General features: G+C 66.0%; 55 protein-coding genes and 6 pseudogenes (1 of these 61 running past the window's edge). 25 read left to right on the top strand and 36 right to left on the bottom strand.

The annotated features are described in order from the left end of the window. From ACV7NQ_RS34965 to ACV7NQ_RS34955, 3 genes are all read right to left on the bottom strand, one after another. Positions 1-926, bottom strand: partial view of a 2-dehydropantoate 2-reductase gene (locus ACV7NQ_RS34965; protein ID WP_463363454.1) — the 5' portion only. It extends 103 nt beyond the left edge of the window; only the first 926 of its 1,029 coding nucleotides appear in the window; it begins with the start codon at positions 924-926; the stop codon falls past the left edge of the window. Continuing rightward, on the bottom strand, positions 923-1,909 hold the full coding sequence (locus tag ACV7NQ_RS34960) for a helix-turn-helix transcriptional regulator (RefSeq protein WP_463363453.1): 987 nt from the start codon (positions 1,907-1,909) through the stop codon (positions 923-925). The genes ACV7NQ_RS34965 and ACV7NQ_RS34960 overlap by 4 nt, the downstream gene beginning before the upstream one ends. A gap of 73 nt (positions 1,910-1,982) precedes the next feature. Continuing rightward, entirely contained in the window at positions 1,983-2,978 is a 996-nt protein-coding gene (locus ACV7NQ_RS34955; protein WP_463363452.1) for a helix-turn-helix transcriptional regulator, read from the bottom strand. Between the two features lie 112 nt (positions 2,979-3,090). On the opposite strand from ACV7NQ_RS34955, the gene ACV7NQ_RS34950 reads away from it, so the two are divergent. Continuing rightward, positions 3,091-3,384, top strand: coding sequence for an MTH1187 family thiamine-binding protein (locus ACV7NQ_RS34950; RefSeq protein ID WP_463363451.1), 294 nt, complete (start codon positions 3,091-3,093; stop codon positions 3,382-3,384). A gap of 116 nt (positions 3,385-3,500) precedes the next feature. Here ACV7NQ_RS34950 and pafA read toward each other — a convergent pair whose 3' ends face one another. The 5 genes from pafA to dop all read right to left on the bottom strand — a co-directional run bounded on the left by pafA (position 3,501) and on the right by dop (position 8,585). Continuing rightward, the gene (gene pafA / locus ACV7NQ_RS34945) at positions 3,501-4,859 is read right to left on the bottom strand and encodes a Pup--protein ligase (RefSeq protein WP_463363450.1); all 1,359 of its coding nucleotides are present in this window, start codon (positions 4,857-4,859) and stop codon (positions 3,501-3,503) included. A gap of 184 nt (positions 4,860-5,043) precedes the next feature. Then, positions 5,044-5,835 carry a proteasome subunit alpha gene (gene prcA / locus ACV7NQ_RS34940; protein WP_463363449.1) on the bottom strand — a complete coding sequence of 264 codons (792 nt, stop codon included), beginning with the start codon at positions 5,833-5,835 and terminating at the stop codon, positions 5,044-5,046. After that, on the bottom strand, positions 5,832-6,698 hold the full coding sequence (gene prcB / locus ACV7NQ_RS34935) for a proteasome subunit beta (protein WP_463363448.1): 867 nt from the start codon (positions 6,696-6,698) through the stop codon (positions 5,832-5,834). The genes prcA and prcB overlap by 4 nt, the downstream gene beginning before the upstream one ends. Beyond that, positions 6,695-6,889, bottom strand: coding sequence for a ubiquitin-like protein Pup (locus tag ACV7NQ_RS34930; RefSeq protein ID WP_019047503.1), 195 nt, complete (start codon positions 6,887-6,889; stop codon positions 6,695-6,697). Before ACV7NQ_RS34930 ends, prcB begins: the two co-directional genes overlap by 4 nt. Positions 6,890-7,085: 196 nt before the next feature. Continuing rightward, a complete protein-coding gene (dop, locus tag ACV7NQ_RS34925; protein ID WP_463365939.1) occupies positions 7,086-8,585 on the bottom strand; it encodes a depupylase/deamidase Dop in 1,500 nt (499 codons plus the stop codon). Positions 8,586-8,721: 136 nt separating this feature from the next. Between dop and ACV7NQ_RS34920 the strand changes: the two genes are divergently transcribed. The 7 genes from ACV7NQ_RS34920 (at position 8,722) to ACV7NQ_RS34890 (ending at position 13,618) form a co-directional block, all read left to right on the top strand. Beyond that, positions 8,722-9,951, top strand: a complete 1,230-nt coding sequence (locus ACV7NQ_RS34920; RefSeq protein WP_463363447.1) for a DUF418 domain-containing protein — start codon at positions 8,722-8,724, stop codon at positions 9,949-9,951. A gap of 34 nt (positions 9,952-9,985) precedes the next feature. Beyond that, a complete protein-coding gene (locus tag ACV7NQ_RS34915) occupies positions 9,986-10,540 on the top strand; it encodes an NUDIX hydrolase (protein ID WP_463363446.1) in 555 nt (184 codons plus the stop codon). Positions 10,541-10,617: 77 nt separating this feature from the next. Beyond that, the gene (locus tag ACV7NQ_RS34910) at positions 10,618-10,758 is read left to right on the top strand and encodes a hypothetical protein (RefSeq protein ID WP_463363445.1); all 141 of its coding nucleotides are present in this window, start codon (positions 10,618-10,620) and stop codon (positions 10,756-10,758) included. A 52-nt stretch (positions 10,759-10,810) separates the two neighbouring features. Beyond that, positions 10,811-11,659: a helix-turn-helix transcriptional regulator gene (locus ACV7NQ_RS34905; protein ID WP_463363444.1), complete on the top strand. Its 849-nt coding sequence runs from the start codon at positions 10,811-10,813 to the stop codon at positions 11,657-11,659. Between the two features lie 28 nt (positions 11,660-11,687). Further along, positions 11,688-11,987, top strand: coding sequence for a DUF6412 domain-containing protein (locus tag ACV7NQ_RS34900; RefSeq protein ID WP_463363443.1), 300 nt, complete (start codon positions 11,688-11,690; stop codon positions 11,985-11,987). Positions 11,988-12,083: 96 nt separating this feature from the next. Continuing rightward, positions 12,084-12,974, top strand: a complete 891-nt coding sequence (gene yidC, locus ACV7NQ_RS34895) for a membrane protein insertase YidC (protein WP_463363442.1) — start codon at positions 12,084-12,086, stop codon at positions 12,972-12,974. Positions 12,975-13,219: 245 nt separating this feature from the next. Next, on the top strand, positions 13,220-13,618 hold the full coding sequence (locus ACV7NQ_RS34890) for a hypothetical protein (RefSeq protein WP_463363441.1): 399 nt from the start codon (positions 13,220-13,222) through the stop codon (positions 13,616-13,618). Here the strand turns inward: ACV7NQ_RS34890 and ACV7NQ_RS34885 are convergent. Beyond that, positions 13,605-14,954 (bottom strand): family 1 glycosylhydrolase, encoded by a 1,350-nt coding sequence (locus tag ACV7NQ_RS34885; RefSeq protein ID WP_463363440.1) that lies wholly within the window; start codon positions 14,952-14,954, stop codon positions 13,605-13,607. The genes ACV7NQ_RS34890 and ACV7NQ_RS34885 overlap by 14 nt on opposite strands. After that, entirely contained in the window at positions 14,924-15,382 is a 459-nt protein-coding gene (locus ACV7NQ_RS34880) for a hypothetical protein (protein ID WP_463366130.1), read from the bottom strand. The genes ACV7NQ_RS34885 and ACV7NQ_RS34880 overlap by 31 nt, the downstream gene beginning before the upstream one ends. On the opposite strand from ACV7NQ_RS34880, the gene ACV7NQ_RS34875 reads away from it, so the two are divergent. From ACV7NQ_RS34875 to ACV7NQ_RS34855, 5 genes and pseudogenes are all read left to right on the top strand, one after another. After that, a complete protein-coding gene (locus tag ACV7NQ_RS34875) occupies positions 15,317-15,895 on the top strand; it encodes a hypothetical protein (protein WP_463363439.1) in 579 nt (192 codons plus the stop codon). The genes ACV7NQ_RS34880 and ACV7NQ_RS34875 overlap by 66 nt on opposite strands. Positions 15,896-16,285: 390 nt before the next feature. Next, positions 16,286-16,720, top strand: a pseudogene (locus tag ACV7NQ_RS34870) (class I SAM-dependent methyltransferase); the annotation flags it as partial. Between the two features lie 350 nt (positions 16,721-17,070). Next, a pseudogene (locus ACV7NQ_RS34865) lies at positions 17,071-17,669 on the top strand (SDR family NAD(P)-dependent oxidoreductase). 186 nt (positions 17,670-17,855) lie between these two features. Next, positions 17,856-18,113 (top strand): annotated as a pseudogene (locus ACV7NQ_RS34860) (MarR family winged helix-turn-helix transcriptional regulator); the annotation flags it as partial. Between the two features lie 246 nt (positions 18,114-18,359). Continuing rightward, the gene (locus ACV7NQ_RS34855; protein WP_463365938.1) at positions 18,360-18,818 is read left to right on the top strand and encodes a nitroreductase family deazaflavin-dependent oxidoreductase; all 459 of its coding nucleotides are present in this window, start codon (positions 18,360-18,362) and stop codon (positions 18,816-18,818) included. Between the two features lie 523 nt (positions 18,819-19,341). On the opposite strand, the pseudogene ACV7NQ_RS34850 reads toward ACV7NQ_RS34855, so the two are convergent. The 7 genes and pseudogenes from ACV7NQ_RS34850 to ACV7NQ_RS34820 all read right to left on the bottom strand — a co-directional run. Next, a pseudogene (locus ACV7NQ_RS34850) lies at positions 19,342-19,431 on the bottom strand (RNA polymerase subunit sigma-24); the annotation flags it as partial. Between the two features lie 180 nt (positions 19,432-19,611). After that, complete coding sequence (locus ACV7NQ_RS34845) at positions 19,612-20,964, bottom strand: dihydroorotase (RefSeq protein ID WP_463363438.1); 1,353 nt, start codon at positions 20,962-20,964, stop codon at positions 19,612-19,614. Positions 20,965-20,974: 10 nt separating this feature from the next. Then, on the bottom strand, positions 20,975-22,471 hold the full coding sequence (locus ACV7NQ_RS34840) for an aldehyde dehydrogenase (RefSeq protein WP_463363437.1): 1,497 nt from the start codon (positions 22,469-22,471) through the stop codon (positions 20,975-20,977). Further along, a complete protein-coding gene (locus ACV7NQ_RS34835) occupies positions 22,464-23,492 on the bottom strand; it encodes an amidohydrolase family protein (protein WP_463363436.1) in 1,029 nt (342 codons plus the stop codon). The genes ACV7NQ_RS34840 and ACV7NQ_RS34835 overlap by 8 nt, the downstream gene beginning before the upstream one ends. Further along, a complete protein-coding gene (locus tag ACV7NQ_RS34830) occupies positions 23,489-24,109 on the bottom strand; it encodes a cysteine hydrolase family protein (RefSeq protein ID WP_463363435.1) in 621 nt (206 codons plus the stop codon). Before ACV7NQ_RS34830 ends, ACV7NQ_RS34835 begins: the two co-directional genes overlap by 4 nt. Beyond that, positions 24,106-25,353: an alpha/beta hydrolase family protein gene (locus tag ACV7NQ_RS34825; protein ID WP_463363434.1), complete on the bottom strand. Its 1,248-nt coding sequence runs from the start codon at positions 25,351-25,353 to the stop codon at positions 24,106-24,108. Before ACV7NQ_RS34825 ends, ACV7NQ_RS34830 begins: the two co-directional genes overlap by 4 nt. Before the next feature lie 21 nt (positions 25,354-25,374). Continuing rightward, on the bottom strand, positions 25,375-26,646 hold the full coding sequence (locus ACV7NQ_RS34820) for an MFS transporter (protein ID WP_463363433.1): 1,272 nt from the start codon (positions 26,644-26,646) through the stop codon (positions 25,375-25,377). Between the two features lie 265 nt (positions 26,647-26,911). On the opposite strand from ACV7NQ_RS34820, the gene ACV7NQ_RS34815 reads away from it, so the two are divergent. The 4 genes from ACV7NQ_RS34815 (at position 26,912) to ACV7NQ_RS34800 (ending at position 31,637) form a co-directional block, all read left to right on the top strand. Beyond that, complete coding sequence (locus tag ACV7NQ_RS34815) at positions 26,912-28,174, top strand: MFS transporter (protein ID WP_463363432.1); 1,263 nt, start codon at positions 26,912-26,914, stop codon at positions 28,172-28,174. A gap of 28 nt (positions 28,175-28,202) precedes the next feature. Next, a complete protein-coding gene (locus ACV7NQ_RS34810) occupies positions 28,203-29,855 on the top strand; it encodes a thiamine pyrophosphate-binding protein (RefSeq protein WP_463363431.1) in 1,653 nt (550 codons plus the stop codon). Positions 29,856-29,898: 43 nt separating this feature from the next. Continuing rightward, positions 29,899-30,900, top strand: coding sequence for an asparaginase (locus ACV7NQ_RS34805; protein ID WP_463363430.1), 1,002 nt, complete (start codon positions 29,899-29,901; stop codon positions 30,898-30,900). Between the two features lie 65 nt (positions 30,901-30,965). Beyond that, a complete protein-coding gene (locus ACV7NQ_RS34800) occupies positions 30,966-31,637 on the top strand; it encodes a GntR family transcriptional regulator (protein ID WP_463363429.1) in 672 nt (223 codons plus the stop codon). A 726-nt stretch (positions 31,638-32,363) separates the two neighbouring features. Here the strand turns inward: ACV7NQ_RS34800 and ACV7NQ_RS34795 are convergent. Then, positions 32,364-32,591, bottom strand: a pseudogene (locus tag ACV7NQ_RS34795) (transposase family protein); the annotation flags it as partial. Positions 32,592-32,911: 320 nt separating this feature from the next. On the opposite strand from ACV7NQ_RS34795, the gene ACV7NQ_RS34790 reads away from it, so the two are divergent. Next, positions 32,912-33,418, top strand: a complete 507-nt coding sequence (locus tag ACV7NQ_RS34790; RefSeq protein ID WP_463365937.1) for an NUDIX hydrolase — start codon at positions 32,912-32,914, stop codon at positions 33,416-33,418. 256 nt (positions 33,419-33,674) lie between these two features. On the opposite strand, the gene ACV7NQ_RS34785 is transcribed toward ACV7NQ_RS34790, so the two are convergent. Beyond that, complete coding sequence (locus tag ACV7NQ_RS34785) at positions 33,675-34,199, bottom strand: TIGR00266 family protein (RefSeq protein WP_463365936.1); 525 nt, start codon at positions 34,197-34,199, stop codon at positions 33,675-33,677. Positions 34,200-34,338: 139 nt separating this feature from the next. On the opposite strand from ACV7NQ_RS34785, the gene ACV7NQ_RS34780 reads away from it, so the two are divergent. Next, positions 34,339-35,175, top strand: coding sequence for a transposase family protein (locus ACV7NQ_RS34780; protein WP_463358528.1), 837 nt, complete (start codon positions 34,339-34,341; stop codon positions 35,173-35,175). Here ACV7NQ_RS34780 and ACV7NQ_RS34775 read toward each other — a convergent pair. The 3 genes from ACV7NQ_RS34775 to ACV7NQ_RS34765 form a co-directional block, all read right to left on the bottom strand. Then, entirely contained in the window at positions 35,166-35,327 is a 162-nt protein-coding gene (locus ACV7NQ_RS34775; RefSeq protein ID WP_463363428.1) for an AIM24 family protein, read from the bottom strand. The two genes, ACV7NQ_RS34780 and ACV7NQ_RS34775, sit on opposite strands and share 10 nt — an antisense overlap. An 80-nt stretch (positions 35,328-35,407) precedes the next feature. Further along, a complete protein-coding gene (locus tag ACV7NQ_RS34770) occupies positions 35,408-35,776 on the bottom strand; it encodes an arsenate reductase family protein (RefSeq protein ID WP_463363427.1) in 369 nt (122 codons plus the stop codon). Between the two features lie 18 nt (positions 35,777-35,794). Next, a complete protein-coding gene (locus ACV7NQ_RS34765) occupies positions 35,795-35,974 on the bottom strand; it encodes a hypothetical protein (RefSeq protein ID WP_463363426.1) in 180 nt (59 codons plus the stop codon). 128 nt (positions 35,975-36,102) lie between these two features. Here ACV7NQ_RS34765 and ACV7NQ_RS34760 point away from each other — a divergent pair, with 128 nt between their 5' ends. Then, positions 36,103-36,606, top strand: coding sequence for a PNPOx family protein (locus tag ACV7NQ_RS34760; protein ID WP_463363425.1), 504 nt, complete (start codon positions 36,103-36,105; stop codon positions 36,604-36,606). A gap of 29 nt (positions 36,607-36,635) precedes the next feature. On the opposite strand, the gene ACV7NQ_RS34755 is transcribed toward ACV7NQ_RS34760, so the two are convergent. The 8 genes from ACV7NQ_RS34755 to ACV7NQ_RS34720 all read right to left on the bottom strand — a co-directional run bounded on the left by ACV7NQ_RS34755 (position 36,636) and on the right by ACV7NQ_RS34720 (position 45,299). Continuing rightward, positions 36,636-37,952, bottom strand: coding sequence for an aminotransferase class III-fold pyridoxal phosphate-dependent enzyme (locus tag ACV7NQ_RS34755; protein ID WP_463363424.1), 1,317 nt, complete (start codon positions 37,950-37,952; stop codon positions 36,636-36,638). 67 nt (positions 37,953-38,019) lie between these two features. Beyond that, on the bottom strand, positions 38,020-39,162 hold the full coding sequence (locus ACV7NQ_RS34750) for an ABC transporter substrate-binding protein (protein WP_463363423.1): 1,143 nt from the start codon (positions 39,160-39,162) through the stop codon (positions 38,020-38,022). Further along, entirely contained in the window at positions 39,159-39,956 is a 798-nt protein-coding gene (locus ACV7NQ_RS34745; protein WP_463363422.1) for an ABC transporter permease, read from the bottom strand. The genes ACV7NQ_RS34750 and ACV7NQ_RS34745 overlap by 4 nt, the downstream gene beginning before the upstream one ends. Next, complete coding sequence (locus ACV7NQ_RS34740) at positions 39,953-40,921, bottom strand: ABC transporter ATP-binding protein (protein WP_463363421.1); 969 nt, start codon at positions 40,919-40,921, stop codon at positions 39,953-39,955. Before ACV7NQ_RS34740 ends, ACV7NQ_RS34745 begins: the two co-directional genes overlap by 4 nt. 17 nt (positions 40,922-40,938) lie before the next feature. Then, positions 40,939-41,829, bottom strand: coding sequence for an ABC transporter permease (locus ACV7NQ_RS34735; protein ID WP_463363420.1), 891 nt, complete (start codon positions 41,827-41,829; stop codon positions 40,939-40,941). Between the two features lie 109 nt (positions 41,830-41,938). After that, a complete protein-coding gene (locus tag ACV7NQ_RS34730; protein ID WP_463363419.1) occupies positions 41,939-42,976 on the bottom strand; it encodes a TIGR03842 family LLM class F420-dependent oxidoreductase in 1,038 nt (345 codons plus the stop codon). A 45-nt stretch (positions 42,977-43,021) separates the two neighbouring features. Further along, positions 43,022-44,443 carry a dihydropyrimidinase gene (gene hydA, locus ACV7NQ_RS34725; protein ID WP_463363418.1) on the bottom strand — a complete coding sequence of 474 codons (1,422 nt, stop codon included), beginning with the start codon at positions 44,441-44,443 and terminating at the stop codon, positions 43,022-43,024. Positions 44,444-44,459: 16 nt separating this feature from the next. Continuing rightward, a complete protein-coding gene (locus ACV7NQ_RS34720) occupies positions 44,460-45,299 on the bottom strand; it encodes a nitrilase-related carbon-nitrogen hydrolase (RefSeq protein ID WP_463363417.1) in 840 nt (279 codons plus the stop codon). Between the two features lie 199 nt (positions 45,300-45,498). On the opposite strand from ACV7NQ_RS34720, the gene ACV7NQ_RS34715 reads away from it, so the two are divergent. Next, positions 45,499-46,947: an aminotransferase-like domain-containing protein gene (locus ACV7NQ_RS34715; RefSeq protein WP_463363416.1), complete on the top strand. Its 1,449-nt coding sequence runs from the start codon at positions 45,499-45,501 to the stop codon at positions 46,945-46,947. A gap of 205 nt (positions 46,948-47,152) precedes the next feature. Here ACV7NQ_RS34715 and ACV7NQ_RS34710 read toward each other — a convergent pair whose 3' ends face one another. Beyond that, positions 47,153-47,635, bottom strand: coding sequence for a MarR family winged helix-turn-helix transcriptional regulator (locus ACV7NQ_RS34710; protein ID WP_463363415.1), 483 nt, complete (start codon positions 47,633-47,635; stop codon positions 47,153-47,155). A gap of 84 nt (positions 47,636-47,719) precedes the next feature. On the opposite strand from ACV7NQ_RS34710, the gene ACV7NQ_RS34705 reads away from it, so the two are divergent. The 3 genes from ACV7NQ_RS34705 to ACV7NQ_RS34695 all read left to right on the top strand — a co-directional run bounded on the left by ACV7NQ_RS34705 (position 47,720) and on the right by ACV7NQ_RS34695 (position 50,016). Then, a complete protein-coding gene (locus ACV7NQ_RS34705; protein WP_463363414.1) occupies positions 47,720-48,382 on the top strand; it encodes a DUF4386 domain-containing protein in 663 nt (220 codons plus the stop codon). Between the two features lie 33 nt (positions 48,383-48,415). Next, the gene (locus ACV7NQ_RS34700) at positions 48,416-49,180 is read left to right on the top strand and encodes an SDR family NAD(P)-dependent oxidoreductase (RefSeq protein WP_463363413.1); all 765 of its coding nucleotides are present in this window, start codon (positions 48,416-48,418) and stop codon (positions 49,178-49,180) included. Positions 49,181-49,269: 89 nt separating this feature from the next. After that, positions 49,270-50,016: a peptidylprolyl isomerase gene (locus ACV7NQ_RS34695; protein ID WP_463363412.1), complete on the top strand. Its 747-nt coding sequence runs from the start codon at positions 49,270-49,272 to the stop codon at positions 50,014-50,016. A gap of 63 nt (positions 50,017-50,079) precedes the next feature. Here the strand turns inward: ACV7NQ_RS34695 and ACV7NQ_RS34690 are convergent, their stop codons facing one another. The 4 genes from ACV7NQ_RS34690 to arc all read right to left on the bottom strand — a co-directional run bounded on the left by ACV7NQ_RS34690 (position 50,080) and on the right by arc (position 54,053). Beyond that, positions 50,080-51,603 carry an ArnT family glycosyltransferase gene (locus ACV7NQ_RS34690; protein WP_463363411.1) on the bottom strand — a complete coding sequence of 508 codons (1,524 nt, stop codon included), beginning with the start codon at positions 51,601-51,603 and terminating at the stop codon, positions 50,080-50,082. Beyond that, positions 51,596-52,036: a TetR/AcrR family transcriptional regulator gene (locus tag ACV7NQ_RS34685; protein ID WP_463363410.1), complete on the bottom strand. Its 441-nt coding sequence runs from the start codon at positions 52,034-52,036 to the stop codon at positions 51,596-51,598. The genes ACV7NQ_RS34690 and ACV7NQ_RS34685 overlap by 8 nt, the downstream gene beginning before the upstream one ends. After that, positions 52,036-52,230 (bottom strand): TetR/AcrR family transcriptional regulator, encoded by a 195-nt coding sequence (locus ACV7NQ_RS34680; protein WP_463363409.1) that lies wholly within the window; start codon positions 52,228-52,230, stop codon positions 52,036-52,038. The genes ACV7NQ_RS34685 and ACV7NQ_RS34680 overlap by 1 nt, the downstream gene beginning before the upstream one ends. 62 nt (positions 52,231-52,292) lie before the next feature. Beyond that, positions 52,293-54,053, bottom strand: coding sequence for a proteasome ATPase (arc, locus tag ACV7NQ_RS34675; RefSeq protein ID WP_463363408.1), 1,761 nt, complete (start codon positions 54,051-54,053; stop codon positions 52,293-52,295). 180 nt (positions 54,054-54,233) lie between these two features. Here arc and ACV7NQ_RS34670 point away from each other — a divergent pair. Beyond that, a pseudogene (locus ACV7NQ_RS34670) lies at positions 54,234-54,671 on the top strand (hypothetical protein); the annotation flags it as partial. 156 nt (positions 54,672-54,827) lie between these two features. On the opposite strand, the gene ACV7NQ_RS34665 reads toward ACV7NQ_RS34670, so the two are convergent. Beyond that, positions 54,828-55,661, bottom strand: a complete 834-nt coding sequence (locus tag ACV7NQ_RS34665) for a tRNA (adenine-N1)-methyltransferase (protein ID WP_463363407.1) — start codon at positions 55,659-55,661, stop codon at positions 54,828-54,830. Positions 55,662-55,740 lie beyond the last annotated feature (79 nt).

Raw genomic sequence — 55,740 nt, 5'->3', positions numbered from 1 at the left:
AGTCGCTGATTCACCGGTGTCGGTATGCCGGCCATTGTGCCGAGGCTCACGATTTCGCCGCACAACCAGGATATTTCGGTCTTGCGCCCGAGCGCGAGGTCGTCGGCCATGGACGAGCGGGCGACCGGATCGATGGCCAGCACCTGGCCGGCCACCCGGCGGAAGATCCCGTCCGGAGCGGTCAGCAGCCGGGTCATCAGCTTGGGCGGCAGCGGGGTGAGCCGGGCCGGGCGAATTCGTGCTCTGTTCATCGCCGCGAGCGCCTCATGCTGGGTCAGCGCGAGGCAGCGGCGGTAATTCCGGTCGGCCAGTTCCTCGCGCAACGGTCTGCCCGACAGCGCGTTGATCGGATTGTTGAGGTTAAGAAGCAGCTTCGCCCACTGCACCGGCAGCACGTCCGGATAGCGGCGCAGCGGCAGCCCGGCCTGTTCGAAGACCTCGGCGAACGGTTCAAGGGCCGGGTTGTCCTGCACCGCGATTCGGCCCTCGGTGCCGCGGTGGAAACGGCCATCGGTGTGGTGGACGACGTTGAACATCACCATGCCCGCCAGCACCACGCAGGTGGGTAGCACATCTCGGATCACCGCGTCGTTGCCGATGCCGTTCTGCAAACTCACCACCACCGTGCCCGGGCGAATCTTGCCCGTCAGTTCCCGGACCGCGCTGGAGGTGGCGGCCGATTTCACCGCGACCAGCACCAGATCGGCCGAGCCGACATCGTCCGGTTCGGTGGCCACCGCGAACCGGTCCCCCGCCACCTCGTCCTCGCCGCCGTCGAGATCTGTCAGCCGCAGTCCCGACGCGACGATCTCGTCGAGCACACGTCGTCTGCCGACGAACGTGATGTTCGCGCCCGCCGCCGCCAACTTTCCGCCGACGAAAGTGCCGATACTGCCCGCACCGAGCACCATCACGTGACACGTCATGCTGGGCCGGCCTCTTCTAGTCCGGCGGCTTCATAAGCGGCAAGCGCGGCATTCGAACGCTCTCGCACCGCGGCGACCAACTCGGGCGGACCGAGGACAGTCACACCGGAACCGAATCCCAGCAGCAACCGCGCCATCCAATCCAGGGTGGCGAACCGCATGGTCACCTCGAGGCTGCCGTCGGGGTGCACGGCCAATCGGTGCATCGGATACTGGTCGAGCACCCAGCCGTAGTCGCCGCGAATCTGCAAGCGCGCCAAGGGAACCGCAGGATCGTCCTGGAACAAGTCGAGCGCGGCGGACTCTTCGGTCGCGTGGCTCGGCGGGCGAGCAGGCTCGTCCAACTCGGTGGCCGCCTCGATCCGGTCGAACCGGAACAGTCGCACGCCTTCGGCCTGCCTGCACCAGGCCTGCAGATAGCTGTTGTTGTCGACCAGCACGATTCGGATCGGGTCGACGACGCGTTCGGAGACCACGTCACGGCTGGCCGAGTAGTAGACCAACCGCAGCGCGTGCTGCCCGGCCAGCGCCGAACGCACCGTCGCCACTGCCGGAGCCTCGACCCGCCGGGTAAGCGACTCGCCCAGCGCACCGTCGGCGGAACCACCGTCCGAGATGGCCGATTCGATCTTGGCGATCGCCGCGTGCGCCGCGGTCGGATCGACCATGCCTGGCATGTCCACGATCGACCGCAGCGCCACCAGCAGCGCCGTCGCCTCGGTGGAGGTCAGCCGCAGCGGACGGTCGATGCCCGCGGAGAAGGTGACCTCGATGCTCTCCTCGGAGAACGACAGATCGATCAGATCACCCGGTCCGTAACCCGGCAGGCCGCACATCCACAGCTGATTCAGGTCGCCCATCAGCTGTTTGGTCGTCACGCCCAGATCCACGGCCGCCTCGGCGGCACTGATACCAGGGTGTGCGATGAAGTACGGAATCATGTTCAGCAAACGCGAAAGACGAACAGACAAGCGCGAACTCACGACTGCACCTCGCTGGCGCTCGATTCCGTCGTTCGTTCCGACGCTGCGTCGATGGTTCGCTCGCTACGCTCGCTCACGCCGTGACCTCCGTGCGATCGAACACCGAGCGCAGCCGCGCGACAACATCCGCGCGCAGGTCCTCCGGTGCGAGTACCACCGCGTCGGGTCCGAGGCCGGTGATCAGTCGCGCCAGCCAGTCGCGGGACCGAATCGGCAGTTCCACCACGCCGCCGTGGCGGCCACCGATCGCCCGCTCGCCGATCACCCGGCCCAGCCTGCGGATCTCCCGTCCGTGCCCCTCGGCCACCCAGACCGTCGCCGAACCGGTTACCGGGGCGCTGCCGGTGACCTGGTCGACGATCTCGCGCAGATCGACACCGTCCGGCTTGCTGACGACGTTCGGCGGCCCATAGGCGACCACGTCGTCACCTATCCGGGACAGCCGGAAGCTGCGTACCGCTTCGCGGCCTCGATCGTGGCCGACGAGATACCAGCGGCCGTGATGGGTCACCACGCCCCAAGGCTCAACATCCCGCATGATGTACGGCGCGTTGACCGCGCCTCGATGCTCGAACCGTACCGCCTGACCAGCATCGATGGCGGCAAGCAGCTTGCCGAGCACTGGCTCCGACCCACGGGTGCGCGCCGGGACCGCGGGCACCGAGGCCACCGCCGCATCGGTTTCCACATGAATCCCGGCCGCGCGCAACTTCAACAGCGCGCCCTCGGCCGCAGCGGCCAGCTCCGGCGATTCCCACATCTGCACCGCGACCGCGACGGCCGCCGCCTCTTCGCTACTCAGATCGATGTCGGGTAGTTCGTAGGCATCTCGGTTGATCCGATAGCCCTCCATCGCGGAGTATCGGCTCACCGGGCCGACCTCCAGCGGAATGCCCAGGTCGCGCAGCTCGTTCTTGTCCCGCTCGAACATCCGGCTGAACGCCTCGTCGCTGACCGAGTCCTCGTAGCCGGCGACACTGTCCCGAATCCGCTCAGCGGTCAGGAACTGCCTGGTCGACAGCAGCGCGATGACCAGATTCATCAGCCGCTCGACCTTGGATATCGCCACCCGAACAGGGTAATGGGCGCGACGGCGCGACGGTGCGGCGGCGCACGATTACCGCGCTACAGACGTGTCACAGTTGACTCAGACAGCAGAACCTACCTCGAAGGAGCCAGCAATGATCGTCGCCTTCTCCGTGACCCCGCTCGGCACCGGTGTCGACGTCGGTCGGGCCGTCGCCGAGGCGGTCCGGGTGGTGCGCGCCAGCGGACTGCAGAACCGGACCGATGCCATGTTCACCATGATCGAGGGCGAGTGGGACGAGGTGATGGAGGTGGTCAAGCAGGCCACCGACGCGATCCTCGAGGTAGCCCCACGCTGCAGCCTGGTACTCAAGGCCGACATCCGCCCGGGCGTCACCGACGCGATGACCGCGAAGGTCGAGACGGTCGAGCGGTACCTCGCGGAGTAGTAGACCGCACCCGTCCGAGTCGGATTCGTCTCGACAACAAGGGTTTCGCATCCCTGACAGACACCGGGCCCGGGTTCGTGGTGACCAACCCGGGCCCGGTGCGTGCGGTTTGTTCGCTACATCGATGCGATCAGTCGATCGACACGCTCGTCCACCGAGCGGAACGGGTCCTTGCACAGCACCGTGCGCTGCGCCTGGTCGTTGAGCTTCAGATGCACCCAGTCGACGGTGAAATCGCGACCGGCCTCCTGCGCGGCGGTGATGAAGTCACCACGCAGCTTGGCGCGGGTGGTCTGCGGCGGGGTGTCGACCGCGGCATCCACGGCCTCGTCCTCAGTGACCCGCTTGGCCAGGCCCTTGCGCTGCAGCAGGTCGAAGACGCCGCGGCCGCGCTTGATGTCGTGGTAGGCCAGATCCAGCTGGGCGATCTTCGGATCCGACAGCTCCATGCCGTAGCGGTCCTGGTAGCGCTGGAACAGCTTGCGCTTGATCACCCAGTCGATCTCGCTGTCGACCTTGGCGAAGTCCTGCGCCTCCACCGCGTCCAGAGTGCGGCCCCACAGGTCGACGACCTGATCGACATACGGATCGCGGTCGCGGTTGCGCAGGTGCTCGACCGCCCGCGCGTAGTACTCGCGCTGAATGTCCAGTGCGCTGGCCTGCCGTCCACCGGCCAACCGCACCGGCCGCTTGCCGGTCAGATCGTGGCTCACCTCGCGGATGGCGCGGATCGGGTTGTCCAGGGCGAAATCGCGGAAGGAGACACCGGCCTCGATCATTTCCAGCACCAGGGAGGCCGTGCCGACCTTGAGCATGGTGGTGGTCTCGGACATGTTCGAGTCGCCGACGATCACGTGCAGGCGGCGATACTTCTCCGCGTCCGCGTGCGGCTCGTCGCGAGTGTTGATGATCGGCCGCGACCGCGTGGTGGCCGAGGAGACGCCCTCCCAGATGTGCTCGGCGCGCTGCGACAGGCAGAAAGTGGCCGCCTTCGGCGTCTGCAGAATCTTGCCCGCACCGCAGATCAGCTGGCGAGTCACCAGGAACGGCAGCAGCACATCGGAAATCCGGGAGAATTCACCGGCACGCACCACGAGGAAATTCTCGTGGCAGCCGTAGGAATTGCCCGCCGAATCGGTGTTGTTCTTGAACAGATAGATATCGCCGCCGATACCCTCCTCCGCCAGGCGCTGCTCGGCGTCGATCAGCAGCTCCTCCAGCACCCGCTCGCCTGCTCGGTCATGCGTGACCAATTGCGCCAGGTTGTCGCACTCGGCGGTAGCGTACTCCGGATGCGACCCGACATCGAGGTAGAGCCGAGCACCGTTGCGGAGGAACACGTTCGAGCTACGGCCCCAGGAAACTACCCGGCGGAACAAATACCGGGCCACCTCATCAGGGCTGAGCCGACGGTGGCCGTGGAAGGTGCACGTCACACCGAATTCGGTCTCGATCCCCATGATTCGTCGCTGCACACTCTCGACATTACAGCCATGCCATGCACTCGCGTGGGGCTGCGGACAACCCGGATGCATACGTCTTCACAACGATTTTCCCTGTCGATGCAGCATTCGGCCGAAAGTATCGCCCCACGTGCGAGGCCCCCAGCGCTCCGTGGCACGGAACACCGGGGGCCTCGACGACCGAACGTGACGACTACTACTCCGGCTTCGGAGCGTCCTCTGCCGCTTCCGCCGCTGCGGTGGCCGCGGCCGATTTACTCTTGCTGCCCGACTCGGCGCCGACCAACAGCCCTTCCAGCGCGGTATCCGAGATCCGCCGGAACGCCCGCCGGGGCCGCGCCTGCTCCAGCGTGGCGACCTCGAGCAAGCTCACCCCGAGCACGCGCTTGTCCTTATCGGCGGCGCCCTCGGGCACCCCCGCGGTCAACGCCGACACGGCCACCCCGATGGCGGCAGAGAGGTCGAGACCGGGCTGATAGGACGCCTTGAGCGCGGTGACGATCGGCTCGGTCGTGCCGCCCATCACCACGAACTCGCGTTCGTCCACGATCGACCCGTCGAAGGTGACCCGGTACAGCACCGATGTCGGCGTCTGCGCCGGATACCCCACCTCGGCCACGCAGATCTCCACCTCGTACGGCTTGAGCTGATCGGTGAAGATCGTGCCGAGGGTCTGCGCGTAGGCATTGGCCAGCGCCCGACCGGTCACATCACGCCGGTCGTACTGGTAACCGCGCAGATCGGCTTGCAGAATCCCGCCGCGGCGCAGATTCTCGAACTCGTTGTACTTGCCGACGGCCGCGAAGCCGACGCGGTCGTATAGCTCACTTACTTTGTGCAGGGTCGCGGACGGATTCTCCGCGACGAACAGCACGCCCTTGTCGTACACCAAGACGACGACACTGCGACCACGAGCGATGCCTTTGCGCGCAAGTTCGGTCTTGTCGCGCATGATCTGCTCGGCCGACGCGTAGTACGGCAGTGTCATGCTTGCGCACTCCCTTCTTCGGCGGCCTCACGGTCGGCGACGATGTCGCGCGTGATCTCCGCCAAGCGCTGCTCGGTCACCTCGTCGGCGCCTTCCTCGTTGATCACGATCGCCGTCGGGTAGATACCCCGCAGTAGATCGGGGCCACCGGTGGCGGTGTCGTCATCGGCCGCGTCGAACAGGGACTCGACGGCGATGCGCAGTGCGCGATCCTCGTCAATTCCCTTGGCGTACCGCTTCTTCAGGGATGATTTAGCGAATACCGAACCCGATCCGACCGCGGCATAGCCGAACCGCTCCTCGCTGCGACCGCCGACCACGTCGTAGGAAACGATCCGACCCGCTTTGTCCGGGTCGGTGGCGTGCTCGTCGTAACCGACGAGCACCGGCACCACCGCCAGACCCTGTAGGGCCGCGGGTAGGTTGTCGCGCACCATCTTCGACAGCTTGTTGGCCTTGCCGTCGAACGTCAGCGAGACGCCCTCGATCTTCTCGTAGTACTCGAGTTCCACCGCGAACAACCGCACCATCTCGACGGCCATGCCCGCGGTACCCGCGATACCGGCCGCCGAGTAGGTGTCGGTGATGTACACCTTCTCCATATCCCTGCTGGCCAACAGGTTTCCCATGGTGGCCCGCCGGTCACCGGCGATCAGCACACCGCCCCGATAGGAGACCGCCACGATGGTGGTTCCGTGCGGAGCCACATCCTTCGCGGAGGTGCCACCGGAAATTCCGGTGGCACCATCGATCGCGCCGAACTTGTTGCCTGGCAACAGTTCCGGCGCGTGCATGCGCAAGTGCTCGGAAAATGACGAGAGGGCGTGCCCCGGGTGGAGACGCAACGGGTCACCTGCTGTCACTGGCCACCCTTCTGGACGTACGCACGGACGAAGTCTTCCGCATTCTCCTCGAGGACATCATCGATCTCGTCGAGCAGGTCGTCGGTCTCCTCCGCCAGCTTTTCGCGGCGCTCCTGTCCGGCGGCATCGACGCCCTCCGGGCCCTCATCCTCGTCGCCGCCCCCGGCGCGCTTGGTCTGCTCTTGTGCCATGGCAGCCGACCTCCTCTGTCCTCATCATGACCAGGGCTCATGGTCCGAGCACGGCCCTGATCATGAGCAATGTCCGTGCTCGTCCTTCAACAGTACTCAGCGACACCGACACGGTGTCGTATTCCGGGTTGTGTTTAATTCGCAGCGCCTGCGGCACTGTGGGGTCCGCGGCCACCCGTGTGGCTCGCGTCGAGTGCTATGTGGTGAGCTGTTCGACCAGTTCAGCGGCGGTATTTACGCCGTCGAGCAGTTTGCCGACGTGGGCCTTCGTGCCCCGGCGCGGCTCCAGGGTAGGGATGCGCACCAGCGAATCGCCGCCGAGATCGAAGATCACGGAATCCCAGCTGGCGGCAGCGATATCGGCGCCGAAACGACGTAGGCACTCGCCGCGGAAGTAGGCGCGAGTGTCGGTGGGCGGCTTGGTCATCGCGTCCAGCACCTCCTGTTCGGAGACCAGTCGCTTCATCGACCCGCGCGCGACGAGACGATTGTAGAGGCCCTTGTCCAGCCGCACGTCGGAGTACTGCAGATCCATCAGGTGCAGCTTGGGCGCGGCCCAGGCCAGGCCCTCACGCTTGCGCATGCCCTCGAGCAGGCGCAGCTTGGCCGGCCAGTCGAGCAGGTCGGCGCATTCCATCGGATCGCGTTCCAACAGATCCAGCACCATGGCCCAGTTCTCCAGGATGTCCCGCACGCGCGGATCGTCGTTGGCGGTGCGGGCCACGAACTTCTCCGCCCGGTCCAGGTAGATGCGCTGCAGGGCCAGGCCGGTGAGCTCCCGGCCGTCGGTGAGCGCCACCGTGGCGCGCAGGGTGGGGTCGTGCGAGATCTGGTGCACCGCGGTGACCGGGCGGGCCAGCTGCAGATCCGACAGGTCCTCGCCCGCCTCGATCAGGTCCAGCACCAGCGCGGTGGTGCCGACCTTCAGGTAGGTGGACATCTCGGCCATATTGGCGTCGCCGATGATGACGTGCAGCCTCCGATACTTGTCGGCGTCGGCGTGCGGCTCGTCGCGGGTGTTGATGATGCCGCGTTTGAGCGTGGTCTCCAGACCGACCTCGACCTCGATGTAATCGGCGCGCTGGGACAGCTGGAAGCCGGCGTGGTCACCGGACTGGCCGATGCCGACACGGCCGGAGCCGGTGATCACCTGACGCGAAACGAAGAACGGCGTGAGGCCGACGATGATCTGGTTGAACGGGGTGTCGCGGCTCATCAGGTAGTTCTCGTGGGTGCCGTAGGAGGCGCCCTTGCCGTCGACATTGTTCTTGTACAGCTGCAGCCGCAGGGCGCCTGGCACGCTCGACGCGTGCCGTGCCGCCGCCTCCATCACCCGCTCGCCCGCCTTGTCCCAGATCACCGCGTCCATCGGGTCGGTGACCTCGGGCGCGGAGTATTCGGGGTGGGCGTGATCGACATACAGTCGGGCGCCGTTGGTGAGAATCATGTTCGCCGCACCGACCTCGTCGGCGTCGATCACCGGCGCCGGTCCGTTCATCCGGCTCAGATCGAATCCACGAGCATCGCGTAGCGGCGATTCCACCTCGTAATCCCATCGGGTTCGCTTGGCACGCGGCACTCCCTCCGCCGCCGCGTAGGCGAGAACCGCCTGGGTGGAGGTGAGGATCGGGTTGGCGGACGGCTCGGTGGGTGTGGAGATGCCGTACTCGACCTCGATGCCGATGATGCGCTGCATACGACGAGCGTAGGCGACGCGTCGTGGTAGTCCGTCGCGACCGGCGGCTTCGGCGATCCGATGGACATCAATGTCATACCGAGGGTGGTACTTCCGGAGGATCCGCGCGTCGGCGAGCGAGCGGGATATTCGGAGCATGACCGATTCGATCGCCGATCCCCGACCGGGTACCGCGGGGAAGCACCACAAGCCGCAGGAGACGGCTGCGGAGGTGACGAATACCGCCCAGCCTTCGCGCCTGGTCGCACTCGATGTGCTGCGCGGCATCGCGATTCTCGGCACGCTCGGCACCAACATCTGGATCCTGACCAACGCGCAAGGCATGATCGGCTATCTGCACGAGCTGAACCAATCCGCCACTGGTTGGATGTGGGCCGAGCGAATCATACAGCAGGTGGCGCAGGGCAAGTTCCTGGGGCTGCTCACCATCATGTTCGGCATCGGCCTCGCCATACAGCATGGATCGGCGGTGCGTGGCGGGCGACGCCGGCCTGGCAGCTATCCGTGGCGGGCGGGGCTGCTATTCGTCGACGGTCTGCTGAACTTCCTGTTCGTCGCCGAGTTCGATGTGCTCATGGGGTATGCGGTCACCGGATTGGTCGTCGCGTTTATTCTCGCGACAAGTGAACGCGCGCAACGCCGTTGGCTGATCTTCGCGGCGAGCGTCCATGTCGCGATGCTGATGCTGATCGCGCTCGCCATCACCTTTGCACCGCAGCAGGATTCGACGCCACGGAAGCCGCTCGATCCGAATCCCTATGCGGACGGCTCATTCTGGGATCTCGTGATCTTCCGCGTAGAGAACGTCGGCACCTTCCGACTGGAGCCCATCTTGATATTCCCCATGTCGATGGCCTTGTTCCTCGCCGGAGCCCGACTGTTCCGCGCCGGGGTATTCCGCCCGGAGGGCGCGCTACTCCGCAAGCGGCTCATGATCGCGGGCTTCGCGGTCGCCGCACCCTTCGATCTGCTGGTCGGCGTGATCGGCGGCGGCGACGTGCTGCTCTTCACCAGGTACGGCACCGCTCCTATCGTCGCCTTCGGCATCCTGTCGCTGGTCGCCGAGTTCTACCTGCGCCGCCCACACGTCGGCTTCCTCGGCCGCCGCCTGACCGAGGTCGGGCGCACCGCCCTCAGCTGCTACATCCTGCAGAACCTCGTGGCGTCGATCCTGTGCTACGGCTGGGGTTTGGGCCTCGCGGCCCGCGTCTCGACCGACGCCCGCGTCCCGTTCACCGTCGGCATCTACCTGCTGGTCACCCTGATCATCGTCAGCTTCGCCCACCTGTGGCTGCGTCGCTTCGAACGCGGGCCGGCCGAATGGCTGTGGAACGTCAGCTACCGCGCCCTGGCTCGGGAGCGCTGACGGGGCGGACTTTCACCGACGACGGTGCGTGGACATGACTCCGGCTACCGTCGTCGGTGTGACGCTCGCCGACCGATATCCGTTGCTGCACACCCCCACCCGATGGGAGTGGGGTGGTCTCGACGTCCAGTTCTCCACCGACCTGCCGCCCGACGAACTCGTCACCAATGTCCACGTCGTTTCCTTCGTCGGCGCCGAGATCGTGCTGTGTCGCGACGACCGCGATATCTGGATCGTGCCCGGCGGCACCCGCGAAGCGGGCGAATCCGTCGACGAGTGTCTGCGCCGCGAGTTGCTGGAGGAGGCGGGCGCCCACACGGTCGGACCGGTCCGGTGGTTCGGCGCCCACCATGCGACCAGCGATCACCCCGCGCCCTGGCGGGATTGGCAACCGCACCCGCACAAGGCTTGGTTGTGGTGTACCGCCGACGTCGTTGTCGATTCGGAGCCGACCAACCCCGACGATGCCGAACACATTGTCGAGGTGAGCGCCTTTCCGCAGGCCGAGGCGATGCGGCTGTCCCGCACCGACGGCGACCACATGGCCGAATTGATCGCGCTCGCAGTCGAATTCCACCGCCTCGGGTAGCCGAACTCAGCCGGTGCGCGAGACCGAGGCTTCCGCGCAACGCGGCGCAATTCAGCCGCAGCGCATCGCTGGACGATGTGCAACTGTGGTTCGCCCCCAGCGACGAGGGCCTTGCCTTGCGCACCCGATACCCGGACAGTCCGCCCGCGCGGCCATTGGTCACCGAGTTCCTCGATCGGGTCGCCGATACCCTGACAACCGCCGTCGGACCGGGATAGTCTCGGCAAGGGATCCGAACCGGGATTCGCAGTCTGCCGGGAGCGTCCGATAATGAAGGCTCTGGTCACCGACGAAACGTCCATCGCCACGGGGACAATGTCTACGGGAGCACTGACTCCCCCTGCCGTGCGCCATGTCTCGGGACCGCCGGACCAAGAGTGCCAGGCGGACACCGCGTTGCTGCGCGCTGGCATCCTCGCCTTCGGCGGACCGATCGGCCCGACCGCACTGCACGCCCATCACACCGTGCAGATCGTCGCCACCTGCACACCGGTAACCGTGGTGGACGCCAGTGGCATTCGCCATCACGGCACCCATGTCATCGTGCCCGCCGACGCACCGCACCGGATCGCCGCGGGCGCCGACCGCGGCACCGCGATCTACCTGGACCCCGAAACGGCGGCGGGCGCGGCCGCCGACCGCAGGGCACACGCCTACGGCTGGGCCGATAGCATCCACTCGCTGCCCGTCGATCCGTCCCGTGGTGCGCTCGCCGATGTCGTCGCCGATGTCGTCCGCGATCTCCAACACGACACCGCCGACAGCACCGACACCGACCAGCACGACGTGGTCACCGAGGCGATGCGGCTGCTCCCCTCGCTTGTCCGCAACGGCCCGGTCCGCGGTGCCGACGTGGCCCGTCACCTCGGCGTCTCGGCAAACCGGCTCACCCGCCTGTTTACCGAACAGGTCGGAATCCCGTTACGCCCCTACGTACTCTGGCTGCGCCTGCACGTCGCAATCACCCAGGTCCGATCCGGCGACGACCTCGCCGCCGCCGCTCACGCCGCGGGCTTCGCCGACAGCACCCAATTCACCCGCACCTGCCGCCGTACCTTCGGCCTCGCACCCACGGAGTTGAGTCACACGGCGCAGTGGGATCTGGGCGAACGTCCGTAGCGGCAGCACGCCCAGGTACGCTCGGAGCATGTTCACGCGGGTTCAGCTGACGACGTTTGCGGTTTTCGCACTCGTCCTGCCCGCGCTTGCCCTGGTCGCGGCGCCCGCGCATGAGCCGGCCTCGCTGGCCGTGCTCAGTGTGATGGCAGCCTCGGTGGTCTTCGCGCTGGTCTCGCTGCAGACCACGCGGCGGCTGCCGCTGCTGGTCGCCAGGTGCGGTCCACCGTCATCGGCACAGCGCCGTCGGCGTGGGTCGTTTCTGCGGCAGAGCAATCCTGACACCGCGGGTCGGCCGCGCCCCCGAGCGCCCGGTCTCGCCGTCGCCTGACGACCACCCCGCACGAGTGGCGGGGTCTCGTCGGCGTTCCGGCCGACCCTTCCGCTCACGTGCGCGCCTGCACGTCACATAGTCAGGTGTCCCGTCATGCTCGATTTCATCTACTACCCCGTATCCGCCATTCTCTGGTTGTGGCACACCGCTTTTGCCGCCGTCCTCGGTCCCGCCAGTGGTCTGGCCTGGGTGCTGGCGGTGGTGTTCCTCGTGGTCACGTTACGTGCCGCATTAGTTCCGACCTTCCTGAAACAGGCCCGTACCCAAGCGATCATGAGACGTTTGCAACCAGAGATCGCCGCGCTGAAAAACAAATACGCCGACGACCGGCAGCGCCAAACGCTGGAGATCCAGAAACTGCACAAGGCCAACGGTGTCAACGCCCTGGCCGGATGTCTGCCGGTGCTCGGTCAGGGCCTGGTCTTCTTCGGGCTTTTCCATGTCTTGCGGTCCTTCGACCGTACCGCCCCCGCCGGGCACCTGCCCTTCTTGTCGCCCACGTCGCCGATGACGGCCGAACAGAACGCGAGCACGCCCAACTACGTTTTCAGTGCCGCCGACGTGCAATCGTTCATGCAGGCGAAGCTGTTCGGCGCGCCGTTGTACGCAACGCTGGGCAATGCCGGTGATCTGGCCGTCCGGGTGGCCGTCGTCGCCATCCCGCTCATGCTGATCGCCGCCGTCGCAACGCATTTCACCGCGCGGGCGTCGGTCGCGCGGCAAGACCCGACCGCGGCACAGCTTCCGCTGCTGAACACCCTCACGCTGTGGGTGCTTCCGGCGGGCGCGATTGTCGGAGGCGCGATGCTGCCCGTTGCGATTCTGCTGTATTGGGTGTCGAACAATGCGTGGACCCTCGCGCAACAACACCTGGTCTACCGTCGGCTCGACGCGGAATCGGCCGCCGAGACACTTCGAGTCGCCGAGGCGCGGGCACGCACCGCGCCGAAGCCGGGGGTGAAACCGAATCGGCGTAAACGGTGACAGACGCCTGACGCCGAATTCGCCGCTGTCCTTCGCCTGCCGCTGTCCCTCGTCTACCGCTTGGTCGAGGGGCAGCCATCGGCTACGCGGTGCGCGCCTGCAGATAGTATCCGGCGGCGATGCCGATCAGCACCTGTCGCACGCCAACCGGCGCCCAGGTCGCCGACGGGTCGTGTTCCACGACCGGGTCGATGAGCTCGACCGTGTGTCCTTTGGTCTCCAGCTCGAAAGTTCCTGCGGCGCAGATGTTTTTTCACCCGTTCGATCCCACTCCCCGCACCGGACCGGTGCCCGGCGAGCCGGGCTCGACGCAACCGACCGGGCCGGGTTTGCCGCTGCCGCGGTTGCGTCCGCACCGAACCTCCCACGCCTGCTACACCGTTCGCCGCATCGACCCCGCGTCTACTGTCCACGGCCTGGCGGTCATGCCCACTCTGGGCTGGGCTGCCGGTGATCGGCTGCGGTGGGAGGTCCGATGCGGCCTGATCCTGGCCACCCGCACCGCACCAGAGGCCCCCGTATCCCGCAGTGACACGGCCTTGAAACAATTGCTGCGCTGGATCATCGACGCCGCGGACACGACCGGCAACGACCCCGAACTCGCCGATTGGCGGCGCGGCGGCCTGCACGCTACGGGACCATGACCGGGGTCAGGCAGCTGGCCGGTGGATCGACGAGGAAGCAGATGGCAGGGCCGCGGGTGGGGCGGTAGTCGGCGGGGACACCGCCCGCAGCGACGATCTGCGTGTAGGCGTCGACGGCGTCGGTGGGGCGGCGAGTGAGGGTCGGGTCGGTGCGCACGTCGACGGTGTAGAGGCCGAATCGTGGTGTGTAGCTGCCCCATTCGTAGTTGTCGGTGAGACTCCAGTAGTTGTAGCCAATAACGTTGATGCGGTCGGCTTTGGCGCGCTGGATCCAGTACACGGTGTCGCGGAGGTGATCGCTGCGGGTGTAACCGTCGGCGCGCGGATGCCCCTCTTCGGTGGGCATACCGTTCTCGACGATGTAGAGTGGTTTGTTCGGGAAGCGGCGCGAATAGTATTGCAGCGCATAGTAGATGCCCTCGGTGCGCAACGGCAGCTCCCAGATCTGCGCCCCCGGCATGTTCGGCATCGCCGATCCGCTGGCTTTCGCGATGGACTCAATCAGCGACTGCGCCGGATCGTAGGCGAAGTAGTAGTCGACGCCCACGTAGTCGAGCCGGTCCGCGATGCGGTCGACGAGCGCACCATTGACCTGAGCCTCCGAGCCTGCGACATAGCCGACGTTGCTGGTCACCTGGGCGCCGGGGTGGATCTGATGGATGTAGTCATAGATGGCGTTGTGCGCCTGTGCGATCCGCTCCTGCATCTCGGCCGCATCGGCGGCACCCCTGCGGGCCTCCTGCACGATGTAGGCGACCGGCTCGTTCACGGTGACCCACAGCGGATTGTGGGATGCGTAGCGGTCGACGACCGCGCGCATGTTGACCAGCCAGTCGTCGACCATGCCCGGATTGCGCCAGCCGCCGCGGTCGACCGCCCAGCCGGGATACACCCAGTGGTCAAGAGTGATCATCGGCCGCATCCCGGCCCGCTCGATGCTCGCGATAACCGCGTCGTAGAAACGGAACGCGGCGGCGTCCCAGATTCCCGGCGCGGGCTGCAGCCGGGCCCATTCGATCCCGATCCGGAACACCCGCACACCCAGCGCGGCCGCCAGGCCGATATCGGACGCATAACGGTCGTAGAAGTCGACCGAATTGTGAAGTTCGTCGTAATCGGGGTGCGCGGCGATGTAACGCGTCCAATTACTGTCGGGCGCATGGCCTTCGGACTGGAATCCAGAGGCCGCGACACCCCAGAGGAATCCTGCGTCCAGCGGCGGCACGCCGGCCGCCGACCGCATCGGTGGGGTGGCCGGGGAGTGCGTGCACAGCAGCAGGGTCGACGCGGCGGCGGCGAGCGCGGTCAGGACGTACCGACGGAACCGGGATCGCATCCGCTCAGAGTAACTGGATACGACCTCACCCGGTGGCGGTCGTCCATACCGGCCAGCCACGCCAACCACTTCGGGTCGGACTGGTCTTTCTCCCTCTGCCGCACTTGCGCTTGCGTGTACGGCTTGAATCCACCCATGTTCACCCCTCGACTCGCATCGGCCGAACCGCACAAGCCGCCGTCGTCGGACTCGCCGTTCGTCGAACCCGCTCCGAAGTTGTTGCGCCGCAAGTCCGGTCGTAAGCCGGGAGGGTAGCCCGGCCATCCGGGCTCGACGCTGGCGTTGGTTGATCGGGCGGACAAGACGCTGTCGTATGAGCCGCCGCGTGTCAGGGCTGTGGCGGGGACCTGGCCGACGCCGAGGTGGTGGGTGTGCAGCGCCGTCAGGTGTTCGACCTTCCACCGATCAAGGTCCAGGTCACCGAACATCGGCTGATCACCCGCCGCTGCGGGTGTGGCGTCGCGACGTGCGGGGGCGCCCCGGCCGGGGTGAACGCGACGACGCAGTACGGGCCGAGGGTCACCGCGATCGTGCTGTATCTGTACGTGGGGGAGTTCCTGTCGAAAAAAACGCGCCGCCGAGGCCTGTCACAGTTGTTCGGCACCCCGCGCGCACCGAGAAATACTCGCTGCGGAGTCCATCCGTTCCCTTCGACCTTTGGCCTGCGACGTTGCGACGGTGCACGCCACGGACTTGCTGCGACTGCTCGACGAGTTCGTCCCCAACCCCAGCGACGTCATCGGCGTCGGGTCCATGCTGGTGGACGGCACGATCTGCCGACCTGGGAAAATGGTCGGCGATCCCGGACCCATTCTCCGGAAAAACCCAGTATCCGGGGTTTCGCGGTAGGGACCGCCCTTACGGGCGGCCGGCGGACCTCGATCGCGTCCACCTCGACGCGCAGCCCGCGCCAACTCGGATGTCGTAGTGCGCCGACGTAGACCGGTGGAGCGTATGTATTCGAAGGCTGCAATATTCAGAAGGCTGAGGTATTCATTGGGACGTGCTCATCGGTTCGGCGGCCTTGGCGGGTTCGGCATGCGGGAGGGAATGACCAGCGTTACGCAGACATTGGCCTGTCGCGTTGGGTGGTCCCCGTTTGTTGTGACCTTTGTCGGGTAAACACCTGTTCGGCAGGACCCACGCTCGTCTCGGGCTACGGCGAGCCCGCCCTCACCTGCGGGAGGGTAGCCGTAGCCGACGTACCAACAGTCAGCAAGAGAGCGACGCCCGCCGAGCCGGTGTACCCCGCAAGTGGTTGCTTTGGCGCGGCAGAGCTCAATAGCCATCTTCGGCAGCGTTTACCGGCCCAACTGCAGAGGGAGCATCCGATGACCGAATCCAGCCCCGCTGATCTCAAGACGCGGCATCGCGCAATGTGGGCACTGGGCGACTACCCGGCCGTCGCCATCGAACTCATCCCTGGACTGGGCTGGCGTCTCGTCGACGCCTGCCGTATCGGCCCGGGTCAGCGTGTGCTGGACATTGCGGCCGGATCCGGGAACGCCGCGATCCCGGCCGCTGAGGCCGGTGCGGATGTCGTGGCGAGCGACCTCACGCCGGAGCTGTTCGAGGCAGGCCGGCGTATCGCCGCCGCACGGGGCGTCGACCTGCAGTGGCAGGAAGCCGACGCCGAGGCATTGCCCTACGCCGATGCCGAGTTCGACATCGTCATCTCGTGCGTAGGCGTCATGTTCGCGCCGTTCCACCGGGCGGCCGCGGGCCATTGCCGCCGAACCCGTCCGGATCGCGCAGTTAGACCGGGAACTCGCGGATCTCGCTTCCCAACACGACCTGGGCAACGGGCGGATGGAGTGGGAGTACCTCTTGGTCACCGCACGCCGATCGGCCTGACCTGGTCAGATGGCGCTGACCAGGCCGTCGGGAGACCGCAGTGGCGGACCAGCACCGGGCTCGCGAAAACCGCGATTCAACCGTGCGCCAGCGCTGGGTCTCAGATCGATCGGAAGGCGCCGGGGTTGCGCCCGGTGGTCCGGCGGATGAGACGGCCAGCCGGGTCAGGCGGGTGCGGCGGAACCGATGGGTGTGGCAAGCCGGATCGGTCGGCCCTGGCTGTCGGCGATCTGGAGCAGGGCGCCGAGCTCGCGCAGCATCCATGGAGGCGGTCGTGCGCGAAGTCGCGCGGGCCTTCGCAGCATTCGGGCGGGTCGATGTCGTGGTCAACAACGCTGGCGGCGTGGTGCTCGGCATGATCGAAGAGCTCACCGAGGAACAGGCCCGAACGCACCTGGACACCAACTTCTTCGGCGCACTCTGGGTGAGTCAAGCAGTGGTCAACTGCTGCGCGAGCAGGGGTTCGGGCACATACTCCAGGTCTCCTCGATGGGATCGGCTGGAGGATTCGCCGCGACCGGCCTCTACGGCGCCGGCAAAGCCGCGCGCGACAGTGTGAGTGAAGCGCTGGCGATGGAGGTCGAGCGGTCCGGGATCAATGTGACGATCCTGCGCCCCGGCCGCGACGAAACCGGCCTGTTCACCGCCGGCCTCACCATGACCGAGCAGAACACCGCCTACGCCCCACTGCGCACCTGGCTCAACGACATGTGGAGCGAATCCCACGACGCCGACCTGGCACTGGCGGCGTCGGTGGTCATGGAAATCGTGGACCTGCCCGAACCGCCCAAGCGAGTCATACTCGGCAGCGTCGCCTACGACAGACACGGTCCAGCAGCTCGGCCGAGCGCGCACTTCTGAACTCGCGAAGCGGGAACACCTCAGCCGCCGGGCCGGGTGACACCCTCGCCAGGCTCCGGCGCGTGACGTCTCTCGCACCGGACCGCCACTCACACGGACCGGAAGGTTGTCCGCCCCCTCGGATCGCATTCCAGATTAGTTATGCGCATAATGTTATGCGCGTAACTAATCTCGCGAGGAGAGCTCATGGACTTCGATCAAGCCGACGCCATCAACCAGGCCATCCGCCTGCTGAGCCTGCGCCACCGAGCCAGGGCCGCGACGCTGCTGGCCCCGCTCGGCCTGCACCCCGGCCAGGAGGCACTGCTGCTCGAACTCGCCCGTACAGGCCCGATGATCGGCGCCCAACTCAGCGAAGCGCTCGGCTGCGAGCCGCCCAGCGTCACGCTCATGACCCGCAAGCTCGAAGCCACCGGCCACATCCGCCGCACACCCGCCCCCTCCGACAAGCGCGCCAGCATCGTCGAACTCACCGACAGCGGCAAAGCCCTGACCGCCCAACTCGAGCAACTGTGGTGCGCCCTGGCGGAGGAAACCGTGACCGGACTGCCCGCCGCGACCGTGGCAGAAATACCCGGCATCCTCCAGACCATGACCGGCAACGTCGATACCCGACGCCCCCGCCACCCCCACGACCGCAAGCACCATCCGGACGCGGCCACGAAGCCTGACCCGGGCACGGTGACGGAGTTGACCGGTGAATACGCACCGAGCGCGCTCGAATGGGTCCGCGACCACGTCGAGCATATCGCGCGCACCGGCACGACCGACGGCGTCACGATGGGCGGCCGACCCACCGTACTGATGAGCTACCGGGGCGCCAAGACCGGCAAGGTTCGCAAGACACCGCTGATGCGTGTCGAGCACGACGGGCACTACGCGGCCGTCGCGTCCAATGGCGCCCAGCCGAGAAACCCGCAGTGGTACGCCAGCCTCGTCGCCGAACCGGCCATCGAGCTTCAAGACGGCGCGATGACCCGCACGTACCGGACACGGGAGGTGTTCGGAGACGAGAAGGCCCTCTGGTGGGGCCGGGCGGTCGACGCATTCCCCGACTACGCCGACTACCAGCGCAAGACCGACCGACAGATCCCGGTCTTCGTGCTCGAACCCGTGGGTACACCGGCCGCCTCCGGCACCCAGCGCTAGTACAGCGGGCTCCGGCCCGGGTCCAGACTCGCGCGAGAGAATGCCAGGGCAGATACGCCCCCAGGGTCGGGTGGCCCGAGGGGATTGCACCCACGGGCCACCCGCAGATCCCGGCGTGGAAGTCTCCCTTCACCGGGCTCCTGCCGTCTTGATCATCAGCGGATGGGCCACCCAACGCCAGTGGCACGGGGGTACTCGGTGGTGGTGGGTTCCCAGTACTCTCGGGCTTTGCGGCGTGGCCGTGCAGGAACCGCAGCAACGCACGCAGCGATGTCGCCATCGCCTTCGCCGACCGCGTGTTGCGGTCACGGCAATAATCGACCATGAACACCGGGACATGACCCGAATCCAGCTGCCGCACAGCAGAATCCACCGGATCCGGCAGCCAAGCCAGGAACGTGCCGGCCTACGTGCCGTAACGCACCGTCTCCCGCGACAACCCCCGCTCGCCCGCCAGCCATGAGCGGAACCCGGCCAACAACACCGCAGCCGCAGACACCTCGACGCTCACGATCTTCTCCCGTCTCGACACGAACACTGCGCGCTCGGTCGGCGGCAGCGTCTCGAGGACCAGCATCGGCGCCATCGACATACTCTCGGCGAGCTCGACATTCGCCGAGCATCCGCGGCCGACACCAGCCGCTGCTGCCGCTCATCCAGATGCGGCAGCAGCGCCTCGAATTTCGCCGTCGAAAACCCCACCCACCACGAAATCGCCTATACCACAATATCTCTCGAGAATCAGAGGCGTTCCGCCCAATTTCGCGACAAGCCCTGACTACGCAGCATTGTGCTAGCCCCGGTAACCAGCGCCCGGCACGAATCGCCCGCCCCGCTCGTCGAGCGGCCGGCCGTCCTCCGCGACCAACTGGCCCCGGAGATAGGTTCGCATGACCCGCCCGGTCATCGTCCGCCCGTCGAACGGTGTCCACCCCGCCCTGGAGATGACGTCGGCGTTGCGAAGTGTTCGGGTCGCCGCGGGATCGACGAGGATCACGTCGGCGTCGGCTCCCGGCGCCAACCGCCCCTTCCGCGGCCACAATCCGTAGATTTTGGCGGGCGCCTCGCTGTAAACCTGGGTGACGTCCTCGTAGGACAGGTGACCGCGGGCCGCGGCATCGAGCAGAACGTTCATCGTGCTGTCGAGGCCGGGCAGCCCGAAGTGCACGTCCCAGATGGTCCCGGCTTGTTTCTGCGCCAACGTCGATGGCGCGTGATCGGTGGACATGTGGGTGAGCACACCGCGGCGCAGCAGACGCCAGAGCTCCGCTTCGTCGTCGTCGGTCCGCGACCGGGCCGGCGGGGTGAATTTCCGGAGCGCGCCGTGGAGGTGGACCTCGTCCTCGCGAAGTAGGAAGTACTGGGGACACCCCTCGGCCGCCAGCATGGCGCCCTTGGTGCGCTCAGCCGCGACGTAGTCGGCGACCTCCTTGTTGCTGACGTGCGCAATGCTGGCGCGAGCGCCCGTCCTGCGAACCAGCAGCGCGGCCACGGCGGCTGCCACTAGTTCGGCGTCGAGGTTGCGCCACTCCGGCAGCACGCCGGGGTCGTCGCGGCCCTCACCCTGAAGCAAGGCCTCCGCCGCTTCCGTCAACGACTCGTCCTCGCAGTGCATCAGGCTCACGGCACCGCTGAGGGCCGATGCCTCCAGATGCGATTTCAACGCGGCAGCGTTGTGCCCGGGAACACCGTGTGTTGTGCAGGTGAACACCTTGAAGAACGCGACGCCCGCGGCCCACAGCTCTCCTACCAGGCCCGTCTCACCAGGCCACGCGTGGGCGGCAAGGCCGAAGTCCACGTTGGACCGATCACCCAGGTACCGCGCCTTCTCGGTCAAACCGGCGACTGTGCGGACGGGGCGTCCGTGGGAATGCTCGATGATGGTCGTGACCCCGGATGCGGCTGCGGCGCTCGTGCCCGTCGGGAAGTCCTCCCGCTCCGGACTGCCGGGGTCCATCAAGTGGACGTGCGTGTCCACGCCCCCGGCCATTACCAGCAGTCCGGACGCGTCCACGACCGCACCGGCGTCCGGGCGCTGCGGCCCGACGTTCACGATCCGCCCCTCGCTCACCGAGATATTGGCCTGCCGCCGCCCTTTCGGCGTGACCACGGTGCCGCCCTCGATGAGCAGGTCTACCTCTGCCATGTCGTGCTCCTCAGGAATAGCGGACGTCCTCGAACGTCCCGAACCAGTCGAACGACGCGTTCGACGCATTGATAACGAGACTCTGCTGATGCGTGTAGGCGCGGAACGCCTCCTGCCCGTTCTCCGAGCCGATGCCGCTGTCCTTGAAGCCGCCCCACGGTGACGCCGGATCGATCCGGTGGTGGTCGTTGACCCAGATGATCCCGATGTCGAGCCGCCGGCTCACCCGGATGGCCCGGCCCACGTCCCGCGTCCACACCGAGGCGGCCAGGCCGAACTGCGCGTCATTGGCCATGCTCACCGCGTCGTCCTCGTCGTCGAACGGGGCGATGACCGACACCGGGCCGAACACCTCCTCGGACCAGAGGTCGTCGCTACGTTTGACCTCGGCGACGATCGTCGGTTCGTAGAACCACCCGTTCGCGTACTCGTCGCCCTGGGGAATACGCCCGCCCGTCAACACAATTCCGCCCTGTTCGCGCGCTCGGTCGACGGCGGTCGCGCTCTTGTCGCGCTGCGCTTTCGATACCAGCGGGCCGACCTGGGTCTGCGGATCCAGCGGGTCGCCGAGCTGCAGCGCGCGGGTGCGCTCGACCAGTCGAGAGACGAACGGGTCATAGATCTTGCGCGACACCAGGATCCGAGATCCCTGCACACAGGTCTGTCCTGTTGCGATGAACGCGGCGAAAAGTGCGCCCGCGACGGCATTGTCGATGTCGACGTCGTCGAAGACGATGACGGGCGCCTTGCCGCCGAGCTCGGCGGTTACCGGAATCAGCGAGCGCCCCGCGGTGGCGGCGATGACACGCCCGGTCTCCGTCCCGCCGGTCACGTCGAGCTTCGCCATCCCTGGGTGTTCGGTGAGGGCCTTGCCCGTGGTGCGGCCCAGGCCGGGCACGAAGTTGATGACGCCCGACGGAACCCCGGCCTCTTCCAACAACTTTACGAGCTCGCCCGGAGCTGCGGGCCCGAGCTCGCTCGGCTTGATCACGAGTGAGTTGCCCGCCGCCAGCGCGACGGACACCTTCTTCATCGTGATCAGGAGGGGATGGTTCCACGGCGTGATCAATCCGACGACCCCCAACGGAACGCGCCGCACGACGTTGAGGTGATCGGTCCCGAAATCCGGGCTGGACCCCTCGTAGGTCTGCGCCAGTGCGCCGAAGTATTCCAGCCATTCCGGTAGGCGTTTCAACTGTGCGCGCATCTCCCGCAGCGTGCGGCCGATCTGTACGGTCTCCAGGCGCGCGTATTCCTCGATGCGGTCGGCCAACAGGCTCGCGGCGCGGTTGAGAATGCGCGCACGTTCCCGCACGGGCAACCCATGCCAGCGGCCGTCGTCGAACGCCGCACGGCCCGCTGCGACAGCGCGGTCGATATCCTCGGCGGTGCCGTGCGCGACGTTGAAAAGGAGTTGTCCGGTGGCGGGATTCGTCACCTCGAATTCGTTGCCGTCGCTGGCGGCGACGTCCTTGCCGTCGATGTGGAGCAGAATTCGATCAGTCATGGTGATTACCTCGGTTCAGTGCGAAAAGCCGCTCGGCGTTTCCCGATGCGATGGCGTTGAGGGCCTCATCGGAACCGGTGAAACCTTCGAGCTGGGCTGCGAACGTGCCGCCCGCCATGTCGAACGGGATGTCGGTGCCGAACAGCACCCGGTCGGCGCCGACCCGTTCGATGAGCCATTGGGTCGACATCGTGCTGAGCGTCAGCGAGTCATAGTGAAAACGTCGCAGATAGTGGCTCGGTGCGTGCACCGGGCAGTTCGCCTCGGGGCGAACCTGGTATCCGTGATCCAAACGCCCGATCTGGTAGGGCAGATGGCCCCCGCCGTGCACCAGCATGAGATCGAGGTCCGGCAGTTCGTCGAGGGTTCCCGAGAAGATGAGCCGCGACGCGCTAAGGGCGGTCTGCCACGGATTGCCCTGCAGGTTCGTCAGATAGAAGTCGTCGAGGCCCGGCGACGATCCGACGTAGTACGGATGCAGCACCAGGGGCGCGCCGAGATCCGCCGCCGCTCGCAGCACCGGCCGCAGTGAGTCGTGGTCGAGCGGTGTGCCCTCGATGTGCGGTCCGATCTGCGCGCCGTGCATTCCGAGTTCTTCTACGCTGCGCCGCAATTCAGCGACGGCGGCCTTGGGATCTTGCATCGGCAGCGTCGCGAGGCCGGCGAACCTGGTCGGAGCCTGCTCGACCATGGACGCGATGGAGTCGTTGATCGCACGGGCGGCCGCCGCTGCGCCGTCGACCCCTGCCCAGTACAGAAACAGCGGTGGCGCGATCGACAGCACGGCGAAATCCGTTCCGTCCTGGTCCATCTGCGCCAGACGCGCCGCAACGTCGTGGAACCTGTCGAGCAGCGGATAGCGGTAGCCCTGCCGGTGCACCACCCAGGACATGGCCTCGTTCACCTCGAGAGTGATGCCATCTGGCGCAGAGCCGGACCGCATCGCGGCAACGAGCGCGGGCGGAATCACATGAGCATGGACGTCGATGACTCTGCTGGGGACTTTCACGGGATCGTTCACAGGGCCTCCAAAACCTCGTCTGTGGTGGCAACCCAGCCGAATGCCTGCCGGACCAGGGCAAGCGCCGAGTCATGCAATGACCGGTCCATGGTGTCGACGCAGTCTTCGACGACGATCGGGGCGTAGTCTCGCGCGTTCGCCGCAACCGTGGTGGCGAGCACGCAACTGTTCGTGTTCACCCCGGTGAGCAACAAGACTTCGATGTCGCGTGCCCGCAGCACCTGGTCGAGTTCGGTTGCCATGAAGGAGTCGTAGCGCTTCTTGTTGTAGACCACGACGTCGTATGCGGGGTCCAGCAGCTGCGGCATCACCGCGAGGCCTTCGCTGCCCGGCAACTGGTGATTGAGCACGTTCGAGCGGGTCGCATCGGTACCCGCGACCCGTTCCCACCACGGATTGGACGAGATCTCCCGGACGTCATGGTAGCTGGTGACGACATGAATCACCGGAATCCGGCGCGTGCGGGCTCCGGTGATCAGTACGCGGTTCGCCTCCGTGACACGGGCGGCCGCTTCGGCCGGCAGCGGCATGGTGGCAACGGACGGATCGAGGTGACCGCGGTGCATATCAATGGTGACCACGGCCGTGTTTCGACCGGTTAGGGGCAGGGCAGTCATGCGATTGATTCCTTGGGGTGTGGGCGGAGTTCGACTTCGCCGCTGGACAGGACGTAGTCGACGTGCTCTTCTACCGGTTTGCCGTTCACCCGGTCGAGCAGCCAGTCAGCGGAATAGGTGAGCCAGTTCGGGCCCGAGGCGACCGACGGCGTCGGTAACGAAAGTGCGTGGCGGCCTTGCTGGTAGACCAGCATCGCCGAGGGGCTCGCACATGCCGCAACGAGCTCGTAGCTGTGGCCGATCGGGGACAGTTCGTCCTCGTCGCCTGCCACGACAAGCCACGGCACGCGCATCTGTGGCATCAACGGTCGGAGATCGATCTCGTTGACCATGTCATCGAAGGCCTTCTCGTCGCGCTCGAGCCCCGACATCCACATGAAGCGTGCCTTGAAGCTGGGTGATGCGCATTCGAAGATGGTGTGGCAGCCCGGCTCGTGACATACCAGCCCGACCGCCGCGCCTTTGAGTTCAGGTTGGGTCGCGGCGATCTGCGACATCCAGTACGAACCGAATGACAGTCCCAGGCCGACGATCCGTTCGTTGTCGACCTCATCGCGGTCCCGGCACCAGGCCATGATCGCGTTCCCGGCGTCCACCCACGCGGTCGGTGTGAAATGTAATCCCCTGATCGGCGCCTCGCCCTGGCCCGGGCCGTCGAACGAGAGTACGGCGAATCCCCGCTGCAGCAGCTTGTCTCCGTACAGGTTGACGTTGAGCTCCTTGGGTGCGTCCATTCCCCCGCAGCAGATCACAGTGCGCACCGGCCCGCCGTGGTAGCCGGGGGGCAGGTGGAACCATGCGGGGATGTAGCAGTCGCCCAACGGGATCTCCACCCGCTCGACATGGTGATCAGCGAGCCGCGCGTACGCGTTGAAGCAGTCGTTCTTCCGGTCGTCCAGGTCGACCAGGGCAGGGGTCGTCTCCCAGATCGGCCATTCCGCCGTCGCATAGAGCAACGCCGCGTGAAAGTAATGTTCGCGCGCAGACTCCAGCCGCAGCTCGCGTTCCGCCGCCACAGCGAGCGCTTGGCGCCGCTGCGCACGTTCGGTGAAGACGGGAGTGATATCGGCGAACTTCGAGATGCGCGACGCGGCGACCGCGAAATCCGGTGTGGCGTCGACTCCCATCGGTCGCAGGGTGTAGGCGACGCGCGGCTGGTCCCACTCCAACCCATCCGTCCGGAGGACCGAATCGATGATCCAGCGCTGCTCACGCCATCGCTTCGGGCCGATGGGGTGCGTCATGTACTCCTCCTTATTCATCATTCATCGACGCGCGGGCGTTGCGACACGCACGAGCTGATTGGTATTCACGAAGAGCAGGATGACCACGCCTACCAGCGGAAGGACGGTCAGCTGCCAGAACCCGGCGCCACCCCACCCGGCCGCACCGACCAGGCTCGAAAAGAGGTACCCGGCCACGGATGCGGGAATGTAGAAGCATGTGATGTAGAAGCCCGATGCCCGACCGACGAGTCCGGGACGCACTGCCCGTTGTAACCCGGCGTACACGCCCACGAAGCAGAACCCGCTCGCAATCGCGCCCTCGGCGAACGCCAGCACATACTGCCAGCCGATGCTGTCGGGCCCATTGAAGATCAGATATCCGACCACCGCGCCGCAGAGCATGGAGACGATCAAGACGTAGCGAACATTGAGCCGGTCCATCAGGTAGCCGGCAGGCAGGCCCGCCATGGCGCCGAGACCGAACATGCTCGTCACCGCGCCTGCGGTGCCGAGGCTGAAGTGTAACTGCTTCTGCAGGAACGTCGGATACAGGCCGATGAATCCATACATGGCCACACCGACAATCGCCGCGACCAACCCTAGCAGCAGCACATTGCGATTGAAAAATTGCGTAGGCACTGCGTCGATGGCGCCGCGGTCGGATTTCTCGGGACTGGAAAGCTCGACCTGCTCGGTGAACTGCCGCTTGACGAACAAGCCGACGATCAGGACGAACAGGAAGCCGATGGCGCCGAAAACATAGAAGGGAACGTGCCAGGATCCGAACGACACCGCGAGATTCGCACCGACCCGCGGGCCGAGGAAGCCGCCCACACCGTAGGCGAAGTTGAGGCTACCGATGGCCAACGCCCGGTGCGCGAAGAAGTACGCACCGACCGCCGAGAAAAGCGCCGCGTTCTGCATGGCCTCACCGACTCCGGAAAGCGCGCGGTAAGCGAACAGGTCGGAGAACCCGACGCCGAATCCGGTCAACACGGTGAACGCGGAATAGACGGCAATTCCCAGCAGGATCACCGCCTTTCGCGATAGGCGGTCCAATAGGAAGCCGGTTGGCACACCGGCGATGCCGATGCCGAGCGTGAAGATCGTCGCGAGCAGACCACCCTGGGCCAGCGAGAATCCGAGGTCTTTGCTGACCTGCGGCACGACAACGGGAAAGACCTGACGGTCCATCGCGTTCGTGACATACGACAGGGCGAGGATGACAAGGCTGGTGACGGCCGTCGCAGTCGTCAGTCGGGAGAGCCCGGAACTGCCTTGCCGGTGCGATGTATCGATGTCGCTGCTCATGCGTGATCACTCCTTATGTGTGCCTTCATGGCTACACTGGCGCCAGTATGACATAGAATGCATGATATACAATGCATGATGCGAACAGACGATGAGCCTCCATCTCGCCCGGAAGCCCCCCGTTCCGCAACAGCACAAGGCGCCTCAGACCATGGTGATCCCACGGCGAACACGACCGTTCGTCGAACCGCGCGCTCCTGATAGAAGGAGCGACGCGGTGTACCAACGCTCGGGGGCGAGCAGGTCGATGTATGAAAGGCACAGCATGATCACCACCACGACACAGGCGGCGCCCCCGCGCTATAGCAAGGCCCTAGGGTTCTCGCTCTATCTCTTCATCGCCTGTTCGTACATAGCCAACGCGATGGACCGAAGCGTCTTCTCGAATCTCAATTCGTACGTCCAGAAGGATCTCCACCTGAACCTCGCCCAGAGTGGATTCATCACGACCGTCTTCGCCATCGGCTTCGGCATCACCGGGGTATTCGCCGGATTCCTCCTCGACCGGTACCGCCGTAAGACGGTCCTGATAGTCGGAATGCTGGTCTATTCGATCTTCACCATGCTCATCCCGCTCTCGCAGGGATTCTGGGACATCACCACCTATCGCGTGGTGACCGGTATCGGCGAAGCGATGCAGCAGACCGCCATCTTCACGATGGCGGGCGTCTTCTTCGCGCAGCGGCGAAACCTCGCCCTGGGCGGTATGAACGCTGCATACGGGATCGGGTCCTTCATCGGGCCGATTCTGGGCATCCAGATCTTCCTCGCCGGGTCCAGCGACTGGCGGTTACCGCTCTACGTATTCGGGGTGATCGGCCTTGTCTACGCGCTGCTGCTGCTGTTCTTCCTGCCGTTGCCGTTCAGCGAGTTCGGCAGGGATGCGGCCAAGTCGGATCGTAACCACCCGGTGGCGGCCGCCGCCCAGCCGCAGACGCGGCAATCGCTCATACGGAACCTCACCCTGCTCGCCGCGGCGAATGTGCTACTCGGCGTCGTGAACTACAGCTACCTCGGCTTGTACCCGACATTCCTCAAGTCCCAGTTGCACTTTCCGCCCCAGGCAGCCGCGCTCGCAGTGAGCATGTACGGGATCGGGGCATTCGCGGGATTGGTGGGCGGTTACATCGCGGACAGGTTGGGGGAGCGCCAGTTGATCATCGTGGCCATCGTCGGTTCGATCCTGGTTGGTCTGCTGATGTTCGACGTCGCGGACCGGCAATGGGAACAGATGGCCCTCAGCCTGCTCTTCGGCGTGTTCAACAGCGGGTTCCTCTTTGTGAACGTCTACGCGCTGACGCAGCGCGCGGTGGCGGTCGAGCACATCGGCAAGGCGTCCGGGCTCGCCTCCAGCGCGCACTACATCGGAGCAGGGTTCTCCGGCGCCATCTTCGGCGGAATCGTCCAAGCCGCCGGCTGGGGTGTGGGCGGTCTGGTCGTACTTGTCGCCGTACCGATAGTGGCCGGGATATGCGTGGCCTACGTGCGCGTCGCCGACAAACAGCCCGTGAGCTCGTCGGCGGCCTGAATTCAAACCCCTACAAAAGGAGACAGCTATGAACGTCTGTGAGGCGATCGCACGGTGGTGCGCGGACATCGAGACACCCTTCGTCGCAGGGATCCTCGGCAACGGTCTGCTCGAGATCGTCGACCGGCTCTCGACTGACACCGAGGTGCCGTTCATCCTCACCCGGCATGAGCAAGGTGCTGCGATGATGGCGTACTCCTACGCGTTTCAGACCGGCAGACCGGCCGTGGTGGTCGCGTCGAAGGCCCCCGGGGCGACGAATACGGCGATCGGGGTGATGGGCGCCTACGTGGAATCCCTGCCGATGCTGGTGATCAGCGCCCAGGTGAGCAACGACCACGAGGGATACGAAGCATTCGAGGAGATCGACCTCGCAGCGTTCTACAAGCCGATCACGAAATGGTCCGTACAGGCGAACAATCCGGACCGCGTGCCCGAGCTGCTGAATGAGGCTTACCGGCGGACGCTTTCGGGCCGCCCCGGCCCGGTCCACGTCGCGATTCCCTACAACTTCATGTACCGGGAGATCAAACGTTACGTGCCCCCGGCGATCCCGCGTGCGTACTCCACCATCGACCCCGAGCAGTTGAGCGAAGTCGTCGAACTGATGACGTCGGCACAGCGCCCGCTGATCATCGCGGGAGGGGGTGTTCCGTCCGGCAACGGCGGCGACGTCTTCGCGATCGCGGAAGCGTTTCGCGCCCCGATCGTGTCATCGTGGCTGCGGAAGCCGGTCTCCGACAGACACCCGAACGTCGTCGGGATGGCGGGGATCGGCGGTGGGCCCGCCGCGCGGCATGCCATCCACGACGCCGACGCGGTGCTGGTGTTCGGGTGCCGGTTCTCCGAGCAGATGACCGAGCACTATCGCATGCGGTTCGCCGACGACGCCCGGATCGTCCACATCGATCTGGACCCCGCCGTGATCGGCAGGGTGCATCCGGCAACGATCGGGATCACCGGCGATCTTCGCGATCTCCTGCCACTTCTCCGCGACGCCGCGGGGCCGACCCCGATCTCATCCGATGAGCGGACGTGGTTGGCGGACCTTCAACGCGAACATGCGGATTACCAGAAAAGCCTGGCGGACGCGCGTACCGACGGCAACGCCATCGGCGGCCGTGAGGTGGCACGCGAACTGCGGCGGCTGCTGCCGGACGGCACCCGGCTCGTCCTCGACTCGGGAAACTATCTGCACTGGGCGGAGCAGTACTTCTCCGTCGCATCGGGGGGAGAGTTTCACTACCCGACGTCGGGAACCATGGGATTCGGCATCCCGGGTGCGATCGGCGCCAAGATCGCGCATCCCGACGCGTTCGTCTGCGCGCTGGTCGGTGACGGCGGCTTTGCCATGACCATGGGCGAGCTGGAGACGGCGGTGCGCACCCGGACCCCGATCCTTGTTGTCATCGTCAACAACAGCACGATCGGGCACATCCGGATGCGACAGGATGCCAATTTCGAGGGCAGACGGGTCGGCACCAACTTCATCGAACAGCACTTCGCACATGTACCAAAGGCGTTCGGCGCGTTCGGAGCAGAAGTCGCGGTGCAAGACGAACTCGGCACGGTGCTGAAGGACGCGATCAGCGTGGTCGAGGCCGGCGGAATCGCTGTCGTCGACGTCCACGTGACCGACGAGCTGGCGGCCGGTCCGCTTGTCAAGTGGTGGCATGACTAGTCGTACGAGGCGAACGAAAACCCCAAAAGGAGATATGCCGTAGATGGCCAGAATGTGTGTAGCGGCCGCGTCACTTGGTGGAACCATAACGATGACCTCTACCAGTGCCGACGGGCAGGGGGTCCGGCCGTCGTTGAGCGCCGAACAACTGCTCACCGCCGTACCCGCTCTTGACGACATCGCCGAGCTGCGGGCGACGACGCTCAACACTCTTCCCGGAGCGTCGCTCACCTTCGAGGATGTGATCCGGGCTCTCGACTGGGCCCGTGCCGAAGTGGCCGGCGGCGCTGCCGGCGCGGTCGTCATTCAGGGCACCGACACCATCGAGGAGACGGCCTACCTGCTCGACTTGTATTGGGACTCACCGGCACCACTCGTCGTCACGGGCGCGATGCGCTCGCCCCAGCTACCGGGGGCGGACGGCCCGGCGAATCTGGTCGCGTCGGTCCAGGTGGCCGCTGATGAAGCCGCTCGGCATCGGGGTGTGCTCGTCGTGTTGAACGACGAGATTCATGCCGCGCGCCGGGTGCGCAAGATGCGGGCGAGCGGCCCGGACGCATTCGCGTCGCCGTCGTTCGGGCCGCTCGGCTACGTCGATGAGCGGCGGCCCGTTTACCGCGGCACCGCGGCCGACCGCACGACGCTACGGTTGCCCGACCCCTTCGCGCCGCCACGAGTGGCGCTGCTCGAAACGTACCTGGGCGATGACGGAGCCGTCCTCGACGTCATCGCCGCGAGCGGGTTCCGCGGCGCCGTGCTGGCCGGCTTCGGGGTGGGCCACGTCTCCAGTTCACTCGCCAGCGCGGCGGAAAGAGCGGCCGCCTCCATTCCCGTCGTGTTGGCCAGCCGGACCGGTGCGGGAAGCACGCATCGCAATAGTTACAGCTTCGATGGCTCCGAATCGGACCTGATCGCCAAGGGTGCGATCCCCGCCGGATGGCTGGATGCGCGAAAAGCGCGCGTGCTGCTGGCGTGTCTGCTCGCCGGTGGGGCCACCACCGAAGACATCCGCGCAGAATTCGATCACAGGGGTAGATCGCTATAGCGGGACGCGCGCCATTAGCCTTGGCATAGCATCACATAACGGACATAACGCTCGAGGGGGCAGGAATGACACTCAGTATGAACGCTCGGCAACCCCGAGCCCTTACCACGCACGTCTATGTCCTGGACACGCTCCGGGAAGCGATCCTCAACGGAACGCTTCCCGGCGGCGCGCGTCTCATCCAGGCCGATCTCGCCGCGCAACTCGAGGTGAGTATCACGCCCGTTCGTGAGGCACTACGCGACCTCGCGGGCGAAGGACTGGTCGTGTTCGACCCGCATCGTGGATCCCGGGTGCGCAGCCTGGATATAGACGAGGTTCGCGAGTTGTACGAGATGCGCATCGCCCTCGAACCGCTCATGGTGCGTCGCGTGATGGGCACGATCACGCCCGAGCAACTCGACCGCGCCGAAGAACTCTGTCGCCTGCTGGAGAAGACGACGAACGCCGAGGAATGGTCCGAGCTCAACCGGGAGTTCCATGCACTGTTCACGATCGAGGACAAAGAGAGCCGACTCTCGATGGTCCTCAACGGCCTGCGCGACAGTGCCTCCATGTACGTCAAGCTGTCGCTCGGTACCGGCACGGATCGCGTTGCGGAATCGAATGCGGAGCACGCCAAGCTGATCGAGTTCTACCGTGCCCGCGACACCGAGCGCGCGATCGACCTGACCGTCCAGCATTTGCGGGCAACCCTTACGACCATCGAAGAGGTGCACCAAAACCGCCTGCCTTGAGCCTCCTGGTGTTTGATGTGCGCTTGGGGTTCCGAACCTCATGCAGGATAAGGCAGGGCAGCCCCGATCTCGCACCGACTCCGCTTGGGGATCGGCGGTGTATTCCCACAGTCGCACTCGACACCGACCGTGCGCCGTCGGCCTCCGGATGCGGGGTCGTGCGCTCCCGTCCATCGGCCGACGGCCCGTCACAGCCTAGTTGCCAGTGGAATCCGTTGCGGCTGGCGGTTCTGGCCGACGGTTGTGCGGGTCGCGGCGCTGCGCCTCGTCGAACCCGGCAGCGATCACCGCCGCCGTATCGGCGGCGATCGAGGCGGTCAGCCACTTGCCGGTCGCTTTCGGGCCGCGGTCCCGCTCGCGGTCACCACCGGCCCCACCCCGGGTGATCACGTAGTGGGCGCCGCGACCGTGCAGATAGTGCGCGTGCTCGCGTTGGGCGTGCAGTGCGTCGGCGGTGACGACCACCTCGGTCAACTCGTCGATCGTATCGAGAAGTGTGGAGAACATGGGGATTTCATTCGACTTGTAGCTGATCTCGACCTGGCCGAGGACGACCCGGTGTCGTGGTCCAAGCCCGCCATCACCATCCGGGCGCGGTTGGTTGTGGTCCTCGATCCTCGCAACGCTTTGCCGTCGACCGCGATTGCCCGGCGCGACCGCCGAGACTCCCGGCACCGCCCGCGCGGCCGCGAGACGACTCGCCGCCGGGGCCCCGATCGCGGTGTCGAATCCGTCGCCGGTGAACGCCGAGAGCGCGCGGCGGATCGTCGATGCATCCGGCGCGCCGATCCCCATCCCGGCCAGCACGTCCCCGGCCGAGTCGGCGGCCCATTCGGCGATCGCGGCGAACGAACGCGCACCCGAGACCACCGCGCACACCGAGATGAACAGGATCACTGAAAACCAGTGCCGCACACCACGCTTCTCGCGTGGATCGGGCACCGATTCCAGCACCTGCAACAGTCCCGGCCGCACCGCGGCCGGGACTGCACCAACCGACCCCAACTGGCATGACAGGACAGCAATAGGCGACGATGGCACAGCAGGCAAGGCGTAGCTCCACGATCAGGATTGTGTAGGAGCTTTCATGATCAACTGCCTCGCCGTGCCTGCCCGAACCGCCCGATCCCCGGTGTGTCGCAACGTAAATCAGCAGTTCAAGCAGACAGAATCCGACTTTGCCTCAGCCCTGACCATCGGGGCCGATCCTCTCTCCAGGTGGCGTGCGCCCCTCACGTTACTCTCGACCGGTGTCAGCCCAATCGAACCCAGAGATGATCGCGGTCTACGACAGTGCGGGCCGCGAGGTCGGTGCCGCCGACCGAGCCGAGGTCTACCGCGACGGCGTCTGGCATGCGAGTGCCGGTGTGCTGGTTCGTTCCGGCGATGGTGCGCGCATCTATGTGCACCGCCGCACCGACACCAAAAGGGTGTTCGCCGGCATGCACGACTGCCTGGCCGGTGGCGTCGTTGAGCCCGGCGAGTCGCCGGCGCGGACCGCGCTGCGCGAACTCGGCGAGGAATTGGGCATCATGCTGCCGGCCGACGCGACCCTGCCGCTGCTGCGCACACTCTCCTGGGACGGCGAATGGAACGGCAACCTGATGCGCTGCCACCTGTTCGCCTACGAACTGCGCTATGACGGGCCGATCCGGCACCAGCCCGAGGAGATCGCCGACGGCTGGTGGTGGACCGACGCCGAACTGGCCGCCCACCTGGCCGACCCCGCCTGGCCATTCGTTCCCGATACCCGCATCCTCGTCGACGGCCTGCTCGGTTGACCCCACCCCGATAACGCCGGGACCCACCGCTGCCGGCGGATCCCAGCGTTCGCGGCGAGCAGATGGCGGCCGATGCCGCCGGGCGCGATCAGCCAGCGCTGCCGCTGAATACCTGCAAAACCGATTCGAAGATCGTAGCGACCACTTGGAGCAAATCCATGAATTTCCTAGCTTCGTTTACTGATTTCGGATGTTGTCGAAGCTGGAAGCCTCGGCCATAAAGATGTCCAGGCTACCCCGTTAGTGAAGAAACCACTCAGCTCGACGAAGTGACCGATCCCGCCCAGGCCGCGAACGCACCCGGATTGCGGGTCTGCAGCAGTACCCGACCCGGTCCGGTGAAATCGAACACAAAACCTTCGCCGGACTTAAGCGACTGAATCGAACGCCCGGAGACCGCGCGCCGAATAGTGAAATTCATGGCCAGGTCGTAGGCGACCACATGGCCGGTGTCGATGGTGATCGGTTCGCCGGGCTGCAGATCGATCACGTCGATCGCGCCGAATACCCCGACCACGACTTCGCCCTCGCCGTGCGCGCGCAAACCGAAACCGCCCTCGCCGCCGAACAGGTTCGCGAAGCCGCCCCATTTGCTTTCCACTTGCACGCCATGGGAATTCGCGATCCAACCGCCGCGGCTGATGAAGAACGGCCGATCCGGCGTGATCTGCAGGTTCAACATGTCGCCGGGCAGCGCGGGCGCCACATCCACCCAACCACCTTGCGGCGGTGCGGTAATCGAAACGAAGAATGATTCGCCAGCCAGCACCGACCGCTTCAGCCCGGCCAGGAGGCTTATTCATAAGCCTGTCCCGCAATCGGCTGTGGCATAGCAACTCTCGTGGCCTGTGTGGCCGGTGAGACGGTGATCGCACTGCTTGATACGTCGGCGCGTCGCAGCCGAATTGGCAACGGCCCTCATGTATCTCAGTTCGTGGAGTTACGAAGTCTACGAGCGAGAACGAGGGCCGTTGCGGTACAAGGCTATTACGGGGCTGACCGATGGGCAACTGACGGAACTGACTGCCCGGGTACACGAGACCGTCGGCGGGTTCGAGTCGGCCGGTCGCCCTTACGCGTTGAGCTTGTTCAGGTCTGTCGCTTTGGTGGTGTCGTTGATGCGCAGAAACCTCGTCCAGGATGTCGCGGGCGCGTTCTTCGGGATCAGTCAGTCCACGGTGAGCCGCCGCTGGGATCTGCTGCGACCGGTGATCGCTGACGTACTCGAAGAGTTCGTTCCCAACCCCCGCGACGTCATCGGAGTCGGGTCCGTGCTGGTGGACGGCACAATCTGCCCGACCTGGGACTGGTCGGCGATCCCGGACCTGTTCTCCGGAAAAACCCAGTATCCGGGGTTCAACATCCAGATCGCCGCCGACCTCGACGGCAGGCTCGTCGCGGTCGGCATGACGATCGTGCACGGCGCCCGACACGACGCGCACGCATACGCCGCCTCCGGACTCGCCGACCTTCTCGCCGAGATCGACACTGTCGCCGATTCCGGTTACGTCGGTGTCGACGGAATCGATCTGGTGCCCTACAAGAAACCTCCGGGCCGCGAACTGCACGAGAGCCAGGCCGCGTTCAATACCGCACTCTCCGGAATCCGGGCCGCGGTGGAGCGAGCCGTCGCTCACCTGAAGACCTGGCGCATGCTCAGCGAGGAAGGCGGCCGCTACCGCGCGCCAGTCCACAAATTCCCCTCTGCCCTGAAAACGATAGTCGCACTGCACTTTTTCGCGGAGGCTTATGAATAACGCTCCAGGATGCCGCCTTCGGCCTTGGCCTGCAACGTGACTCCGGCCGAATGCGCGACCATGGCGCCACTTTCGACCCGCATCGGTTCGCCACCCGCGAGGAAGCACCGCGCGATAGCGGAGGCAGGGTTATGGCGCAGTTGTACCTTCATATCCACCGACCCTACCGCGCGCCGATGCGCGCGGCGGATCGGCGAAAAGGCCGCATCAGGGCGTCACAGCGGCCCCGGCATCACACCAGTGAGCGCAGTGTGGCGTCGTCGCGCGCGACCGCACCGCCGCCGTCAGCGGTGAGCACGATCGGGCGCTGAATCAGCTTGGGATTCGCGGCCAATTCCTCGATCCAGCGGTCTCGGTCGCCAGCGGTGCGGCCCCAACCGGACATGCCGAGATCCTTGGCGATCTGCTCGCCGGTGCGAGCGATGTCCCACGGCTCGGCGCCCAACCGATCGAGCACCGTGCGCAGTTCAGCTGCGGTAGGTGGATCGTCGAGATAGCGGCGGACCGTGTAGTCCACGCCCACTTCGTCAAGGAACGCGGTGGCATTGCGGCTCTTGGTGCACCGCGGGTTGTGCCAGATCTCCGTCTGCCCAGAAGTCATGCAGGCAGCGTAGCCCGGCTACAAATACATCCAGGCGGGCCATACCTCGGACCACCGGTGGAGCAGGCCACTGCAGTTCGAGACCGTGACGTCCTGGATGTTGCCGTGACAACCCAGCTTGCTGCCGACTTTGCCGACCGGTTCGACGTGGTCGAAGTCCCACTGCAGGACGGCGTCGTTGACGCCGACGGCGATCACGACGCTCGCCGTGTCCGGTGGGGTGCCGAATTAGCCGTGAACACCGATACTGATCATCGCCTCGGCATCGTCGGCAGGTGGATCGATACGGGCGGCATCCTGCCACCGACGGGCTCGATACTGGAACCATGAGCGACGAACCGCCGACCGAAAATCCGTATGGCACTCCGACCACCACCGGCCCGGAGCGGATCCGGTCCTCGCAGAGCACGGTCAACCGCATCGTGCGCACGTTGCTACGCACTCCGGGAATCCGCCGCGGCATCGGCAAGCGACTGCTCACGCTGCACGTCGTGGGGCGCAAGTCCGGCAAGACCTACGACGTTCCCGTGGCCTATGTCCGCCACGATGGCACCCTGCTCATAGGCACAGCGTTGCGCCCATGGGTGCGGAACCTGCAGTCGGGCACGCCGGTTCATGCCTCGCTCGGTGGCGACCCGCAGACCTTCGATCCGGTGGTCTACACCGAGGAGCACGATGTCATGCGACTGCTGGCGGTCGTCGCCACGGAAAACCACGTCAACGCGAAATTCAATGGAATCGGTTTCGATGCCGACGGTGCACCCGTCAAGGCCGATCTCTATCAGACCTGGCAGCAGGGTGGGGTCGTTGTAGCGTTGACCCCGCACTGACTCACCCGTACATCCGGCACCGATATTCGTCAGGTCGCACCGACGTATTCGTCGGCCACCTCCAGCACCTCGTCCGCGATTTCCAGCCCGGTGCGCAGTTCCTCCGCCGAGGTGGTGAGCGGCGGTGCGATCTGGAAACGGTTGCCCGCGTTGAACGGCCACAGTCCGCGTTCCTTCGCGGCGGCGGTGACCCGGGCCATCGGCTCGGCGGCGGCACCGGCGGCCGCGAACGGGATCAGCGGCCGGCGCGTGTGTGGATCACGCACCAGTTCCAGGGCCCAGAAGAAGCCGAGCCCGCGCACCTCGCCGACGCTCGGATGCCGAGCGGCCAACTCCGCCAGGCCTTTTCCGAGCACGTCCGCACCCACCGACCGCACATGGTCGAGGATGCCGTCCCGCTCGAACACCCCGATCGATGCGACGCCCGCAGCGCAGGCGAGCGGATGGCCCGCGTAGGTGAGCCCGCCCGGATACACCTTGTCGTCGTAGCGTTGCGCGATCCGTTCGGCGATCAGCACTCCACCGAGCGGGACGTAGCCGGAGTTCACACCTTTGGCAAAGGTGATGAGGTCCGGTTCGACGCCGAATGCCTGCACGGCGAACCACTCGCCGACCCGTCCGAAGCCGACCATCACCTCGTCGGCGATGTAGACGATGCCGAATTCATCGCACAGCGCGCGCACCCCGGCGAGATAGCCGGGCGGCGGCACCAGCACGCCGTTGGTGCCGACCACGGTTTCCAGGATCAGGCCCGCGATGTTCTGTGGGCCCTCCAGCTCGATCACCTGCCGCAGATGGTTCAGCGCGGCGGTGGTCTCTTCCTCGGGAGTGCTTGTGTCCCAGGGTGATCGGTAGGGATACGGCCCGAAGAATCGCACCACGTCGACATTGGTCGGCTCGGCTCCCCAGCGCCGCGGCTCACCGGTCAGGCCGATCGCCACACCGGTGCCACCGTGGTAGGAACGGTAGGCGGCGAGCATCTTGGTGCGGCCGGTGAAGCTGCGCGCCAGCCGCACCGCGTGTTCGATAGCCTCGGCGCCACCGGTGGTGAACAGCACCCGGTTCAGGTCGCCTGGTGCGCGTTCGACGATCAGTTTCGCCAATGCGCTGCGCGCCTCATTGCCGACGGTCGGCGAGATGGTGGCCAGCTGCCGCGCCTGCTCGACGATGGCCGCGATCATATCCGGATGCTGGTGTCCGATATTGACATTGACCAGCTGGGAGGAGAAGTCGAGATACCGCTTGCCGGTGTCGTCCCAGAACCACGAGCCCGACGCACCGGTGATCGGCGTGGGATTCGGCCCGCCCTGCGCCATCCACGGATAGAACACGTGATCAGTAGTCATCCTGGTCTCTCCGATCCTGCCCTGCGGCATCCAACTGTCGCCGCCTACGCTGCTGCCTACCGGCCACCTATTTACCGCCTTCGGCCAAAGTCACCTGGCTCGGCGCGAAACTCGCTCCGGTGACGTCGACTCCACCGGGTTTCAGCAAATCCAATGCCTTGGTGACGTATTCGTTGGTGTAGGCACTGGCATCGGGATCTTTCTTCAGCACGGTGGCACCCTCTTGATTGCGAGTTTCCTTGGCGATCTTCACCGTTCGGTCCCAGGCCGACTTGTCGACCATGCCGACACCGGCGGGCGAGGGCCAGATCAGCTTGTTCACCTCGTTGACCTGCCACTGCTGGTGCGTCGCACCCAGCGTGCTGCCCGCGGCCACGGTGATGTCGCGGCACTTGCCGACGTTGTCGCGGCAGAAGGCCCAGCCCTTCAGCGAGGCCGCGATGAACTTCACCGTCTGGTCCTGGTATTTCGGGTCTTTCAGCTTCTCGGTGTTTGCCCAGATCGCGTCCTGCAGCATGGCGACGCCCTCGTCGTTCCAGTCGATAGTGGCGAAATCGTCTGCGGTGTAGAGCTTTCCGGTGGCCGGGTTCTTGGTCTCTAGCAGCTGTGCGTACTCGTTGTAAGACATGGCCTGTGCGGCGTTGATGTCCTTGGCGAGGAAGGCGTTCATATCGAACTGCTGCTGCACCAGCTTGACGTCCTTGGCCGGGTCGATGCCCACCTTGGTCATTCCGGCAAACAGCTCGAATTCGTTGCCGTAGCCCCAGTTTCCAACGGTCTGACCGCGCAGCCCGGCCGGTCCCGCAATGTTCTCGGACTTGAACGAGACCTGTTTGGTGCCCGAGCGCTGGAAGACCTGCGCCACATCGGTGATACCCGCTCCGGCCTCCCGAGAGGCAAGCGCCTTGGGCACCCACGCGATGGCGTAATCGGCCTGTCCCTGCGCGAGCACGGTTTGGGGCACGATATCGGTGCCGCCGTCGAGAATGTCGACCGACAGGCCCTGTTCCTTGTAGAAGCCCTGATCGACAGCCGCCAGGTACCCGGCGAACTGGCCCTGCTTGAACCACTGCAGCTGCAGCCGGACCTTCGTCAGTCCGTCGGAGGTGGTGCCGAAGCCGTTGTCGGTGGTGCTACAGCCGGTCAGCGCCGCGGCGGCCAACGCTGCCAGCGCCAGACAGGCGCGCAATCGCTTGGTGGTACTTGTCATTTCGAGCTCCAAAAGGTGTTGCGCGGTCGACGGGTGAGTATTTCGAGAAGTAGGACGGTGGCCAGGAAGAGCAGGCCGACGAGCATGGCGCCGGTGACGTATGCCCAGGCTCTGGGGTAGGCGGTATTGGCCGCGGCGGAGGTGATTCGGCTGCCGAGCCCGTTCTGCAGGCCGCCGAAGTATTCGGCGATGATGGCCGCGATCACCGCACCCGGCGCGGCAATGCGCAGACCGGTGAACAGGTAGGGCAGCGCCGCGGGCAGCCGGACGGTGCGGGTGACCTGCCAGCCGCCCGCCGCGTAGGACGCCATCAGGTCCGTTTGGACCTGCGGAACCTGGCGTAGGCCGCGCGCGGTGCTGACGAACATCGGGAAGAACACCACGATGGTGACAACGATGCGGCGCGGTGTGTCGGTGGTGGTCGAATACATCGAATTCAGCAGCGGCGCGAGCGCCACGATCGGCACCGCGGCCGCCGCGGCGGCGAGAGGGGTGAGCAGCCCGTCGACCAGGTGGAAACGCACCGCGAGCATGGCGGCGGCGATGCCGAGCACGGCACCGAGCAGCAGGCCGATGAGGGCGTTCGACCCGGTCGCGGTCGCGGCGTCCACGATCCGGCCGAAGTTGTCGGTGAACTCGTGCGCGATCGCGCTGGGTGCGGGCAGCAGGAACGACGGCACACCGGCGGCGACGGTGAGCAGTTGCCACAGCGCCAGGCCGACCACGCCGAATACCAACGGCGGCAGCACTGTTCGCAGCGGCGGCGCACTTTGCCGTGACGGTGCCGCTTTCATCGCATATCCCGTCCGGCCACCACGGCGTCCGCGCCATGACCGTCGCGCAGTGCCGCGCGCACCGCCGCGACAGCATCGAAAAACGCGGTGCTGGAGCGAACGTCCTCATCACCCTCGACGGCGACGTCGCGGCCCCAGCCGTCGGTCGGCACGATCTCGGTGATGCGGCCCGGCCGCGGCGACATGACCACCACCCGATCCGAAAGGAACACCGCCTCCGGAATCGAGTGCGTCACGAAAACCACTGCCGCACTGGTCTCTCCGGCGATCCGCAGCAGTTCGCCTTGCATCCGTTCGCGGGTCATCTCGTCGAGCGCGCCGAACGGTTCGTCCATCAACAGCAGCGACGGCTTGCGGGCCAATGCTCGCGCGATCGCGACTCGCTGCTGCATACCGCCCGACAGCTCCGCCGGATACCGGCGCGCGAAATCGGTGAGCCCGGCCATCTCCAGCAGCTCCGCACTGCGGGCCCGCCGCTCGGCCTTGGGCACCTTGTGCAATTCCATGGGCAGTTCCACATTCGCCTGCACGGTGCGCCAATCGAGCAACCCAGCCTGCTGGAAGGCGATGCCGTAGTCCTGATCGATCCGTGCCCGGCGGGGGGTCTTGCCGTGCACCCTGACCGTGCCGCTGCTTTGCTCCTCGAGATCCGCGATGATCCGCAGCAGCGTCGACTTACCGCAGCCGGAAGGGCCGATCAGTGAGACGAATTCCCCCGCGGCGACGGTGAGCGACACATCCGACAGTGCGGTGACAGCGCCACTGGCGAAGATCTTGCCGACATGCGCGAGCGCGACGGCTGCTACCGGTTCGACACCCGTACCCCCACCGGCGGCAGTCTCCCCCGCTGCGGCGGTCTCCGGCTCAGCCACGGCATCCGCACGCTCCGCGCCATTCGCACCGACGCTCTCGGCTTCGAGGCCGGAACTCGATGCGGCCATTGCAGTCTCGGGCTTCCCCGCCACGGGGTCTGCCTTCGCGATCAACGGGTACCTCCTGATGAGCTGCGCGCCCCTACGGGACGGCTGTAACGACGTAGAACGAACTCGGCGAGAGCGACCACGGCGGTGACCGCGACGCCGAGTAGAGCGGCGGCGAGGACGGCCGCGTACAGCCGGGAGGCGTCGCCGGTGGCCTGCTGGGCGAACACGATGATCTGTCGGCCGATGCCGCCCGCGGTTCCGGTCGAGATCTCCGCGACCACCGCACCGATCACCGACGCCGCTGCGGCCAACCGCAGTGCCGGTAGGAAATGCGGCACCGCGGCCGGGAACCGCAAGTGCAGCAGGGTCTTCCACCAACTCGAAGAGTAGCTGTACAGCAATTCCACCGACGCCTTGGAGGGCGCTTGCAGACCCCGCAACATGCCGACCGCGACCGGGAAGAAGGCGAGATAGGCGGCGATGACCGCGATACTCATCCATGGCCGCCACGGCTGTCCGGCGATGACGATCTTGCCGCCCCATCCGGCGACCAAGGGGGCCAATGCGATCAGCGGAACCGTCTGCGAGACAATGATATACGGCAGCAATCCCCGCTCGACGAAGGCGAAGCGCTGCATCAGGACGGCCAGCGCCACCCCGACCACGGTGCCGATCAGCAACGCCAGCAGCGCCAGCTCGAAAGTGAATCCCGCTGTCCGCAGCAGAGTTCCACCGACGGTGCCGCTTCCGTCCCGGTCACCGAGCACCATGATCACTGACCAGACGTGTGGCATCGCAGCGTCACTGGTTCGCGGCAGTATTCGCTGATCGCCGATGCTGACACCACCTTCCGGCACCAGATACTTCACCAGCTCCCACACCGCAACCACCAGCACGAGCACTCCGAGCGCGTACCCGACCTGCTGTACCCGCCGCGCCCCCGCGCTCATCGCTCACCTGCAAACACCGTCACCGGTTGCGACTGTCCCTCGGCCTTCTGGCGACGGGTCAGTTCCCAGCACGCTGCCGCAAGCGCCACCGCGGCGGCCACCTGGGCGATCATCGGGCCTCTTCCGTCGCCATGACCGGATGCGCCAGACGCGGCAGCACCGACTCGCCATACGCCTCCAGCGTGGCACTTTTCGCGTCGTGCTGCAGGTACACCGCGAACTGGTCGACGCCCAGCTTCTCGAGCTCATGCAGCCGGGCGATCTGTTCGTCGGGTGTGCCGATCACACAGAACCGGTCGACGATGGCATCGGTCACGAATTCGGCGTGGGTATTGCCCGCGCGCCCGTGCTCGTTGTAGTCGTAACCCTTTCGCCCGGAGATATATTCGGTCAGTGCGGCCGGAATATCGCTGCCGGTACCGTATTTCGCGACGATATCGGCGACGTGATTGCCGACCATGCCGCCGAACCAACGGCACTGCTCACGGGCGTGCGCGGTCGCGGCACCGGAGCCGTCGGTGACGTAAGCCGGTGCGGCGACACAGATTTTCACCGCGCCCGGATCGCGACCCGCCCGCTTCGCCGCCGCCCGCACCCGCGCGATCGTCCACGCGGTGATGTCCGGATCGGCCAACTGCAGGATGAAACCGTCGGCGACCTCACCGGTCAGATCCAGCGCGCGCGGACCGTAACCGGCGACCCAGACCTCGAGGCGCGAGGCGCCCGCCCACGGCAAGCGCACCATGGTGTCGCCGACGCGCGCGCTGCGTCCATTGCCCAGTTCCCTGATCACTTCGATGGATTCACGTAGCGTGGTCAGGGTGGTCGGCTTACCGCCGAGTGTGCGCACCGCGGAGTCACCGCGGCCGATGCCGCACACGGTGCGGTTGCCGAACATGTCGTTCAGCGTCGCGAACGTCGACGCCGTCACCGTCCAGTCCCTGGTGGCCGGATTAGTCACCATGGGGCCGACGACCACCTTGCGGGTGGCGGCGAGGATCTGGCTGTGGATGACGTACGGCTCCTGCCACAGCAGGTGCGAGTCGAAGGTCCACACGTGTGAAAAGCCGTGTGTCTCCGCCTGTCTGGCCAGATCGACCACCCGCGAGGCCGGAGGTGTGCATTGCAGCACCACACCGATATCCATGCGGCACTCTCCGTTTCGAGTAAATGCGTCCCTGGATCGAACGCGTCAGATCAAGTTCTGCGACAGTTCGCGGGTAACGAATCGGCCGTGGCCCTTGCTGCCCCGATATGCCCCACCATCGATGACCACCCGACCGCGTGAGAGCACCGTGTCGACGTGTCCGTCGATCTCGAATCCCTCCCAGGCCGAGTGGTCCATGTTCATGTGGTGGGTCTTGTCGAAGCCGATGCTGGTGTGGCCGTTCGGGTCGTAGATCACGATGTCGGCGTCGGCGCCGGGGCTGATGACGCCCTTGCGCGGATACATGCCGAACATCCGTGCAGGGGTGGTACAGGAGACCTCGACCCAGCGTTCCAGCGAGATCAGGCCGTTCTTCACGCCCTGGAACATCAGATCCATCCGGTGTTCGACGCCGCCGACGCCGTTGGGGATCTTGCTGAAATCGCCGACGCCCCGGTCTTTTTGATCCTTCATGCAGAACGGGCAGTGGTCAGTACCGACGGAGGTGACATCGCCGGTGCGGATGAATCGCCACAGCTCGTCCTGATGTCCTTCGGCCCGCGACCGCAGCGGCGTCGAGCACACCCACTTTGCGCCCTCGAAACCCGGTGCGCCCAACTGCTCTTCGAGCGAGAGGTACAGGTACTGCGGGCAGGTCTCGCCGAAGACGTTCTGTCCGTTGCCCCGTGCGGTGGCGATCTGTTCCATCGCCTGCTTGGCCGACACGTGCACGACATACAGTGGCGCACCGGTCAATTGGGCAAGCATGATGGCGCGATGGGTAGCCTCTTCTTCCATCTGCCACGGTCGGGTGACGCCATGGAAGTACGGTGACGTCTCGCCGCGCGCGAGTGCCTGTTCGACGAGCACGTCGATGGCGATCCCGTTCTCCGCGTGCATCATCAGCAGCGCGCCGAGATCACCGGCCGACTGCATGGCGCGCAGAATCTGTCCGTCGGTGGAATAGAAGACGCCCGGATAGGCCATGAACAGCTTGAAGCTGGTGACGCCCTCGGCCACCAATTCGCTCATGCCCTTGAGGGATTCGTCGTTCACGTCGCCGATGATCTGATGGAATCCGTAGTCGATGGCGCACTGCCCTGCGGCTTTTTCGTGCCAGGCGCCGAGGGTGTCCTGCACGCGCTCCCCGGGCTTCTGCACGGCGAAGTCGACGATGGTGGTGGTGCCGCCCCAAGCCGCGGCCCTGGTGCCGGTCTCGAAGGTGTCGGATGCCTCGGTGCCGCCGAACGGCATCTGCATGTGGGTATGGCCGTCGACGCCACCGGGAATCACATACTTGCCGGTGGCGTCGATGACGACGTCCGCGGACTGGGTGAGGTCGGCGCCGAGCGCGGTGGCGCCGGGCTGCAGAACGGCGACGATGATTTCGCCGTCCACGAGTACGTCGAGCAATTGCGATCCGGTGGCGGAGACCACCGTGCCGCCGTGGATGAATGTCTTTGTCATGTCGATGTCACCAGCCTCACGGGGCTACCAGCGGTCCGTAAGCGTCGGGGCGGCGATCGCGGTAGAAGGCCCAGCGATCGCGCACCGTTTTGATCAGATCCATGTCGAGGTCGCGAATGACCAACTCGGGGGCGTTGTCCGAGGCGACGTCACCGACGAATTTGCCCTCCGGATCCACGAAGTAGCTGGTGCCGTAGAAGTCGTCGTCGCCGTACTCCGATTCGATACCGACCCGGTTGATGGCGCCGATGTAGTACTCGTTGGCGACGGCGGAGGCAGGCTGCTCCAGCTTCCATAGATAGCCCGACAGGCCGCGCGAGGTGGCCGACGGGTTGAACACGATCTCGGCGCCCGCCAGGCCGAGCGCCCGCCAGCCCTCCGGGAAATGCCGGTCGTAACAGATGTAGATGCCGACCTTGCCGACCGCGGTATCGAATACCGGCCAGCCCAGGTTGCCCGGACGGAAGTAGAACTTCTCCCAGAATCCGTTGACGTGCGGGATGTGATGTTTGCGGTATTTGCCGAGATAACTGCCGTCGGCGTCGATCACCGCCGCCGTGTTGTAGAGCAGGCCCGGCTGTTCCTGCTCATACACCGGCAGGACCATGACGAGGCCCAATTCCTTTGCCAGGGCAGCGAATCGCTCCGTGGTCGGTCCGGGCACCAATTCCGCGTAGTCATAGAACTTGGCGTCCTGTAACTGGCAGAAGTACGGGCCGTAGAACAATTCCTGGAAGCAGATCACCTTCGCGCCCTGCGCGGCGGCCTGACGTGCATAGTCCTCGTGCGCTTTGATCATGGACTCTTTGTCACCCGTCCAGTTCGTCTGGACGAGCGCCGCTCGAACGATTCCCATGCTTTGTTATACTTCACCCTGATCCGATTCGGTTGTGTTACAAGATTGCGGAAACAGTTTCGTGGCCGTAAACCTTGGCGCCGACGTTGGTTACGGTCCGGTGCCCGAAGCAGAATAGGCCCGTGAGGCAGCGCAGCGAGCGAACCATGGACACAGCGCCAATGGGCACTGCGGAGCCGGGCGCAAACGAGGCACAGCTGTGACCATCGAGCCCGCGACGACTTACCGCGCATCCAGCAATGGCGCTGTGCCCGCCCCGGTTGTCGTGTCACCCGCCGAGTTCACCGCGGATCTGGACGATCGCACCCCTGCCGGTATCGCCGCGGCCGTGAGCCGCCGAATCCGTTGCGGCGCATTACAGCCCGGCTCGCGGCTACCCACCGTGCGGGAGGTCGCGCGGGAGTTGCGGGTGTCACCCTCGACCGTCAATCAGGCCTGGCGGGCGCTGGCCGCCACCGGAGCGATCATCGCGCGCGGGCGGGCCGGAACCTTCGTCGGCGTCCCCGAAGCCGCGCGGCCCACCGCCCCGACCGGCCGTTACCAACGCCTCCACCCGCCCTCGGACAGCGCCTTCCGCATCGACCTGTCGCGTGGCACCCCTGACCCGGAGTTACTGCCCGACCTGGCGGTGGCGCTGCGTGACATCACCCGCCAGGGCGGCGGCGATCTGGCCGCCGACTACCTGGGCGAGGCCATGCTGCCCGACCTCGCCGCCAAGGTCCGTACAGACTGGCCCTTCCGCGCCGAACGCCTCGCCGTCCTCGACGGCGCACTGGATGCCGTCGATCGGTTGCTCACCGCACATATCCGCCTCGGCGACGCGGTCGCCGTCGAAGATCCTTGCTTCCCACCGTTTCTCGACCTACTGACCCGCATCGGCGCCCGGCCGATACCGGTCCGTATGGACGGATCCGGCTTGCTCCCCGACGATCTCGCCCGCGCGGTCGGCAAGCACGCCGTCACCGCGCTAGTACTTCAGCCGCGCGCGCAAAACCCCACCGGCGCCTCGCTCACCGCGCGCCGCACCCGCGAACTATCCGACATCCTGCACGACACCGCCACCCTGGTGATCGAGGATGATCATTCCGCCGGAATCGCCACCGCCCCACTGCGTTCCCTCGGCACTCGGCTCCCCCGCCGCACGGTGCACATCCGCTCCTTCTCCAAATCTCACGGCGCCGATCTCCGACTCGCCGTGGCAGGCGGCCCCGCCGACCTGCTCGACCCCGTCATCGAACGCCGTATGCTCGGCCCCGGCTGGACCAGCCGTCTGCTGCAACGCGTCCTGCTGAGCATGCTCGACGACGAAGACGCCATCCAGACCGTCACCTCCGCGCGCGCCGAATACCGAAGACGCTCAGCCGAACTCCGCCGCGCACTGACCCGCAAAGGCATCCCGGTGGCCCGCAACGACGGTATCAACATCTGGATACCGGTGGCAGACGAAAACGCGGCCATGATCTCCCTCGCCGCCGCAGGCATCAAGGCCGCGCCCGGCGGCCCGTTCGAGGTCGGCGATCACCCACCGTCCGACCACTTGCGCCTCACCATCGCCCCCTTCGCAGACGCCGACCTCGACTGGCTGGCAACAGAACTCGCCGCCGCCACCACGGCGACGCCCACCTACCGACGCATCCGACGCGCGTGACCTGTCGACCCGGCCAGCGGTAGCCCGGCGCGGCACCTACCGATTACGAGCCCGACGTCCGACTGCATCAGGTTTTGACAGCCGCAAAAGCCCCTCACCGACAACCGATCTCGCGCTGATCGGTGCCAATCCCCGGATACGTCGCGCTTCTGTCGACCGACCGGCAGCCAGAGGCTCCGGCTATGGGCCGGATTCGCGCTGCCGGTCAAATCTTTCGATAACCCGGATGGATCCCGTCGCCGAGGCCGCGCTGTCGGGCGATGCGGCCCAGTAACTCGATCAATGTCTGATGCTCCGACTCGGACAAGCCCTCGCAAACCAGCTTCTCGTGCTGCATGCCCGCGGCGCGCAGCTTGCCGAGCAAGCCGAAGCCCTCGTCGGTGAGGTGCAGAGCGTGCAGCCTGCGGTCCTCGGGGTTCTTGCGTCGTTCGATCAGCCCGCGCTTCTCCAGTTCGTCGGCGAACTGGACGAAGCGGCTCGGCGGCATGCCCAGATCACCCGCGAGTTCGCGCTGACTGCGCCCCGGATTCATGGCCAACAGCCGCAGCAGACCGGCCTGCGCCGGGGTGAGGTCCAGTTCGCTGACCCGCTCGGCAAACAGCCCGGCGGCGTGCGCGCCTACCTGCGCCAACAGGAATGCCGCGCCGATCCGCGGCGCCGAGTTGCGCCCAAACTCAACGATATCCACACAAGAACTATACCACTTGACAATCGTTACAGATCATAATCATTATTGGCTTGTAATCATCCCGGGTTCGCCAAAGGAGAAACCATGACAACCACCCGCCGCCCACAGTCCGGCCCACCGCTGCCGATCCCGACATTGGCCTACACCGCGCTCACGCTCGCCGCAGTCGCGGTGAACGCCAAGACGCCGCGACCCAACGCATCGGGGATGGAGGTCCTGCAGTACACGCAGGACCACGGCACCGCCATCAAGGTGGGTGCGTTCCTGCTCTTCGCCTCGTCGGTGCCATTGGCCGTCGTGGCCGCGGTGTTCTCCCGACGGCTGCGCGCGCTCGGCATCACGGCGCCCGGCGCCACCATCACCCTGGTCGGCGGAATCCTGGCCGCCAACGGTCTCGCATTGAGCGCCGCATTCGCCTGGGCCGGTGGCCGACTGCCCGCCGACGCGGGCGGCGCGCTGCCCCGTGCGCTCGCCGACCTGTCGTTCCTCACCGGCGGCCCGGCCTACGCCGTGATGTTCGCGCTGCTCATCGCCGGAATCTCGGTGCCAGCCCTGCTCGGCAGCCTGCTCCCGAAGCCCATGGCGTGGACCGGCTTGGCGCTGGCGGTAGTCGGCGTGGTGTCCACGCTGACGCTGCTGAGCATCAGCTTCGGCTTCCTGCTGCCGGCGGTGCGCTTCGGCGGCACGCTGTGGCTCGTCGTCGCCGCCTTCCTGTTGCCGCATACCCGGCACGCCCGCCAGCAGTAGCCCCGTATCCCCGCTCGCCCAAGGAGTTTCCTCATGATCAGCAACTACCCCGACCTGGCCGGCAAGGTCGTCGTCATCACCGGTGGATCGCGCGGCATCGGCGCCCGCACGGCGCGGGCCTTCGCCGAGCAGGGCGCCAAAGTGTGCGTCGTCGGACGCGACAAGGCCGCCCTCGCCGCGGTTGCCGCAGCCATCACCGACAACGGCGGCGTCTCGACCTTCGCCGCCGCCGATGTCACCGATTTGGCAGCTCTCGCCGCGGTGCGCGTCCAGGTGGAATCCGAGCTCGGCCCGGTCGATGTACTCGCGGCGTTCGCGGGCGGTCAGGGACTTCCGGTCCCGTCCCCCGAACTGACCGAGCAGCGCTGGCGTCAGGTGCTCGACTCCGATCTGACGTCGGCGTTCCTCACCATCCACACGTTCCTGCCCGGTATGATCGAGCGTGCCCGCGGCTCGATCATCACCATGTCCTCTACCGCCGGGCGCACGCCCAGCCAGGCGAATCTCGCCTACGGCGTGGCGAACGCCGGGGTCGTCATGCTCGCCAGGCACCTCGCTGTCGAGCTCGGCCCCCAGGGAATTCGGGTGAATTGCATTGCGCCGTCGACGATTCGCACCGAGAAGGTGGAAGCCAATATGCCGGTCGAGATGCAGAACCGCGTCGCCGCGATGTATCCGCTGCGCCGCCTCGGCACCACCGATGACATCGCCCAGGCCGCACTGTTCCTGGCCTCTGATGCCGCCTCATGGATCACCGGCCAGACCCTCGATGTCACCGGCGGCAAAGTAACTGTCTGACACCAACCCGCCACGCGGGCGGCGGGGAGATGGGATGATGCGCGGCAGCATCGTCCGGTGCACAACCCGTCAGAAGGAGACTCCGACCGGTGAGTAGCGAACTGCAGGCGCGGCAACTCGACCATGATCAGCCCGACCGGCAGCAGCATCGCCGAATCGGAGTCCCGATGCTGGCGCTACGCGTCCTGGGCGTCCTGGCCGCGGGCGCGACCCTCGCGGCCCTCGCCGCGGGAGGCGTCTCGGCCGACACCGGGCACCTGCTCGAAAAGACCCAGGCCGCAGGCTGTTCCGCGGCGGCGGCCGGTCAACCGAACGGCAAACAATGGCAGGCCGAACCCGGCATGACCATCGATCCAGCCGCCGGATACACCGCCACCCTGGAAACCACCTGCGGCACCGTGACCATCGCGCTGGACGCCGCGCGCGCCCCGCACACGGTCAACTCCTTCGCATTCCTTTCCAACGAACAGTATTTCGACCACACCAAGTGCCACCGCCTCACCACCCAGGGCATCTTCGTCCTGCAATGCGGTGACCCGACCGCCTCCGGCATGGGTGGCCCCGGCTACCGCTTCAAAGACGAGAACCTGCCCGGCGCCACCTACCCCGCAGGCACGGTAGCCATGGCCAACTCGGGTGCGAACACCAATGGCAGCCAATTCTTCCTCGTCTACCAAGACACCAAACTGCCCCCGAGCTACACCCCCTTCGGCCAGATCACCACCGGCATGGATGTCCTCACCAACATCGCCAACGCCGGCGTCCAAGACGGCTCCGGCGACGGCGCGCCTGCCACCGAGGTAGTCCTCGATTCGGTAACCACCGCCCGCAACTGATCGACAACCCGGACCGCCGCGCAGGCGAAATCCAGTCTGCGCAGCGGTCCACCGTTGGATGCGTCAGTCCAGCCGGAGCATGTCCGGCCATGCCTGTGACCAGGCTTGACGGGGATGGTCACAGCGCCAGATCGTGACGTCGCGGGTTACTTCGGGGTAGCCGAGGCGGGCGTCGACGTGGCCTATTGGGGTTATCGTGTCGAAGAGCGGGCGGAGGTCGGATTCCTTGCCGCCGATCCAGAGGACGGTTGTCGCTGCGTCGGGTGGGGTGCCGAAGTAACCGAAGCCTCGCTTGGGGCTGTAGACGGCGGGGAGGCGGTAACGTTGTCGGGCCACGTCCAAAGCGCTTGCCTGCCAATAGGAGTCGGTGATGATGACGGCGTTGTCGCGCACCGGCTGCGGGAGGGACCGATGGGCGTCCGCGGTGGCGTCGCGCAGTTCTCGCCAACCGAACTTGCCGTACAGGGCGATATTCAGTCCGGCGTCGGCCTGACTTTTCACCGGGTCGATCTTCGATTCCGGTTTCCAGGGCAGCGAAAACACCACCAGCACAACCGAAAGCATGACAAGAGGGACGGCGGCGAATGCGCGCCACCGGGCCGCGCTCTGCGTCCATCCCACGGCGCCCGCCGCCATGACTGCCGCATAGCAGCCTGCGGCGTAGTACGGGCGGCCGCTGGTGATCACGAAGGCCACTGCCAGCAGAATCGGAAGCAGACCGAGGAATCGGTACGGCCGCAACGACTCCGAGCGCAGCAGCACCCAGATCCCGTAAACGAGCAGCACACCGCCGAACAGTCCGGCCGCCGCGAGCGCGAGCGGCAGCCACGTGTACCGACCACCGATCACGCCCTGTTCGGCGGCGACCACCGCGCCGAGACGCAACTGCGGCCAATCGTGCTGGGCCTGCCAGATCAACATCGGCAGCGTCACCACGACGACGATCGCCGCGCCCAACCATAATGCCGGACGCCGCAGCAGTTCGCGCGGACCGTAACACAGCACGCCGATGGCGATCGCGACCCAGAAGAACGGGATCAGCCACTTCACCTGCATGTCGATCGCGGTCACCACCGCCGCCCCCAGCAGCAGACTGTCGCGCCGCGTACGCACCCAGCGGATCACCAACCAACTGATCAACACCCACAGCGCGGTGTCGATCGTGTTCGTGGCCAGCTGACCGCCCTGGATGAGCAGGAGCGGCGAGGTCGCGTACGCGGTCGCGGTCAACACCTGCGCGGTACGAGAACCACCGAACTCCCGCGCGATCTGCGCGCTGATGAACACCGCCGCGATGGTGACCAGCACGGCCGGAATCCGCAGGGCCACCAGCGAATCCGGCGCGATCAGATCCATCAGCCGCGCGATCGCGGGCACTAGCGGCCCCTGATCAGCGTACCCGAAGGCCAGCCTGCGCCCCGCGGACACGAAATACAGTTCGTCACCGAAGAATCCGTAGCGCCCGAGGAACGTAAACAGCGCCACCGCCGACACCACCGCGATGGCTCCCACCCCGAGGAGCGCGAACGGCGGCTGCGCATCTGGCCTATCCCCTTGCCGCGCCTCGGTTTCCAGCACACTAGTCATCGTTGCCCGCCTTCCGGGTCGCCAAATCGAACAACCTGCACAGATGTGCCGAGTACCTGCTCATATCGAAATCCGGTTCCCGGATCGCCCGCCCGGCCGCGCTGTCGATGGAATCGCGAATGGACTTGGCCATGATCACGACATCGAACTCGCCGAAAACCCCGGCCTCCTGCCCCTCGCGCAGCATCATCACCAGCGGCTCCAGCACCTCGCGCTCACCATCCGGGTAGGCGAACTTCGACTTCCCGTCCGCGTCACGCAGATTCACCACTACGTCGATCATCGCCGCAACGTACTTCTTGTTGGCCTCGATGAAGGCGAGATTCGATTCCAGATACGTCAGCAGCCGATTTCGCGGCCCCTCGACCGCGGTGATCAACGGCACCATGTACTCCGCACCCGAAACGTACAGCTGAATCACCAACTGCGTCATCAGATCGTCTTGCCCTCAAAGTGATAGGAAATGACCCCCTTCGAGATGCCCGCGTGCTTGGCGATCCGCGCCAGCGACGCATTCCCGAACCCGACCTCCGAGATCACCTCCACCGCCGACGCGATGATCTGCCGCCGCCGCGCCTCCTCGATGAACGACCTCCGCTGACCGGTCGGACTATTTTCTGGCCGCATGGCCAAATTTTAACGAAAGGGCCGCGCTCCCAGTGGAGGCGCGGCCCTTCGGGTTTCGATCCTTACAGGTACTGACCCGTGTTGGACTCGGTGTCGATCGCCCGGCTCGCGCTGGCGTTCTTGCCGGTGACCAGCGTGCGGATGTAGACGATCCGCTCGCCCTTCTTACCCGAAATGCGGGCCCAGTCATCGGGATTCGTGGTGTTGGGCAGATCCTCGTTCTCGGAGAACTCGTCCACGATCGAATCGTAGAGATGCTGGATGCGCAGGCCCGGGTTGCCGGTGTCGAGCACCGCCTTGATGGCGTACTTCTTGGAGCGGTCCACGATGTTCTGGATCATGGCACCGGAGTTGAAGTCCTTGAAGTACAGGACTTCCTTGTCACCGTTGGCGTAGGTGACCTCCAGGAAGCGGTTGTCCTCGCTCTCGGCGTACATCCGATCGACGACCCGCTCGATCATCGCGCGGATGCACTTGGCCTTGTCGCCGTCGAACTCGGTGAGATCGTCCTGGTGCAGCGGCAGGAACTCGGTGAGGTACTTCGAGAAGATGTCCTGTGCCGATTCCGCGTCCGGCCGCTCGATCTTGATCTTCACATCGAGACGTCCCGGCCGCAGGATCGCGGGGTCGATCATGTCCTCGCGGTTGGAGGCACCGATCACGATGACGTTCTCTAGACCCTCGACACCGTCGATCTCCGACAGCAGCTGCGGCACGACCGTGGTCTCCACATCGGAGGACACGCCCGATCCGCGGGTGCGGAAGATCGAGTCCATCTCGTCGAAGAACACGATCACCGGCGTACCTTCGGACGCCTTCTCGCGAGCCCGCTGGAATATGATCCGAATGTGGCGCTCGGTCTCACCCACGAACTTGTTCAGCAGCTCGGGGCCCTTGATGTTGAGGAAGAACGACTTGGCTTCCTTGGCGTCTTGACCACGCGACTCGGCGATCTTCTTCGCCAGCGAGTTGGCCACCGCCTTGGCGATCAGCGTCTTACCGCAACCTGGCGGACCGTAGAGCAGCACGCCCTTGGGCGGGCGCAGCGCGTACTCACGGAACAGGTCCTTGTGCAGGAAGGGCAGCTCGACCGCGTCGCGGATCTGCTCGATCTGGCGACCGAGGCCACCGATATCGCCGTAGTCGACATCGGGCACTTCCTCGAGGACGAGGTCTTCGACCTCGGCCTTGGGGATGCGCTCGAAGGCGAAACCCGCCTTGCTGTCCACCAACAGCGAATCGCCCGGCCGCAGTTTACGGATCGGCGAATCGGGGTCGTCCAGATCGTCCATCTCGGCGACCTTGGCCAGCGGACCCGCCAGCCAGACCACGCGCTCCTCGTCGGCATGGCCGACGACCAGCGCCCGGCGTCCGTCGTCGAGGATCTCGCGTAGCGTGCCGATCTCACCGACCTTGTCGAAGTAGTTCGCCTCGACAACCGTCAGCGCCTCGTTGAGGCGAACGGTCTGACCGTATTCGAGGGTCGAGGTGTCGATGTTCGGTGAACACGTCAACCGCATCTTGCGACCCGAAGTGAACACGTCGACCGTCTGATCCTCGAACACACCGATCAGAACGCCGTATCCGCTCGGTGGCTGACCGAGCCGATCGACCTCCTCGCGCAACGCGACAAGCTGCTGTCGCGCTTCCTTGAGGGTGTCCATCAGCTTGCTGTTGCGAATGGTCAGCGAATCGACACGGGCTTCCAATTCCCGTGCATGATCCGGCGAATCGGCCAGTTGCCTGCGGAGCGCAGCCGCTTCGGCGCGTACCGCCTCGAGCTCTCTCCAGGCCGCCGAATCCGAATTCTCGATGGGGCTCATGTGCTGCTCCTCCCAGTCCCGGTCTATTAACGCTACCGGGCGCGAACCGTTCTCGCCTTCCGACATTGTTTCGTCGTGATCACATCTAGGCTGCGGGCAGCGGCCCGCCCACCATGTTAGCCTGCCCTAACATGCTTCTGGCGAGCCGATTCGCCGACCAAACCGAAAGGTTGCTGACCGATGCTCCTTCCCGTAAGGACACTGCGCGTTTCCGTTGCCACCGCCGCGGCAGCCCTCGCCGTTACCATCGGGTTGACCGCATGCAGCTCCGACGACAAGTCCGACGCGAAGGCCACCACCAGCGCCGTCACCTCGAGCGCGGCCGCCTCGAACACCGCGGGCCAGGGCGCTCACGCCGCCCCCACGGCCGAAACCCTGCAGGCCGTGCTGGACGGGCTGGCCGACCCGACCAAGTCCACCGCGGACAAAACCAAGCTGCTCGTTGACGGCGAAAAGCGGGCAAGCAATATCGACCGGATGAACCAGGCGCTCGGCAACTACGGCACGCTGATCTTCGCCGTCGCCGACATCACCACCCAGGGCGACAGCGCGACCGCCCAGGTGACGATCACCTCCCCGCACGGCCCCGCGCCCGCCATGCCCATGACCTGGAGTCACCTCGACGGCGTCTGGAAGCTCTCCGACGCCAGCGGCTGCATTATGCTCGGCTTCGCGCAGGGCACCCTGCGTCCCGGCCTGATCGCAGCGCACCGAACCAACCAAGGGCCGCCACCGCCCCATTGCGAGCGGCGGCCTTTGTGTCGAACACCGGGCTCAGCCCTTGGACGGCCGGCGCTGCGGCTTCGGGGTGACGGTGCCCTCCGCGAGGCGGCGGGCGCTCACCAGGAAGGCGGTATGACCCTGCATGCGATGTTCGGGGCGTACCGCCAAGCCGACGACGTGCCAACCGCGGACCATCGACTCCCATGAGCGCGGCTCGGTCCAGCACTCCTGTTCGCGCAGTGCCTCCACCACCTTCGACAGCTGTGTGACAGTCGCCACATAAACGATCAGCACGCCGCCGGGCACCAGCGCCTTGGACACTGCGGGCAGCGCGTCCCACGGCGCGAGCATGTCGAGCACGACCCGGTCGACCGGCGCGCCGTCATAGTCGGCGACGTCCGCGACGGTCAGAGACCAGTTGTCCGGGCGCTCGCCGAAGAACGTCTGCACATTGCGGATCGCGTGCTCGGCGTGGTCGTCGCGGATCTCGTAGGAGATGACCTCGCCCTGTGGGCCGACCGCACGCAGCAGCGAGCAGGTCAGCGCGCCCGAACCGGCGCCGGCCTCGAGCACCCGTGCGCCGGGGAACATGTCACCGTCGTGCACGATCTGCGCGGCGTCCTTGGGATAGATGACCGCGGCACCGCGCGGCATCGACAGCACATAGTCGACCAGCAGCGGACGCAACGCCAAATACGGTGTGCCATTGGTGGAATTCACCACCGTGCCCTCGTCGGCGCCGATCAGGTTGTCGTGCTTGATCCCGCCGCGATGCGTGTGGAACTCCTTACCGGGTTCCAGCACCACCGTGTAGAGGCGCCCTTTGGCATCGGTCAGCTGTACCCGGTCACCGGTGGTGAATGGCCCGGTCCGTCTGGCCGTCATGAATCTCCGTTTCGCTCGGTCGGTGCAGTCGTACGGTGGTGGCACCGGCGTGTCGGTACCGCCGGATAGCCTGCCAGGT

This window comes from Nocardia sp. Tas62D01, from assembly GCF_055232035.1.
This window is presented reverse-complemented; position numbering and strand designations above follow the sequence as displayed.

Excerpts from the sequence above, each read along its gene's own strand:
- ACV7NQ_RS34950 (WP_463363451.1), top strand. The coding sequence starts at position 3,091 with ATGATCGTCGCCTTCTCCGTGACCCCGCTCGGCACCGGTGTCGACGTC.
- prcA (WP_463363449.1), bottom strand. The coding sequence starts at position 5,835 with ATGACACTGCCGTACTACGCGTCGGCCGAGCAGATCATGCGCGACAAG.
- ACV7NQ_RS34930 (WP_019047503.1), bottom strand. The coding sequence starts at position 6,889 with ATGGCACAAGAGCAGACCAAGCGCGCCGGGGGCGGCGACGAGGATGAG.
- dop (WP_463365939.1), bottom strand. The coding sequence starts at position 8,585 with ATGCAGCGCATCATCGGCATCGAGGTCGAGTACGGCATCTCCACACCC.
- ACV7NQ_RS34920 (WP_463363447.1), top strand. The coding sequence starts at position 8,722 with ATGACCGATTCGATCGCCGATCCCCGACCGGGTACCGCGGGGAAGCAC.
- ACV7NQ_RS34915 (WP_463363446.1), top strand. The coding sequence starts at position 9,986 with ATGACTCCGGCTACCGTCGTCGGTGTGACGCTCGCCGACCGATATCCG.
- ACV7NQ_RS34905 (WP_463363444.1), top strand. The coding sequence starts at position 10,811 with ATGAAGGCTCTGGTCACCGACGAAACGTCCATCGCCACGGGGACAATG.
- ACV7NQ_RS34900 (WP_463363443.1), top strand. The coding sequence starts at position 11,688 with ATGTTCACGCGGGTTCAGCTGACGACGTTTGCGGTTTTCGCACTCGTC.
- yidC (WP_463363442.1), top strand. The coding sequence starts at position 12,084 with ATGCTCGATTTCATCTACTACCCCGTATCCGCCATTCTCTGGTTGTGG.
- ACV7NQ_RS34890 (WP_463363441.1), top strand. The coding sequence starts at position 13,220 with ATGTTTTTTCACCCGTTCGATCCCACTCCCCGCACCGGACCGGTGCCC.
- ACV7NQ_RS34885 (WP_463363440.1), bottom strand. The coding sequence starts at position 14,954 with ATGCGATCCCGGTTCCGTCGGTACGTCCTGACCGCGCTCGCCGCCGCC.
- ACV7NQ_RS34880 (WP_463366130.1), bottom strand. The coding sequence starts at position 15,382 with ATGTTCGGTGACCTGGACCTTGATCGGTGGAAGGTCGAACACCTGACG.
- ACV7NQ_RS34845 (WP_463363438.1), bottom strand. The coding sequence starts at position 20,964 with ATGGCAGAGGTAGACCTGCTCATCGAGGGCGGCACCGTGGTCACGCCG.
- ACV7NQ_RS34840 (WP_463363437.1), bottom strand. The coding sequence starts at position 22,471 with ATGACTGATCGAATTCTGCTCCACATCGACGGCAAGGACGTCGCCGCC.
- ACV7NQ_RS34830 (WP_463363435.1), bottom strand. The coding sequence starts at position 24,109 with ATGACTGCCCTGCCCCTAACCGGTCGAAACACGGCCGTGGTCACCATT.
- ACV7NQ_RS34825 (WP_463363434.1), bottom strand. The coding sequence starts at position 25,353 with ATGACGCACCCCATCGGCCCGAAGCGATGGCGTGAGCAGCGCTGGATC.
- ACV7NQ_RS34820 (WP_463363433.1), bottom strand. The coding sequence starts at position 26,646 with ATGAGCAGCGACATCGATACATCGCACCGGCAAGGCAGTTCCGGGCTC.
- ACV7NQ_RS34815 (WP_463363432.1), top strand. The coding sequence starts at position 26,912 with ATGATCACCACCACGACACAGGCGGCGCCCCCGCGCTATAGCAAGGCC.
- ACV7NQ_RS34810 (WP_463363431.1), top strand. The coding sequence starts at position 28,203 with ATGAACGTCTGTGAGGCGATCGCACGGTGGTGCGCGGACATCGAGACA.
- ACV7NQ_RS34805 (WP_463363430.1), top strand. The coding sequence starts at position 29,899 with ATGGCCAGAATGTGTGTAGCGGCCGCGTCACTTGGTGGAACCATAACG.
- ACV7NQ_RS34800 (WP_463363429.1), top strand. The coding sequence starts at position 30,966 with ATGACACTCAGTATGAACGCTCGGCAACCCCGAGCCCTTACCACGCAC.
- ACV7NQ_RS34790 (WP_463365937.1), top strand. The coding sequence starts at position 32,912 with ATGATCGCGGTCTACGACAGTGCGGGCCGCGAGGTCGGTGCCGCCGAC.
- ACV7NQ_RS34780 (WP_463358528.1), top strand. The coding sequence starts at position 34,339 with ATGTATCTCAGTTCGTGGAGTTACGAAGTCTACGAGCGAGAACGAGGG.
- ACV7NQ_RS34775 (WP_463363428.1), bottom strand. The coding sequence starts at position 35,327 with ATGAAGGTACAACTGCGCCATAACCCTGCCTCCGCTATCGCGCGGTGC.
- ACV7NQ_RS34770 (WP_463363427.1), bottom strand. The coding sequence starts at position 35,776 with ATGACTTCTGGGCAGACGGAGATCTGGCACAACCCGCGGTGCACCAAG.
- ACV7NQ_RS34760 (WP_463363425.1), top strand. The coding sequence starts at position 36,103 with ATGAGCGACGAACCGCCGACCGAAAATCCGTATGGCACTCCGACCACC.
- ACV7NQ_RS34755 (WP_463363424.1), bottom strand. The coding sequence starts at position 37,952 with ATGACTACTGATCACGTGTTCTATCCGTGGATGGCGCAGGGCGGGCCG.
- ACV7NQ_RS34750 (WP_463363423.1), bottom strand. The coding sequence starts at position 39,162 with ATGACAAGTACCACCAAGCGATTGCGCGCCTGTCTGGCGCTGGCAGCG.
- ACV7NQ_RS34745 (WP_463363422.1), bottom strand. The coding sequence starts at position 39,956 with ATGAAAGCGGCACCGTCACGGCAAAGTGCGCCGCCGCTGCGAACAGTG.
- ACV7NQ_RS34735 (WP_463363420.1), bottom strand. The coding sequence starts at position 41,829 with ATGAGCGCGGGGGCGCGGCGGGTACAGCAGGTCGGGTACGCGCTCGGA.
- ACV7NQ_RS34730 (WP_463363419.1), bottom strand. The coding sequence starts at position 42,976 with ATGGATATCGGTGTGGTGCTGCAATGCACACCTCCGGCCTCGCGGGTG.
- hydA (WP_463363418.1), bottom strand. The coding sequence starts at position 44,443 with ATGACAAAGACATTCATCCACGGCGGCACGGTGGTCTCCGCCACCGGA.
- ACV7NQ_RS34720 (WP_463363417.1), bottom strand. The coding sequence starts at position 45,299 with ATGGGAATCGTTCGAGCGGCGCTCGTCCAGACGAACTGGACGGGTGAC.
- ACV7NQ_RS34705 (WP_463363414.1), top strand. The coding sequence starts at position 47,720 with ATGACAACCACCCGCCGCCCACAGTCCGGCCCACCGCTGCCGATCCCG.
- ACV7NQ_RS34700 (WP_463363413.1), top strand. The coding sequence starts at position 48,416 with ATGATCAGCAACTACCCCGACCTGGCCGGCAAGGTCGTCGTCATCACC.
- ACV7NQ_RS34690 (WP_463363411.1), bottom strand. The coding sequence starts at position 51,603 with ATGACTAGTGTGCTGGAAACCGAGGCGCGGCAAGGGGATAGGCCAGAT.
- ACV7NQ_RS34685 (WP_463363410.1), bottom strand. The coding sequence starts at position 52,036 with ATGACGCAGTTGGTGATTCAGCTGTACGTTTCGGGTGCGGAGTACATG.
- ACV7NQ_RS34680 (WP_463363409.1), bottom strand. The coding sequence starts at position 52,230 with ATGCGGCCAGAAAATAGTCCGACCGGTCAGCGGAGGTCGTTCATCGAG.
- arc (WP_463363408.1), bottom strand. The coding sequence starts at position 54,053 with ATGAGCCCCATCGAGAATTCGGATTCGGCGGCCTGGAGAGAGCTCGAG.
- ACV7NQ_RS34665 (WP_463363407.1), bottom strand. The coding sequence starts at position 55,661 with ATGACGGCCAGACGGACCGGGCCATTCACCACCGGTGACCGGGTACAG.